Raw genomic sequence first — 56662 nt, 5'->3', positions numbered from 1 at the left:
CTTCGCCGCGTTCGTCGTGGACCACCCCGACCGGCCGGGGGCGCTGGCCGCGCTGGTCGCCGGGACGGTCGACTACCGGATCGGCAAGGCGAGCAGCCCGCACGGGCGGGCCGGGTACGTCTTCAGCGTGGCCACCGACCCGGACGCGCGTCGCCGCGGGTACGCGCGCGCGTGCATGGAGGAACTGCTGGCCTGGTTCCGGGAGCGGGGCGCGGGGCAGGTCATGCTGACCGCGTCCGCCGAGGCCGAGCCGCTCTACGCCGCGCTGGGTTTCGTCCACAAGCCGGACCCCACGATGATCCTGCCGCTCTGAGCCGCTTAGGGTCGTAGGCATGTCGTTGCAGAGCCTCGCGCTGATCGAGAACTGGCCGGTTCCCACCGCCGCGGCGGGTGCCGTACGCGCCGACGGGACGGTCCTGGGCGTCCACGGGCCGGCCGGTCACCGCTTCCCGCTGGCCTCCGTCACCAAGCCGCTGGCCGCCTACGCGGTGCTCGTCGCGTACGAGGAGGGGGCGGTCGAGCTGGACGAGCCGGCGGGGCCCGAGGGCGCGACGGTACGGCACCTGCTCGCGCACACCTCGGGGCTGGCCTTCGACGAACACCGGGTGACGGCGCCGCCCGGGGAGCGGCGGCTGTACTCCAACGCCGGGTTCGAGGTCCTCGGGGACCATGTGGCCAAGGCGACGGAGATCCCGTTCGCGGAGTACCTGCGGCAGGCGGTGCTGGAGCCGCTGGGCATGACGTCGACGTCACTGGAGGGCTCCCCGGCGAAGGACGGCGTCTCCTCGGTCTCCGACCTGCTCCGCTTCGCCGCGGAACTCCAGGCACCGAGGCTGCTGGACCCGCGGACGGTCGCGGAGGCGACGCTGACCGTCCAGTACCCGGGCACGAAGGGCGTGCTCCCGGGGTACGGCCACCAGAACCCGAACGACTGGGGCCTGGGTTTCGAGATCCGCGACTCCAAGTCACCGCACTGGACGGGCGGTTCGTCCTCCCCCCGCACCTTCGGCCACTTCGGCCAGTCGGGCACGTTCCTGTGGGCCGACCCGGACGCCGGCCTGGCATGCGTCGCCCTCACGGACCGAGCCTTCGGCCCCTGGGCGGTCGAGGCATGGCCGACGTTCACGGACGCCGTACTGGCGGAATCACGCGGCTGAACAGCGCCCCGCCAGGGGGCGCTGGGGGCACCCCCGGCCGAAGGCTGGGGGAGGAACTGCGCGACCCGCCCCCACCCACCCGCAGCCGAACAACGACCCCGACTACCCCGCCATCTCCCACATCAGCAGCTCCACCGGCGTCAGCCCCTCCGCCTCCAGGCCCTCCGCGTCAGCGATCCGCGCCGAGTCACCGGGCCCCAACGGCTCCTCCCCCAGCCGCACTTCGCCCCGCACCACGTGCACGTACACGAACGCCCCGTCCGGCACCGCCGTCCGCTCCCCCGCCCCGAGCCGGCGGACGTGCAGCATCGCCCCGGCCGCCGGGACGGCGTACGGCGTCGAGTCCGCGATGCCCCGGACGATCTCGTACGACGGCTCGCCGCCCGGCCGCACCGGCGCCAGCCACATCTGGACGAACGTCAGCGGCCCGCCCCCGTCGTTGCGCTCCACGTGCCGCACGCCCCCGGCGGAGCCGAGGCGCTGCACGTCGCCGTGGCGGACCACCGTCTCGTTGCCCGCGGAGTCCCGGTGGGTCAGCTCGCCCTCGACCACCCACGTCACGATCTCGGTGTGGCTGTGCGGATGCTCGTCGAAGCCGGCGCCGGGCGCCAGGTGCTCCTCGTTGCAGGCGATGACCGCCCCGAAGCGCAGGTTGTCGGGGTCGTAGTGGGGGCCGAAGGAGAAGGCGTGGCGGGACTCGATCCCGGTCGCCGGGTCGCCGCCCCGGTAGCGCTGCGCCGCGCGCCTGACGTCCATCACGGCACCACCGTAGACCGCAGTCGGCACCCGGCGGCGCACTCGCCCGTCCCGATAAGGCAGTCTTGTCCCCGTGCCCGAACCCGTAACGCGCAAGTCCGACCCCTCGGCTCATGACGTCCACCCGCACTCCGCGACCCTGAAGCGGCTGGAGAAGTCGTCCGGCAGCCTCGCCGCCCAGGCCATCGCGCGCATGGACGATTCCCTGCCGTGGTACCGGGCCATGCCCCCGGAGAACCGCTCCTGGATCGGGCTTGTCGCCCAGGCCGGCATCGCGGCCTTCACCGAGTGGTTCCGGCGCCCCGACGCGCCGCAGGCCATCTCGACGGACGTGTTCGGGACCGCGCCGCGCGAGCTGACCCGGGCGATCACGCTGCGGCAGACCGTGGAGATGGTGCGGACCACCATCGAGGTCATGGAGAGCGCCATCGACGAGGTGGCGGCCCCGGGCGACGAGAGAGTGCTGCGCGAGGCGCTGCTCGTGTACGCGCGGGAGATCGCCTTCGCGACCGCCCAGGTGTACGCCCAGGCCGCGGAGGCACGGGGTGCCTGGGACGCGCGCCTCGAGTCGCTGGTCGTGAACGCCGTGCTGAGCGGCGAGGCGGACGAGGGCGCGGTGAGCCGGGCGGCCGCGCTCGGCTGGAACTCGCCGGACCACGTGTGCGTCGTCCTCGGCACAGCGCCCGACGGGGACAGCGAGCTGACCGTCGAGGCCATCCGGCGGGCCTCCCGGCACGCCAAGCTCCAGGTGCTGACCGGGGTGCTCGGAGACCGGCTCGTCGTCATCGCCGGCGGCAGCGACAACCCGCTGGCCGTGGCGAAGTCACTGATCGGCCCGTTCGCCGCCGGGCCGGTCGTCGCGGGGCCCGTCGTACCCGATCTGCTGGCCGCCACGCGGTCCGCGCAGGCCGCCGCCGCCGGGCTCAAGGCGTGTTCTGCCTGGCAGGACGCGCCGCGGCCGGTGCTGGCGGACGATCTGCTGCCGGAGCGCGCCATCGCGGGCGATCCCAGTGCGCGTGAGCAGTTGGTGGAGGAGATCTACAGACCGCTGGAAGAAGCGGGCTCGGCGCTGCTGGAAACGCTGAGCGTCTATCTGGAACAGGCGAGCAGCCTGGAGGGCGCCGCCCGGATGCTCTTCGTCCACCCGAACACCGTGCGCTACCGGCTCCGACGTGTGACTGACGTCACCGGGTGGTCACCGTCCGATGTACGATCCGCCTTCACGCTGCGGATCGCGCTGATCCTGGGACGTCTGGTCGATGGAGATCTCCAGGCATAGCGTTTTGTCGGGGGCCCACAAAACCCCCTCGTGTTCTTCGTCCCTGTCCCCACGGGCGGCCGTGGCCGTCCACAAGAGAGAGTGTGAGAGTGCTCGTACTCGTCGCTCCCGGCCAGGGCGCTCAGACGCCCGGCTTCCTGACCCCATGGCTCGACCTCCCCGGTGTCGAGGACCGTCTGCGTGCCTGGTCGGACGCCATCGGTCTCGATCTCGTGCACTACGGCACGAACGCCGACGCGGACGAGATCCGGGACACCGCGATCGCCCAGCCCCTGCTCGTCGCCGCCGGGATCCTGTCCGGCGCGGCACTCGGTGACATCGCGACCGTCGCCCCCGGCGCCGTCGCCGGTCACAGCGTCGGTGAGATCACCGCCGCCGCCTTCGCGGGCGTCCTGGACGACACCGCCGCGCTGACCCTCGTGCGCAAGCGCGGACTCGCGATGGCCGAGGCCGCCGCGATCACCCGGACCGGCATGTCGGCGCTGCTCGGCGGCGACCCGGAGGTCTCCGTCGCGCACCTGGAGAAGCTCGGTCTGACCCCGGCGAACATCAACGGCGCCGGTCAGATCGTCGCCGCGGGCACGCTGGAGCAGCTCGCCGCGCTCGACGAGGACAAGCCCGAGGGCGTCCGCAAGGTCGTCGCCCTCAAGGTCGCCGGTGCCTTCCACACGCACCACATGGGCCCCGCGGTCGACCGGCTCGCCGAGGCGGCGAAGGAGTTCGCGCCCCTCGACCCGAAGTTCACCTACGTCTCCAACAAGGACGGGCAGACCGTCGCGTCCGGTGCCGAGATCGTGGACCGGCTGGTCGGCCAGGTCGCCAACCCGGTCCGCTGGGACCTGTGCATGGAGACCTTCAAGGAGCTCGGCGTCACCGCCCTCCTCGAGGTGTGCCCCGGCGGCACGCTGACCGGCCTCGCGAAGCGCGCCCTGCCCGGCGTGAAGACGCTGGCCCTGAAGACCCCCGACGACCTCGACGCGGCCCGCGAGCTCATCGCCGAGCACAGCTGAATTAGGAGCCCACTGCGATGTCGAAGATCAAGCCCAGCAAGGGTGCCCCGTACGCGCGCATCCTCGGCGTGGGCGGCTACCGCCCGACCCGTGTGGTGCCGAACGAGGTGATCCTCGAGACGATCGACTCGTCCGACGAGTGGATCCGCTCGCGCTCCGGCATCGAGACCCGGCACTGGGCGGGCCCCGAGGAGACCGTCGCCGCGATGTCGGTCGAGGCCGCCGGCAAGGCGATCGCGGACGCGGGCATCTCCGCCGAGCAGGTCGGCGCCGTGGTCGTCTCCACCGTCTCGCACTTCAGCCAGACCCCGGCCGTCGCCACCGAGATCGCCGACAAGCTGGGCACCGACAAGGCCGCCGCCTTCGACATCTCGGCCGGCTGCGCGGGCTTCGGCTACGGCCTGACGCTCGCCAAGGGCATGGTGGTCGAGGGTTCCGCCGAGTACGTCCTGGTGATCGGCGTGGAGCGGCTCAGCGACCTCACCGACCTGGAGGACCGGGCCACCGCCTTCCTGTTCGGCGACGGCGCGGGCGCGGTCGTGGTCGGCCCCTCGAAGGAGCCGGCGATCGGCCCGACCGTGTGGGGGTCGGAGGGCGACAAGTCCGAGACCATCAAGCAGACGATCCCCTGGGACCGTTTCCACTTCGGTGACCGCTCCGGGCTGCCGGTCGACAGCCAGGGCAACATCAAGTTTCCTGCGATCACGCAGGAGGGCCAGGCGGTGTTCCGCTGGGCCGTGTTCGAGATGGCGAAGGTCGCGCAGCAGGCACTGGACGCGGCCGGAATCAGCGCGGACGACCTGGACGTCTTCATCCCGCACCAGGCCAATGTGCGGATCATCGACTCGATGGTGAAGACTCTCAAGCTGCCGGAGCACGTCACGGTCGCCCGTGACATCCGCACCACCGGCAACACCTCGGCCGCCTCGATCCCGCTCGCGATGGAGCGGCTCCTGGCGACCGGCGAGGCGAAGAGCGGTGACACCGCGCTCGTCATCGGGTTCGGGGCGGGTCTCGTCTACGCCGCCACTGTCGTTACCCTCCCCTAGGCACTCCGTGCCGGATCATGCATCCGGTACGGGTACGCCGACTGCAACACCGCAGCAACCGTCTGGAACATCTAAGAAGGAGCGCCTGACATGGCCGCCACTCAGGAAGAGATCGTCGAAGGTCTCGCCGAGATCGTGAACGAGATCGCCGGCATCCCGGTTGAGGACGTCCAGCTGGACAAGTCCTTCACCGACGACCTGGACGTCGACTCGCTGTCCATGGTCGAGGTCGTCGTCGCCGCCGAAGAGCGCTTCGACGTCAAGATCCCGGACGAGGACGTCAAGAACCTCAAGACCGTCGGCGACGCGACCGACTACATCCTCAAGCACCAGGCCTGAGCACCCCGTCAGGGACTCAGGCACCAGCCCTGAGTCCCGCCGGGGTCCCCGGCCGCTAGGCCCCGCCACCCGGCGGTGGCGCCGTCGAATCCCGTATCCGTTGGAGAAAGAATTCCCGTGAGCCCGACCAATCGCACCGTGGTCGTCACCGGTATCGGCGCAACCACACCGCTGGGTGGCGACGTAGCTTCGTTCTGGGAGGCCCTGGTCGCCGGCAAGTCCGGCGTCAGCCTTCTGGAGCAGGACTGGGCCGCCGAGCTGCCCGTCCGTATCGCGGCACAGATCGCCGTCGAACCGAGCGAGATCCTCCCGCGTCCGCAGGCCCGCAAGCTGGACCGGTCCGCGCAGTTCGCGCTGATCGCCGCTCAGCAGGCCTGGAAGGACGCCGGTTTCACCGCCAAGGCCGGTGAGGACCAGTCCGCCAACCCCGACCGGGTCGGCGCGGTCATCGCCTCCGGCATCGGCGGTGTGACGACCCTGCTGGACCAGTACGACGTGCTCAAGGAGAAGGGCGTTCGCCGGGTCTCCCCGCACACCGTGCCGATGCTGATGCCCAACTCGCCGGCCGCCAACGTCGGTATCGAGCTGGGTGCGCGCGCCGGCGTGCACACCCCCGTGTCGGCCTGCGCCTCCGGCGCCGAGGCCATCGGGTACGCCATCGAGATGATCCGCACCGGGCGTGCGGACGTGGTGGTGGCCGGTGGCACCGAGGCCGCCATCCACCCGCTGCCCATCGTCGCGTTCGGCAACATGATGGCGATGTCCAAGAACAACGACGACCCGCAGGGCGCGTCGCGTCCCTACGACTCCGGCCGGGACGGCTTCGTGCTCGGCGAGGGCGCGGGTGTGATCGTCCTGGAGTCCGAGGAGCACGCGAAGGCGCGCGGGGCCCGGATCTACGTCGAGGCGGTCGGGCAGGGCATCTCGGCGGACGCGCACCACATCACGCAGCCGGAGCCGTCGGGCAACGGGATCGCGCACGCGCTCCAGAACCTGCTGGACAACACGGACCTGAAGCCGGCCGAGATCGTGCACGTCAACGCGCACGCGACGTCGACGCCTCAGGGTGACGTCGCCGAGATCAAGGCGCTGCGGAAGGTGTTCGGCGACGACGTCGACCACATGGCCATCTCCGCGACCAAGTCGATGACCGGTCACCTGCTGGGTGGCGCGGGCGGCATCGAGACCGTCGCGTCGATCCTGGCGCTGGTGAACCGGACGGCTCCGCCGACCATCAACCTGGACGAGCTCGACCCCGAGGTCAACGCGGACGTGGTGCGGGGCGAGGCCCGGCAGCTGCCCGAGGGGCAGATCGCCGTGCTGAACGACTCGTTCGGCTTCGGCGGACACAACGTGGTGCTGGCGTTCAGGACCGTGTGAGGCACGTTCCAGAACTGCTCGTGGCCCGGACTCCGTCGGATGGAGTCCGGGCCACAGTGCGTTTCGCCGTCGGCCGCGGGCCGGTGGGGGCTGGTCGCGCAGTTCCCCGCGCCCCTGAAAGACAGGCCAGCTGCACGAGCGCTCCTATAGGGGCGCGGGGAACTGCGCGAACGGCCACGACGGCGCCGCAGTCGGCGGACGGCAGGCGGGAGCGCTAGACCACCTGGTGGAGCCAGCGGACCGGCGCGCCCTCGCCCGCGTAGCGGAACGGCTCCAGTTCGTCGTCCCAGGGCTTGCCGAGGAGCTTGGCGATCTCGGCCTCCAGGGCCGTCTCGCCGCGCTGTGAGCGGGTCATGGCCGCTCTCAGACGGTCCTCCGGGATCAGGATGTCACCGTGGATGCCGGTGACCGCGTGGAAGATGCCCAGGTCGGGGGTGCAGCTGTAGCGCTCCCCCTCGGCCTTCGCGCAGGGTTCCGCGGTGACCTCGAAACGCAGCAGGTGCCAGCCGCGCAGCGCGGACGCCAGTTTGGAGGCCGTGCCGACCTCGCCCTGCCAGGAGAACTCGGAGCGCCAGGTCCCGGGGGCCGCGGGCTGCCGGATCCAGTCGAGGTTGACGCGCGTGCCGAGCACCCCGGCGACGGCCCACTCGACGTGCGGGCACAGCGCGCGCGGCGCGGAGTGCACGTACAGAACTCCACGTGTCGTCACCGGAACCTCCGGGAAGCGGGACATCTTGCTGGCTGGCTGGCGGCAGTGGCACGACGGCCGCTTGATGGCGAGGCTACCGTGCGGCGGCGCAAGGAGTGTGACGTACCGTCGGTCCCACAGCCAGGAAACCCCTGCCATTCACCCATGGGGACGCTTGTACGGGGGTGGTCCGTTGCAGCGGGCGGGGTGGGAACTCCCGTGCGTTGTTATGAAGGGGGACGAACAGCCTACGGAGAGGACCAGCGGGGTATGCGCAAGCAGCGACGCCGGCGTTCGCGTGCCCTGGTCGGCGCCGTGGCCGCCACCGCCGCGCTGGGGGTGACCGGGTGCGATGCCGTCGGCGGTGCCTCCGGGGCACCGGACGGCGGGCGGACGCACGCCTCACGGGCCGTACAGGTGTGGGACCGCAGCCCGGCGTCGATCGCGGCCGTGGGGGACTCCATCACGCGTGGCTTCGACGCGTGCACGGTGCTCTCGGACTGCCCGGAGGTGTCCTGGGCGACCGGCACCAGCGAGCAGGTGGACAGTCTGGCGGTACGTCTGCTCGGCCGGACGAGGGCGGCCGACCACAGCTGGAACTACGCGGAGACCGGCGCCCGGATGGCCGACCTGTCCGACCAGGTGGCGGACGCGGTGGTGCGCAGGCCGGCGCTGGTCACGGTGATGGTGGGGTCCAACGACGCCTGCCGTTCGTCGGTGCGGGCGATGACCTCGGTGGCGGACTTCCGCACCCAGTTCGAGGAGGCGCTGGGCACCCTGCGCAAGGCCCTGCCGAAGACGCAGGTGTACGTGGCGAGCGTGCCGAACCTGAAGCGGCTGTGGTCGGAGGGGCGCACCAATCCGCTGGGCAAGCAGATCTGGAAGCTGGGCATCTGCCCCTCGATGCTGGGCGACGCGGACGACCTGACCGCCACGGCGGTCCTGCGCCGCGACCGGGTGCAGCAGCGGGTGGAGGACTACAACACGGTGCTGGCGCAGGTCTGCGCCAAGGACCGACGGTGCCGTTTCGACGGCGGGGCGGTGTACCGGTACCGCTTCGGCACGGACCAGTTGAGCCACTGGGACTGGTTCCATCCGAGCACCGACGGCCAGTCGAAGCTGGCCGCGATCGCCTACCGGACCGTCACCGCGAAGAACCCGGTGGACTAGACCCTTGGCTTAGAGTCTCCCCATGAGCGAACTTTTCGGCACACTTTCCGACGGCACCCAGGTCCACCGCTGGACCCTGGAGCGCGCCGGGACGCGGGTGCGGATCCTGTCGTACGGGGGGATCGTGCAGTCGGTCGAGGTCCCGGACCGGGACGGGCGGACGGCGGACGTGGTGCTGGGGTTCGCCGGCCTGGACGGCTATCTGGAGAACCCGGGCCCGTATCTGGGCGCCCTGGTCGGCCGGTACGCCAACCGGATCGCGCGGGCCCGTTTCCCGCTGGACGGCGTGACCTACGCGCTGGAGCCGAACAACGCGCCCAACTCGCTGCACGGCGGCCCCGGCGGCTTCGACAAGCGGGTGTGGGACGTGACGGGCGTCGAGCACGGGGTGCGGCTGGCCCGGGTGAGCCCGCACGGCGAGGAGGGCTTCCCGGGGCGGCTGGAGGTGTCCGTGACGTACACGCTGGACGCCGGCGGCGCGCTGCGGATCGCCTACGAGGCGGTCACCGACGCGCCGACCGTCGTGAACCTCACCAACCACAGCTACTTCAACCTGGCGGGCGCCGGGAACGCGACCGGCCAGGAACTGCGGATCGCCGCCTCGCGCTACACGCCCGTCGACGGCGACCTGATCCCGACGGGGGTCCTGGAGGACGTCTCCGGCACCCGTTTCGACTTCCGTACGGCCCGGAAGACCGGCTCCGGCTACGACCACAACCTCGTCCTCGACAAGGGCGTCACGGACACCCCGGTGGAGATCGCCGAACTGCACGACACGGGGTCCGGCCGCACCCTCACCGTGGCCACCACCGAACCGGGCGTCCAGCTGTACACGGCCGAGCACCTGACCGCCCCGTTCGCGCCCGGTGACGGCATCGCCCTGGAGACCCAGCACTTCCCGGACTCCCCGAACCGCCCGGAGTTCCCGAGCACCCGCCTCGACCCGGGCGCGGTGTACCGCTCGGAGACGGTGTACGGCTTCGGGGTGCGGGACTGACGCAGCCCGGACGCAAGCCCCGGTCCAGGGGTCAGGTCCCGGACCGGGGCTGCTCAAGGGGGACTTGTCCCGGATCTCACCTTAGCCGCGGCTGTGAGACGGCGGCCGGTGATCGAGCGGCCGCCGGGAATCTCGTACGAACCCTTCACAAACCGGCCGACCCGGCACGGCATGGACCACACCGTCTCCCGCACGCGATACTGCGCCCCGAACGGCACCACGCACCCCACTGCGACGGAAGGCCAACTCCCGTGAACTCGCTGCGTGTTCGGATCGGTGTGCTCGGAATCGCCCTGCTGGCCGGGGCGCTGGCCCCCACCGCGGCGCAGGCGGCGCCGGCCGCCCCCTCCCCCACCGTCGAGGAACTGCGGCTCGACCGGGCCGTGCCGCAGGAGATACTCCGGCGGTCCGGGTTCGACGACGTGGCACCGGGGTTCGCCCGGGCCCTGGACGGCACGCGCTCCTACGCCGAGGCCAGGCGGACCGTCCTACGGGAGGGGTCGGCGCTGTGGCGGCGGGCCGTGGACCGGGCGCAGGGCCGGGGGCCGCTCGGAGGTGATCTCAGCCGGGACGACGACCGGCCGCTGTACTGGGCGCGGCTCGGGATGACCCGGTACGTGCGGACCTGGGAGCCGGCGTTCGGGGTGAGCGACGCCCGACGGGCCGCCCTGCTCGACGTGCTGGAGCGGACCTCGCGCGGGGAGACGGACCTCCGGTACCCCGGTCACCTGCGGCGGATCCTGGTCACCGGGTTCGACCCGTTCACGCTCGACCGGGACATCCGGATCTCCAATCCGTCCGGGGCGAGCGCGCTGGCCCTGGACGGGACGGTCGTGCGGACCGCGCACGGTCCCGCGCGGGTCGAGACGGCCGTGTTCCCGGTGCGGTGGGACGACTTCGCGGCGGGGACCGTGGAGCGGACCCTGCGGCCGTACCTGCCGGAGGTGGACCTGTTCACCACGGTGAGCCAGGGGCGGGTCGGCCGGTTCGACGTGGAGCGGACCAACGGGGCCTGGCGGGGCGGCTTCCCGGACAACGAGAACGTGAGCCGGACCGGGACCGTCCCGGTCGCCGACCCGGCCTCGCAGCCCCAGTGGACGACCACGACCCTGCCCTACGCGGCGATCGTGGCGGCGTCGACGGGGCGTTTCCCGGTGTACGACCACACCGAGGTGACCGAGATCCCGGCAGGCGGTACGGAGGCCGTCGTACGGGCGGACGGACCGACCGCCGGGTCCACCGCGCGGGCCGGGGGCGGCGGGGACTACCTCTCCAACGAGATCGCCTACCGCGCCACCCTGCTGCGGGACCGGCTCGGGTTGCGCGACCGGCTGCCGGGCGGGCACGTGCACACGCCGGTACTGCAATTCGGCGCCGGGAACGCCACCGAGGTGACCGACCCGGAGTTCGTGCGGAACCGGGTGGACATCATCGACCAGGTACGGGCGATCGTGACCGTGGCGGCCGACGCGGGCCTCAGGAGCTGACGGGTTCGCCGGCCCGTTGGTCCTCGTCCGCCGTCTCCTCGCCCAGCAGGTCGCGGGCGAGGAGTGTGGCACCCGCGACCGCGCCCGGCATCAGGAACACCGCGACGAACGGGACCAGGAAGGCGAGGCCCAGCGGGGTGCCGAAGCCCCACACCAGGGTCTTGCGGGAGCGCAGCAGGGCGAGCCGGGCGCGCAGGTCGACACCCCGGCGCTGGAGGGCGACGGCGGCGAGTTCCTCGGTGAGGAAGAAGCCGGTCACGAAGAACCCGACGACGGGTACGACCGTCTGGCCGACGAAGGGCAGGAAGCCGAGGGCGAAGAGGAGCAGGCCCCAGAGCGCGGCGCGGACCAGGACGCGCAGGCTGTCGCGGGCCGATATCCACAGCTCGCGCCAGAACGGCAGCCCGGACTCGGGCGCGGTGCCGTCGGGCGAGACGTCCGCGTCGACCTTCTCGGAGAGGTTCTCGTAGAACGGCTGGCCGACCAGCAGGGTCACCGCGGTGAAGGTGAGGACGGCGCCGAGGAGGCCGAGGGCGAACAGGACGGCGGTGAGGAGGCCCCGGAAGAGGCCCTGCCAGGGGCTGGACCAGTCGTCGGCGAACGGGGTGGCCCAGGCGACGAGATCCGCACCCCACAGGGCCAGCGCGACCAGCGCCGCAGCGTAGAGGACCAGGGTGATCAGGCCGGGCAGCAGTCCGAAACCGAACTGCCTGCCGTGCCTGCCCACCCACCGCTGGCCCTTGAGGAGATATCCGAAACCCGCCCCGAGATCACGCATGGCGAAAACTTTACCGGGGATCGGAAAGGGTCCGGCGGGGGCTGTGGACGCGCACCGGGGGCCGGCCGTGGCGGCGGTGACGGCGGGCCGCGTTGCCGCTGTTGAGTCGAACGGGTACGTCTTGCCGTACCGACCTACGGAACCACACAGGTGGCGGCTCGGTTGAGGAGAGCGGATGACTCAGGAGATCACCGTCCAGGGCACGGTCGCGGAGGGCTTCGAGGCGGTGCGCGAGGAGTTCGCCGCGTTCGTCGCCGAGGGACCGGCCGACTACGAGGGGCAGCTGTGCGCGTACGTCCACGGCCGGCGGGTCGTCGACCTGTGGGCCGGTGAGGGAGCCGACGGGGACTCCCTGTACGGGGTGTTCTCGTCCACCAAGGGGGCCGCGCACCTGGTGGTGGCGATGCTGGTGCAGGACGGCACGCTGGAGCTCGACCGCAAAGTCACCTACTACTGGCCGGAGTTCGCAGCGGAGGGCAAGGGCGCGCTGACGTTGCGGGAGCTGGTCGCGCACCGGGCCGGCCTGATCGGCACCGACACCGGGTTCGGCCCGCGGGAGCTGGCCGACGACCGGGCGATGGCCGAACGCCTCGCCGACCAGCGGCCGTTCTGGCGGCCCGGCTCCGCCTTCGGCTACCACGCCCTCGTCATCGGGGCGCTCACCGGCGAGGTGGTGCGGCGGGCCACCGGCCGCACCCTCCAGGACGTGTACGAGGAGCGGGTCCGGGCGCCGTACGGCCTCGGGTTCTTCCTGGGCCTGCCGGCCGCGCAGGAACCGCGGTTCCGCACCGTCCAGCCGTTGCGCCCGACGCCCGCGGAGCAGGCGCTCCTGGACTCCGTCCCGTCCGGGCCGCACACGCTCGCCGCGATCGCCTTCAACGAGCACGCGGCCGAGCCGACCGCCCTGGACGCCCTTCCGAACGACCGGCTGGTGCGGGCGAAGGGCCCGGCGTCGTTCGGCGGGGTGGCGTCGGCGCGCGGTCTGGCCGGGATGTACGCGGCGCTGCTCAGCGAGGTCGACGGCAAGGCGCCGCTGCTGAAGGAGGACACGGTGGCGGAGTTCGGGCAGTTCCACTCGGTGGGGTACGACCTCGTGGCTCGCACCCACAAGGCGTACGGCCTGGGCTTCCAGGCGACGGCGGACGTCTGGCACCCGTTCCTGGGCGCCGGCACGATCGGGCACAGCGGCGCTGCGGGCTCCCAGGCGTTCGCGGACCCACGGAGCGGCCTCGCCTACGGCTACACGAGGCGCCGCTTCGCGTTCCCGGGCGGGGCGGCCCCGGAGAACGACCGGCTGGCCCTGGCCGTGCACAGGGCGGCGCGGGCCCGGTAGGGACCCCGCACTCGGTAGGGGCCCCGGACTCGGTAGGGGCCCGGGCCCGCTAGGGACCCCGGGCCCGCTACGGACCCCGGGCCCGCTACGGACCCCGGGCCCGGTAGAGGCTCCGGACCCGGAAGAGGCTCCGGACCCGCTACGGACCCCGGGCCCGGTAGAGGCTCCGGACCCGGTAGAGGACCCGGACCCGGAAGAGGCCCCGGACCCGGAAGAGGCCCCGGACCCGGAAGAGGCCCTGGACCCGGAAGAGGCCCGCCCGGGCCCCCGCGGGGGCGCGGGCCGCTCGTGGGTCTATCCGGCGCAGGCGAGCCTCGCCCCACCCCAGTCCGCGTGATCATGCGCGTTCCCGTCCCCGCCGTCCCCGACGACGAGATGCAGCTCCTGGACGCCGGTGACGTCGACGTCCAGCGGCAGCCCCGCCGACTCCCCGGTCAGTACGTCGGTCGTCGCCAGCGTGCGGCCGTCCCCGACCAGGGAGAAGACGACCGAGCCGTACGGCGCGACCTCGTCGTCGACGCCGACCGTGGCGGTGAACCGGTTGCAGTCGCCGCCGAGGTACAGGCCCACGTCGCCGGCGGCGTGCGCGCCGACCCCCTTGGCGAAGGCGACGCCCCGGATGCTCATCGGCCGTCCGTCCCCCGCCGCCTGCTCGCCGTTGGACATGTCCCGCTCGACCGGCCCCCACCCGTTGTCGGCGGATACGAAGGACAGCTCGCTCGCATACGGGTTGCCGGTGGGCGCCGGGATCGGTACCCGGGTGCTCGCGCCGCCGTACGTCCAGTGCCGCACGCCTTCCCGGTGGTACGTGGCGAGCGGCGTGAAGGTGTTGGTCACCGGGGTGTCCGTGGCCGTCGGCGCGGTGACGGTCCAGCTGGCCGTGACCGACTGCCCTTGGGCGACCCTGGCGAAGGTCACGGGCGTGGTCGGGACGGTCCGCCAGTTCGCCGGGGCACCAGGGGTCAGCGTGAGGCCGGTCGCCGCACCGGTGGTCGCCCCGGTACCGGTCCGTGGGACGGTGAACGTCGTCGTCAGGGTCGCGGACGCGCCCCGCCGGACCGTCGCGGGCAGGCCGGCCGTGAGCGTCGCGGGGGCCGCGGCGGGCCGGCGTACGGGGGTGATGCTCAGGTTGTCGAACTCGTCGGTCTGGTAGCCGGCCACGCCGATGCCGGCCTGTCCGGCCGGATACGCGGAGTCGTCCACCGCGCCGACCCGCCGGCCGTCGACGCTCGCGGTGATGGTGGTGCCGCTGAAGCCGAGGGCGAGGCTGTGCCAGCGGTGGGTGCCCAGGGCGCGGGCGGTGCCGTCGGCGAGGGTGGTCAGCCGGCCGGCCGTGTCGCTCCTGACGACGGACCAGGCACCGGTGTCGGCGACCCGCAGGAAGTAACCCGCCTGGTGGGACTGGGGACGCTGCTGTTCGCCGGCCCTGCCGACGAGTTCGACGGTGCCGGGCTGCTCCAGGTACACGTCGGAACTGACCGTGTAGTCACGCCAGTCGGTGTCGCCGAGCAACGCGAACGCGTCGCTGTCGTCCTGCCACTCGATGGGCCGCTCGGCGGCCATCTGCCGTACGCACCGCCCCGGCCGGCCGCCGCCGCACCGCACGGTCTCGAAGGAACCCTGCATGTCCGAGAGGTACCTGGCCTCGCGGCCGGGGGCCGGCCGGTCGAAGGAGTCGCGGTACGGCAGCGCGAGCCGGTGCCTCGGCGGGCTGACGGCCGTGCCCCGGCCCTGGCCGGTGGTGGTCGTCAGGGAGTACACGTGACCGGGCTGGAGCGTGACGGAGAAGTGGCCGCCCTCGGGTACCACGTCACCGGTGTGGACGAAGCCGCGGCCGTTCGACGTGAGGTCGGTGGCCCAGATGTGCACGGTGCCGGCCGGCAGCCCGCCGCCCACTGTGAAGTCCGCCGTCCGTGCGCTGCTCGCGGTGGAGGTCTCGATGATCGTGCTGTAGGCGGAGTTGTCGGCGGGCTTGAGGGTGACGTAGCTGCCGTCGGCCCGGTCGCCGCCCAGGTAGCCACTGGCCTGGTCGTCGAACCGCCAGCCGGGACGGGTCACCTGGGTGACCTGGGCGGTGGTCCAGAGGCTGGTGCCCAGCCGGTACGCCCCGGACCACGGCTGGTTCGCGACCGCGAGGCCGACCGTGTCGTACGGCAGGTTGGGGTAGACCGCCGCCAGCAGGGGCCAGTTGAGGTAGGCGGTGTACCTGCCGTCGAGGTAGCCGCGGGTGATGGAGCGGATCAGGGCGCCGGCGCCGGTGTCCGCGTCGAGGGAGCCGTTCTCGCTGGCCCACAGGGGTTTGCCGGTGGCCTGGGCGGTGTCGGAGCTGTAGCAGGTGTTCGCGCTGCCGCCGTCGCCGCCCTCGCACGGGTAGTGCACGCCCACCGCGTCGACGGAGTCGGCGAACCGCGGGTCCTTGGCGATGTCGTCGGCGACGTCCAGGCCGGAGTCGGCGGCGACGATCCGCACCGGGAGGTGCCGGGCGGCCAGTGCGGCGTGCAGTTTCTCGTACCAGCCGATGTCGTAGCCGCGTTCGTTCCAGCCGCCCAGGTAGTCGATGTCCAGGCCGTGCTGCCGGGCGCAGCCGAGCCAGTCGACCAGGTAGTCGATCATGTCCTGGGACCAGAAGTCGCCGCCGCCCGGGGTGTCGGCGGTGTTGCCTATCCAGCCGGGGGCGCCCCAGGCCAGGCCGTAGAGCTTGATGCCGGGGTTGCGCTTCTTGGCCTGCTCCATCAGCCACCACTCGTAGCCGCTGTCGCAGTGCACGGTCCCCCGGGTGTGCTCGATGCTGGGTTCGGAGCCGTCCGTGGAGTTGGTGTCGCCGCCGATCTCCACCTTGAGGAGTTGCAGGGCGGCGCCGTAGCCGGGCTTGAAGAGGTAGTCGAGGATGCGGCCGCGTTGCGGCTCGGGGTAGTCGACGAGCAGCCGGGAGTTGCCTCCGCCGCCGCTGATGGCGCCGATGCCGTCGAAGGTGCGGCCGGTACCGGACCCGTCCACGGTGATCGTGGTGGCGGGCGGCGCGGACGTCGTGGTGGCGGCGCGGGCTGACAACGATGTCAGGGCGCCGGAGAGGAACGCTAGGCAGCTGACGACCGCGAGCCATGACAGCACGCGGTACCGGACGGACTGGAGCATGCGGCTCTCCCGACCCTGAGACCAGCGGAGGCGAACACCTACGCGCACATGGCTACAGGAACGCACAGCTCCGGGGAAGACTTCGGACAGGATCCAACAGAGGTATTCCGAAGGGGGCTTCGGTGGCGCGACGTCCGGCGCCCCCGCGGCGGGGGCGCCGGACGGGCGTTCACAGCTTGACGATCATCTTCCCGGTGTTGTCGCCGCGCAGCACCCCGAGGAACGCCTCCAGGTTGTTCTCGATGCCCTCGACGACCGTCTCGCGGTACTTCAGCTGCCCGGACGCGACCCACGGGCCGACCTCGGCGACGAACTGCGGCTGAAGGTCGTAGTGGTCGCCGACCAGGAAGCCCTCGATGCGCCCGCGGGTCTGGATGAGGCGCGCGAGGTTCTTCGGGCCGGGGACGGGCTCGGTGCTGTTGTAGACCGAGATCATGCCGCAGACCGCGATCCGGCCGTCCCGGTTGAGCTGCCCGATCGCAGCCTCCAGGTGGTCACCGCCGACGTTGTCGAAGTACACGTCGACGCCGTCCGGGGCGGCGGCCCGCAGCTGCTCGGCGACCGGGCCGTTCTTGTAGTTGAAGGCCGCGTCGAAACCGTACTCCTCGACCAGGAGCTTGACCTTCTCGTCGGAGCCGGCCGAGCCGATCACCCGGGAGGCGCCCTTGAGCCTGGCGATCTGGCCGACCTGGCTGCCGACCGCGCCGGCCGCGCCGGACACGAAGACGGAGTCGCCCTCCTTGAAGGAGGCGGTGCGCAGCAGACCCGCGTAAGCGGTGAGGCCGGTCATGCCGAGGACACCGAGGTACGTCGACAGGGGCGCGGCCTGCGCGTCCACCTTGACGGCGTTCTTCGCGTCCACGACGGCGTACTCGCGCCAGCCGAAGAAGTGCAGGACGTGGTCGCCGGCCGCGATGCCCTCGGCGTTCGACTCGACGACCTCGCCGACCGCGCCGCCCTGCATGACCTTGCCCAGTTCGAAGGGGGCCACGTAGGACTTGGCCGAGCTCATCCTGCCGCGCATGTACGGGTCCACGGAGACGTACTTGTTCCGTACCAGCACCTGTCCTTCACCCGGCGTCGGGACCTCGGCCTCGACCAGGGCGAAGTCCTCGGGCTTCGGCCAGCCGACGGGACGGCTGACCAGGTGCCACTCGCGGTTGATCATGACGGTGCGCCTTTCCGAAAATACTTCAGTACCTGAAACAACCATGCTCCTGAATATTTCAGAATGTCAAGTAACCGGGTATCCTGGAGTTCATGTCCACCTCACGGTCCACCCCGGCGCAGACCCGCAGACCCGACGCCCTGACCCTCGAGGTCGTCGAGCTCATCGGGGACGTCGTGTCCCGTTTCTACGCCGACTACGAGGAGGCGGCGGGCGAACACGCGCTGACCGGGGCGCAGGCTCGCCTGCTCAGCCTGCTGTCGCTGGAGCCGCTGCCGATGCGGAAGCTGGCGCAGAAACTGAAGTGCGAGCCGTCCAACGTGACGGGGATCGTGGACCGGCTGGAGGCGCGCGGGCTCGTGGAGCGGCGGCCGGACCCGGCGGACCGCCGGGTGAAGCTGGCCGCGGCGACCGACGAGGGCCGGCGGGTCGCCCGCGACCTGCGGGAGGGGCTGCGCTTCGCGCGCGAGCCGCTGGCGGGCCTCACGGACGCGGAGCGGCTGTCGCTACGGGACCTGCTGCGGCGGATGCTGGGCACCGACGCGTAGGGGCCGGTGCTCCCCGGCGACACCGGCCCCTCGGTGGCGTTACGCGAACTGACCCGGGCGGTAGTCGCCGGCCGGCTGCTGGAAGATGACGTTCAGCCGGTTGAAGGCGTTGATCGCGGCGATCGTCGCCACCAGCGCGACGAGTTCCTCCGAGTCGTAGTGCTTGGCCGCGTTCTCCCAGACCTCGTCCGGGACACCGCCGGCCGCGTCGGCGATCCGGGTGCCCTGCTCGGCCAGCTCCAGGGCGGCACGCTCGGCCTCGGTGAAGACGGTCGCCTCGCGCCAGGCACCGACCAGGTGGAGGCGCTGCTGGGTCTCGCCGGCCTCGGCCGCGTCCTTGGTGTGCATGTCGAGGCAGTAGCCGCAGCCGTTGATCTGGCTGGCGCGGATCTTCACGAGCTCCAGGGTGGCGTCGGGGACCGTCGTCTCGTGAGCGACCTTGCCGGCGCCGACGAAGTGCTTGACGAGCTTGGTGGCGACGGGGCTGGCGAAGAGGTTCAGACGGGCTTCCATGGGGTGCTCCCTGCGGTGTCGTCCCAGTGGGTTACGCACCTATGACGGGCCGGGGGAGCAGGATGTGACACGTTTGCTGAATTTGCTTCAGCACTGCGTCAACTGCGGATGATCCGTGGTTGCTCGCACAGTCCCTCCCCCAGCGCACCTGACGGGACGCTCCCGCTCACGTACACCACCAGAGGAAGCGGTTGCACGTCTGGGTCGGGGACGGGGCCGGGGTCGGGTCCGAGGTCGTCGGGGCCGCCGTCGGGGTCGAGCCCGCCGTGGTGGCCGGTGCCGCCGTCGGCGCACCGCTGCCCGGGGCCACCGTCGCCGACTGGGCGTCCGTGTCCTTCGGGGACGCCGACGGGGAGCCGGACGCCTTGTCCTTCGACGCGGAAGGGGACGGGGAGGCCGAGGGGTCGGGCGAGGCGGAGCCCGGCGCGCCCGTGGCGCCCGAGGTGTCACCCAGGGGCTGGGCCGTCGTACCGGGGGACGACGTGGCGGTGCCGCCGTCGGTCGTGTCGCCGCCGGCCGAGGTGGCGCCGGGGCTGGTGAAGGGTATGGCGTCGGTGCCGAGTTCGGCGAGGCTCAGGGCGCCGGCCGCCAGGACGCAGGCCGCGCTCACGAGCAGGATCCTGCGGCGCCGTCTTCGATGTGCCGCCGCCTTGCGGTCGCGACGGCTGCCGTCGGCCTCGGACGGGCCCACGGGAGCGCCGTCGGAGGGGCTTCCGGAGGGACCCTCGGCGGCCCGCCCGCGCCCTCTCCCGCGGGCGGCGCGGCGCCGGTCGGCCCGGCCGCCCGCCCGGGGTTCGTCGGCCCCTTCGGCCCCTTCGGCCCCTTCGGCCTCGCTGCCCCCGCCGCCGCGTCCGGCTTCGGTGAACTCCGCTCCCGTGTACGGCGTTCCGGCATCGGCGGCCGGGCCGGGAGGGGCCGCCTCGGGCGCGGACGCGCGTAGCGTTTCGACCGGTGCGCCGCACCCGGGGCAGGCGAGGGCGCCGTTGAGGTGCCGTCGGCACGGGTGGCAGTAGTCCATGACGCGGGAAGACTAAGTTCCCCGCGGGTCACATAACCAGGCACCTCTGTGAAGGTTCTGTGGGGGACCGAAAAAACTGTCGAAAGCCTTGTCGAAACCGTTACCTGTTCGACCCATTGACACCCAGACCGCCCCGTCCTTACTGTCACGCCAGCATTTCGAACGTGTGACGAAATCTCGAACAGCTGAGGGGCAACTGCCGTGCGCATCACCGGAATCAGCACACACGTGGTCGGGACGCCCTGGCGCAACCTGACCTACGTCCAGGTGCACACCGACGAGGGGATCACGGGAGTCGGCGAGACCCGGATGCTCGGTCACACCGACGCGCTGATCGGCTACCTGCGGGAGGCCGAGGCGAACCACATTCTCGGTTCCGACCCGTTCGCAGTGGAAGACCTCGTACGCCGGATGAAGTACGGCGACTACGGCCGGGCGGGCGAGATCGTCATGTCCGGCATCGCCGTGATCGAGATGGCCTGCTGGGACATCAAGGGCAAGGCCCTGGGCGTGCCGGTGTGGCAGCTGCTCGGCGGCAAGGTGACCGACAAGGTCAAGGCGTACGCCAACGGCTGGTACACCACCGAGCGGACGCCGGAGGCGTACCACAAGGCGGCCCAGGGAGTGATCGAGCGCGGGTACCGGGCGCTGAAGATCGACCCGTTCGGCACCGGGCACTTCGAGCTGGACCACGAGCAGACGCTGTACTCCGTCTCGCTCATCGAGGCCGTGCGGGACGCCATCGGGCCGGACGCCGAGCTGATGCTGGAGATGCACGGCCGCTTCTCCCCCGCCACCGCCGTACGGCTGGCCAAGGAGCTGGCCCCCTTCAAGCCGGCCTGGCTGGAGGAGCCCTGCCCGCCGGAGAACCTGAAGGCGCTGGAGAAGGTCGCCGCCAAGGTGGACATCCCGGTCGCCACCGGTGAGCGCATCCACGACCGCATCGAGTTCCGCGAGCTCTTCGAGAGCCAGGCCGTGGACATCATCCAGCCGGACGTCGGCCATATCGGTGGAATCTGGGAGACGCGCAAGCTCGCCGCCACCGCCGAGACGCACTACGTGCTGGTCGCGCCGCACAACGTCGGCGGCTCCGTACTGACCGCCGCCTCCCTCCAGGTCGGGTTCACCTCCCCGAACTTCAAGATCCTGGAGCACTTCAACGACTTCGCCGACGCCGAGATCAAGAAGGTGGTCAAGGGCGCGCCCGAGGTGGTCGACGGGTACTTCCACCTGTCCGACGCGCCGGGGCTCGGGGTCGAGTTCGACGCCGACGCGGCCGCGGAGTTCCCGCAGCAGCAGGCCCGCTTCGACCTGTGGGCGGACGGCTGGGAGCAGCGCAAGCCCAAGGGCACGAAGTGAGCGCGACCCAGGTCGTCGTCGAGGCGCCGGGCAGCCACCGGGTCGAGGAGCACACGCCCCGCGACCCCGGCCCCGGAGAGGCGCTGGTCGCCGTGCACGCGGTCGGGATTTGCGGAAGCGACCGCGAGGTGTACCAGGGGAACCGGCCCGAGGGGTACGTCCGGTACCCGCTGACGCCGGGTCACGAGTGGTCCGGGACGGTACGGGCGGTGGGCGCCGGCGTGCCCGGAGGCCTGGTCGGCCGCAAGGTCGTCGGCGAGGGCTTCCGGAACTGCCAGGTGTGCGACCGCTGCCACGCCGGCGAGACCACCCTGTGCACCGACGGCTACGAGGAGACCGGCTTCACCCAGCCGGGCGCCATGGCCACGACGCTCACCCTCCCGGCCCGCCTGCTGCACGTCCTCCCGGACGACGCCGACCTGACGGCCGCGGCTCTCCTGGAGCCCGCCGCCTGTATCGCGGCCGCCGCCCTGAAGGGCAACGCCCAGCCGGGCGAGCGGGTCGCGGTGGTCGGCACCGGGACGCTGGGCATGTTCGCCGTGCAGTTCCTGAAGGCGATCTCGCCGGGCGAACTGCTGGTGGTCGGTACCCGGAACGACCGGGAGGCGCTCTCCCGGCAGTTCGGGGCGACCGACTTCCGGACCAGGGACCAGAAACTGCCCGACGACTTCGACGTGGTCATCGAGACCGCCGGGTCCGCGTCCGCCGCGCGCACCGCCGCCTCCCTGCTCAGGCGCGGCGGACGCCTGGTCCTGACCGGGATCCCGGCCGCGGGTGCCGACGGTCTCGACCCGACCGAGCTCGTCGTACGGCAGCTGGAGGTGCACACCGTCTTCGGTGCGCCGCCGGACGCCTGGGCGCACACGGTACGGGTCTTCGGGGCCGGTCTCCTCGACCCCTCGCCACTGATCACGCACGAGCTGCCGCTGACCGAGTTCCCCCAGGCCATCGAGCTGGTGGGGGCCGGTGATCCGAAGGTGGGCAAGGTGCTGCTCCGCCCCTGAGTCGTACGCCGGTCGCGGCGTGCCCTGACCTCGCCGTGACCGGCGTACCACCAAGCCGTTTTCTCTACCCCGAGCCGCGAACCTTGTCCGATATACCGAACATGAAGGACAGCTTGTGACGACCGACGCTTCCGTTACGGCGGCCCGCCGACCCGGTGAGCAGGCGCTCACCGCCCTCGGTCTGGGCGCGCCCGCCCTCGACCCCGCCGACGCCTCCGCCCACAGCTTCCCGGGCGGCGGCAAGTGGCGCACCGAGATTCCCTCCTGCGAGGGTCCCGAGGCGCTTGCCGTCGTACTCAAGGAGTCCTCGCGCCTGGACGTGCCGATCCACCGGATCAGCCAGGGCAGCGGCGTGTGGATGCTCACCGACGCCGAGATCACCGAGATGGTCGACGCCACCGCCGAACGGGACATCGAGCTCTGCCTGTTCACCGGCCCGCGCGGCACCTGGGACATCGGCGGCTCGGTGCGCTCCGACTCGCGGGGGGCCGGACTGCGCGCCCGCGGTCACGACGCCGTCGCCGGCTGCGTCGAGGACGCGGTCCGGGCCACGGAGCTGGGCGTCAAGTGCCTGCTCGTCGCCGACGAGGGCGTGCTGTGGACGCTGCACCGGGCGCGGGAGGCCGGAATCATCCCGGCCGACACCACGCTGAAGGTGTCCGCGCTGATCGGTCCGGTCAACCCGGCGTCGTACTCCGTCTTCGAGCACCTGGGCGCCGACTCGGTCAACGTGCCGAGCGACCTGACGCTCGACCACCTCACCGAGATCCGCCGGGTGTCCGGCGCTCCCCTGGACATGTACATCGAGGCCCCGGACGACCTCGGCGGCTACATCCGGATGTACGAGGTCGCCGAGCTGATCCGGCGCGGCGCGCCGGTCTACCTGAAGTTCGGCCTGTCCAAGGCGCCCGGCATCTACCCGTGGGGCACCCACCTGCGGGACGTGACGCTGAGCACCGCGAAGGAGCGGGTGCGGCGGGGCCGGCTCGCGCTGGACCTGCTGGCCCGGCACGGCGCGGACGGCGACATGGCGCCGCTGGGGTCGCGGCTGCCGGGGGCTCTCCGCCGGTTCCCCGTCGAGGGTTCCGCCTGACGAACGTTGGGGACTGCGGGTCCGTCGTGGCTGGTCGCGCAGTTCCCCGCGCCCCTTCGGGGCGCTTCAACCTCTCAACGACGAGAAGAACAGGGACGATCACCATGCGCACTCGTAGAAGCGCCCTCACCCTCATAGCCGGGGCCGCCTCCCTCGCCCTGACGCTGTCCGCCTGCGGCCAGAGCGGCGAAGGCGGCAGCAAGGAGGACAGCGGCAGCGCCAAGGGCGGCACCATCGGCATCGCGATGCCGACCAAGTCCTCCGAGCGCTGGATCAACGACGGCAACAACGTCGTCAAGAACCTGGAGTCCAAGGGCTACAAGACCAAGCTGGTCTACGGCGAGGACGACCCGGACACCCAGGTCTCCCAGATCGAGAACCTGATCACGCAGGGCGTCAAGGGCCTGATCATCGCGGCCATCGACAACAAGTCCCTGAACAACGTGCTCCAGGAGGCCGCGGACGCCAACATCCCGGTCATCGCCTACGACCGGCTGATCCTCGGCACCAAGAACGTCGACTACTACGCGTCCTTCGACAACGAGAAGGTCGGCGTCGAACAGGGCACGTACATCGTGCACAAGCTCGGTCTGGACAGCGGCAAGAAGGGCCCGTTCAACATCGAGCTGTTCGCCGGCTCGAACGACGACAACAACACCAAGTACTTCTTCAACGGCGCGATGAGCGTGCTCCAGCCGTACATCGACAAGAAGCAGCTGGTGGTCAAGTCCGGCCAGACCGCGCTGAACAAGGTCACCACGCTGCGCTGGGACGGCGCGACCGCGCAGTCGCGCATGGAGGACATCCTCACCTCCTCCTACAAGTCCGCCAAGGTCGACGCGGTGCTCTCGCCCTACGACGGCATCTCGATCGGCATCATCGCCGCGCTGAAGTCGGACGGCTACGGGTCCGGCAGCCAGCCGCTGCCCGTCATCACGGGTCAGGACGCCGAGCTGGCCTCGGTGAAGTCGATCATCGCGGGTCAGCAGACGCAGACCGTCTACAAGGACACCCGGCAGCTCGCCAAGGTCGCCGCGACCATGGTCGACGACGTCCTGAACAAGAAGACCCCGCAGGTCAACGACACCAAGACCTACAACAACGGGTCCAAGGTCGTCCCCGCCTACCTGCTCCAGCCGGTGAGCGTCGACAAGACCAACTACGAGGAAGTCCTGGTCAAGGGCGGCTACTACACCGACGCCGAGCTCAAGTAATCCGCCGGCCCTGACCGACAAGCACTGATTGGAAGGCAGACCATGGCGGGACCCGTCCTGGAAATGCGCTCGATCGTCAAGACCTTTCCCGGCGTCAAGGCGTTGTCGGACGTCACGCTGACCGTCCGCCAGGGCGAGGTCCACGCCATCTGCGGGGAGAACGGCGCCGGCAAGTCGACCCTCATGAAGGTCCTCTCCGGCGTCCACCCGCACGGCAGTTACGAGGGCGAGATCCTCTTCGAGGGACAGCTCTGCGAGTTCGGTGACATCCGGGCGAGCGAACAGCGCGGCATCGTGATCATCCACCAGGAGCTGGCGCTGTCGCCGTACCTCTCGCTGGCGGAGAACATCTTCCTCGGCAACGAACACGCCAAGGGCGGGTTCATCGACTGGCGGGAGACCCTGCGGCACGCAACCGAACTGCTGCGCCGGGTGGGTCTGGACGACCACCCGGAGACCCGCGTCGCCGACATCGGCGTGGGCAAGCAGCAGCTGGTGGAGATCGCGAAGGCGCTGTCGAAGAAGGTGAAGCTGCTCATCCTCGACGAGCCCACCGCGGCGCTGAACGACGAGGACAGCGGCAAACTCCTCGATCTGATCCTGGAGTTGAAGAACCAGGGCATCACCTCGATCATCATCTCCCACAAGCTCAACGAGATCCGCCGGGTCGCCGACTCGGTCACGATCATCCGGGACGGTCACTCCATCGAGACCCTCGACGTGAAGTCGAAGGAGACGACCGAGGAGCGGATCATCTCCGGCATGGTGGGCCGCGACCTGGACCACCGCTTCCCCGAGCGCACCCCCTACGAGGGCGAGGAGGACGCGGCGCCGGCCCTGGAGATCCGCGACTGGACCGTGCGGCACCCGATCGACCACGAGCGCAAGGTCGTCGACGACGTGTCGATCCACGTCCGGCGCGGTGAGATCGTCGGTATCGCGGGCCTGATGGGCGCTGGCCGCACCGAACTGGCGATGAACGTCTTCGGGCGGACCTACGGCCGCTACGACGGCGGGACGGTCCTCAAGGACGGCACCGAGATCCGTACCAAGTCGGTCGCCGAGGCGGTCGGGCACGGCATCGCGTACGTCACCGAGGACCGCAAGCACTACGGCCTCAACCTCATCGACACCATCAACCGGAACATCTCGCTGACCGCGCTGAAGAAGGTGGCCAGGCGAGGGATCGTGGACGAGCACGAGGAGCGGCAGGTCTCCGAGGGCTACCGCAAGTCCATGAACATCAAGGCGCCGACGGTCTTCGAGCCGGTGGGCAAGCTGTCGGGCGGCAACCAGCAGAAGGTCGTCCTCAGCAAGTGGATCTTCGCCGGTCCCGAGGTGCTGATCCTGGACGAGCCGACCCGCGGTATCGACGTGGGCGCCAAGTACGAGATCTACACGGTCATCGACCAACTGGCCGCCCAGGGCAAGGCGGTCGTCTTCATCTCCTCCGAGCTGCCCGAACTGCTCGGCATGTGCGACCGCATCTACACCATGGCCGCGGGCCGCCTGACCGGTGAGGTGCCCAGGGCCGAGGCCACGCAGGAAGTGCTGATGCGCCATATGACGAAGGACAAAGAGGTAACGCGATGAGCACGGATGTCACCGCCAAGAGCCCGGCGCCCGCGCCGCCGGGCGGGAGCGGATCGGCCGCCGACGGGAACCTGCTCCGGATGGTCCTCGACGGACTGCGCCGCAACATGCGCCAGTACGGGATGCTGATCGCGCTCGGTCTGATCGTCGCCCTGTTCGCCGTGTGGACCGACGGGGACCTGCTGCTGCCGCGCAACGTCTCCAACCTGGTCCTCCAGAACAGCTACATCCTGATCCTGGCCATCGGCATGATGATGGTGATCATCGCCGGGCACATCGACCTGTCGGTCGGCTCACTGACCGCGTTCGTGGGCGCCTTCGCGGCCGTGCTGACGGTCAACCACGGGGTGCCCTGGCCGGTCGCCCTGGTCCTGTGCCTGGTGATGGGGGCCTTCGCGGGCGCCGCCCAAGGCGTGCTGATCGCCTACTTCGGCATACCGTCGTTCATCGTCACCCTCGCGGGGATGCTGCTCTTCCGCGGTCTCACCGAGATCCTGCTCCAGGGTCAGACCATCGGCCCGTTCCCGAACGGCCTTCAGAACCTCGGCAACGGCTTCCTCCCCGAGGTCGGCCCGCACACCAACTACCACAACATCACGCTGCTGCTGGGCCTCGTGCTGATCGCCGCCGTGGTCTGGCAGGAGTTCCGGGACCGGCGCCGCCAGCAGGAGTTCGCCCTTGATGTGCCGCCCACCCGGCTGTTCCTGCTGAAGCTGACCGCGCTCGTCGCCGCGATCCTCGTCATGACGATGCTGCTCGCCAGCTACAAGGGCGCCCCGATCGTCCTGATCGTGCTGGGCGTGCTGGTCGTCGGCTACGGCTACGTGATGCGCAACGCGGTCTTCGGCCGGCATATCTACGCGATCGGCGGCAACCTGCCGGCGGCCAAGCTGTCCGGCGTCAAGGACAAGAAGGTCACCTTCTACGTCTTCCTGAACATGGGCGTGCTCGCGGCCCTGGCCGGTCTGGTGGTAGCGGCCCGGCTGAACGCGGCCTCGCCGAAGGCGGGCGACGGTTTCGAACTGGAGGCGATCGCCTCCTCGTTCATCGGCGGCGCCTCCATGAGCGGCGGTGTCGGCACCATCCTCGGTGCCATCATCGGCGGTCTCGTCCTCGGCGTGCTGAACAACGGCATGAACCTCCTCAGCGTCGGCACCGACTGGCAGCAGGTCATCAAGGGCCTCGCCCTGCTCGCGGCGGTCGGGTTCGACGTGTGGAACAAGCGCAAGTCCGGTTCGTAGTCAGCGCGGGCCCCGCCGGAAGGCGGGGCCCCTCCTTTATCCAGGAGCCGCACGTGGAACTGAACAGACGCACGGTCATCGCAGGAGCCGCGGCGGCGGGCATCGCCGCCACCACCCTCGGGACGGGCAGTGCCGAGGCCGCCACCGGTTCGGGAGGCAGGAAGCCGGTGAAGGAGTCCTTCGGGAAGCTCGCCGACGGCACGAAGATCTACCGCTGGTCGCTGGAGAACGGCGGCACCCGGCTGAAGGTCCTCAACTGGGGCGGAGTCGTCCAGACCCTGGAGCTGCCGGACCGGCGCGGCCACTACGCCAACGTGGTCAACGGCTTCGACGACATCGACGACTACGTGGCCAAGTCCCCGTACTTCGGCGCCCTGATCGGCCGGTACGGCAACCGCATCGGCAAGGGGCAGTTCACCCTCGACGGCAAGAGCTACCAGCTGTCCGTCAACGACGGTGTGAACAGCCTGCACGGCGGCACCCAGGGCTTCGACAAGCACGTCTGGGACGTCGAGCCGTTCGTGAAGGGCTCGGACGTCGGCCTCGTCCTGCACTACACCAGCATCGACGGCGAGATGGGCTACCCGGGCACGCTCAAGGCGAAGGTGACGTACACGCTGACCCGGCGCGGCGAGTGGGTCATCGACTACGAGGCCACCACCGACAAGGCCACGGTCGTCAACCTCACCAGCCACGTCTACTGGAACCTGGCCGGCGAGGGCAGCGGCACCATCGAGGACCACGAGCTGACGATCGCGGCGGGCCGCTACACGCCGACCGACTCGGGGCTGATCCCCACGGGTGAGCTGGCCACCGTACGCGGCACGCCGTTCGACTTCCGGGAGACCAAGACGATCGGCCGGGACATCCGCGCCGGGCACGTCCAGCAGGTGCAGGCCAAGGGGTACGACCACAACTGGGTGCTCGACAAGGGCGTCACCGCTAAGCCGGAGCACATCGCGACGCTGCGGGACCCGCGGTCGGGCCGGACGCTGAAGATCGCGACCGACCAGCCGGGGCTCCAGTTCTACTCCGGGAACTTCCTGGACGGGACGCTGACGGGGACGGGTGGGCACACCTACCGGCAGGGGGACGCGCTGTGCCTGGAGACGCAGCACTTCCCTGATTCGCCGAACCACGCGAACTTCCCGTCGACCGTGTTGCGGCCGGGGCACGTGTACAGGACGCGGACGGTTCATACGTTCGACGCCTGAGGTAGTGGGGGACTGTGCGGGCAGTAAGGGGCTGGTCGCGCAGTTCCCCGCGCCCCTTCGGGGCGCGTTGCACAACCCGGCGCTGTGAAGAATCGGTCACTCACACTTTTTTCACACCGGGTGAACAGAGGATCAGGCGTCTCCGTATTCAAGGGTGGCCCGTGCTCCCCCGCGCGGGCCACCCAAGACGACGGGCCCGGACGTCCCCATCGGGCCCGCCTCATACGGAGGTTCAATGGCCGGCAACGTCACCTCGTTGTTCCGCAGCGGAGCTCACAGCCCGTCGATGGCGGCGCTGGCACGCGAAGGAGGCGACGGGACCGGGCCGGTTGACTTCTGCATCCCCTGTAACCCCTATTTCCCCACTCCGGCCATGATGGAAACAATGGCCGCGCGGCTCAAGGACATCATCACCTTCTACCCGAGCAGCGCCGACACCATCACCGCCGAGCTGTGCAACCTCCTCCAGCTCCCGCCGCAGGCCGTCGCCATGGGCAACGGCTCCACCGAGCTGATCACCTGGATCGACCACCTGCTGGTCCGCGAGTCCCTCGCCATCCCCGTCCCCACCTTCGGCCGCTGGACCGACCAGCCCATGGAGACCGGCAAGCGGGTCGACATGTTCCCGCTCCAGGAGTCCAGCGGCTTCGCCCTCGACCTCGCGCAGTACGCCGACTTCATCCGCACCCGGGGGACCAAGGTCGCGGTGATCTGCAATCCGAACAACCCCGACGGCGGGTTCCTCCACAAGCACGCGCTCGTCCAGTTCATGGACGCCATGGCCGACCTGGACCTCATCGTCATCGACGAGTCGTTCCTGGAGTTCGCCGACGCCGAACAGGAGCCGAGCGTCGTGCAGGAGGCGATGATCCGGCCGAACGTCATCGTGCTGCGCAGCCTCGGCAAGAACTTCGGCCTGCACGGCATCCGTTTCGGCTACATGGTCGCCAACCCCTCGCTGGCCGGCAAGGTCCGCTCGATGCTGCCGAAGTGGAACCTCAACGCGTTCGCCGAGTACGTCGTCTTCATGCTCAAGGAGCACGGCGCCGAGTACGCGCAGAGCCTGCTCCAGGTCCGCAAGGACCGGCTGGAGATGGCGAGCCAGCTCTCCGCGCTGCCCGGCCTGACCGTCTACCCCTCGCAGGGCAACTTCCTCTTCGTGCGCCTTCCCGTCGGCGCCGAGGGCACCGTGGTCCGGGACCGGATGCTCACCGAGCACCGGATCCTGGTCCGCGAGTGCGGCAACAAGATCGGTTCTTCCAGCCGCTTCCTGAGGCTCGTGGTACGCCCCGAGGTGGACGTGCGTCGCCTGGTGTCCGCCATGGAGCAGGTGCTCTACGGGACCAGGAGGGGAACCGCCGTACCCGAGCTGGGCAACGGGACCAGCTACAGCTCGGGTACGGCGGCCGTCGACCGGCTGGTGAGCGAGACGAACGGGGCGGGGATGCAGTTGGCGCAGGCCGTGGGGGCGGGGCCGGTCCCGAGCCTCGCACCGGCGCCGGGGCCCGGTCTGGCCGCCGCGGCCGGTCTCGGCATGCCGATGGCCGGGCAGTCCGGCGGGGTGGGGGTGCCGCAGCCGATGATGGCGCCGGTTCCGGTGCCGGTGCCGGCGGCGGCTCAGATGCAGATGCCCATGCAGGCGCCGATGGCACCGCAGCCGATGATGGCGCCGACGCCGACGCCCGCGCCGCCGATGCAGATGCCGCAGATGCCCGCGCCCGCGCCTGCCCCCGCGCCCATGCCGACCGGGCCGACGCCCCCCGGGGTGCCGGCCCGCGGTGGGCTGACCGCGGCGCAGGTGCGGGGGGCCACCGCGCCGCCGCCCGCGCCGGGGTTGTCGCCGGCGCCTGCGACGGGGTGGCCGAATGCGCAGAGCTGGCCCAATGCGGCGGGGATGGGACAGACCGGCTGACCGACGGGAGCATCCCGTGTACAGACCGGCTGACCGACGGGGCGTGCCGTGCACAGACCGGCTGACCGGCGGGGGCGTGCCGTGCGCGGCCGGGTGCGGGTTGTCCGTGGCCGGTCGCGCAGTTCCCCGCGCCCCTTTAGGGGCACGTCGAGCTGGACGGCGTTCAACGGTACGGGTGGTGCGTCGCCGGTCGCGCAGTTCCTCCCCCAGCGGCCCTAAAGAGGCTCGTCCACGCGGACGGCGTGCAGTAGTGATGCTCCCAAGGGCAAAACGTGGCAGCTCTCCAGCTTGAAGCCCGTCTCCTCCAGTAGTTGTCGGTAGTGGGCCTCGTCGCGTTCCCGGCCGCCGACGTTGCACAGCATGTGGATGTCCCAGGCCGGGGTCGGGGACGGGGTGCCCTCGTGGGCCGGCAGCAGGCGTTCCACCAGGAGGAGTTCCGTGCCGGGGCGCATCGCCCGCGCGCAGCGGCGCAGGATCGTGCGGCAGCGGTCGTCGTCCCAGTCGTGCAGGACCCGGGACAGGAGATAGACGTCACCGCCGTCGGGCACCGACTCCGTGAAGTCGCCGGGGACGAAGGCACAGCGGCCGGCGAGGTCGGCCAGCCGGGGGCGGGCCGCCGCCAGCGCGTCCGGGCGTTCCAGCAGGACACCCTCCAGGTGGCCGTGGGCCCGCAGGATCCGGCCGAGCAGCGCCCCGTTCCCGCCGCCCACGTCGATCACCCGCCGGGCGGCGGAGAAGTCGGCCAGGTGCGGTACCGGGGTGAACATCTCCGCGCTCGCCGCCATCCCCCGGTGGAAGAGGTCACCGAGCTCGGGGTGCTCGGCGAAGTGGCGGAAGTGGTGCTGCCCGTGCCGGTGGGCGAAAGCTTCCTGCCCGGTGCGTACGGCGTACGGCAGCCCGGCGAAGGAGTCGTAGAACGGGCCGCCGTACAGCAGCGCGAGCGGGTGCAGGGAGAACTCGGCGCCGGTGCGCAGGGGTTCGCCGAGGGCGGTGAGGTGGTACGTGGCGCCGGAGGCGGTGAGCAGGCCGAGGCCGGCCAGGTAGCGCAGCAGGCGGCGCAGCGCGTCCGGGTCGGTGCCGGTCAGCCCGGCGAGGGTGCCGGCGTCGAGACCGGGGCGGGCGGCGAGGTGGTCGGCGAGGCCGAGTTCGGCCATGGTGCGGACGGCCTGGGTGGCCCAGGCACCGGTCATCACGCCGAGCAGGGCGAGGGTGGGGTCGGGGACGGGCTCGTGGCGGCCGGGCAGCCGCAGTTCGAAGCGGCGGTGCCGGGCGGTGCGGAAGTAGAGGACGGTGACGTTCTCGTGGTCGTTGTAGCCGCCGCCGTCCGGGACCGCGCCCGCGCGTTCGGTCAGCAGGGTGCGCAGCCCGGCCGGGATCACCCGTCCCGGTGCGGTGACGGCGAAGGCGTGGTGGGACTCGTGACCGGCAGCGCGCTCGTCGGCGGCGACCGCCTCCAGCGGGGAGCCGGGCGGTACGGGCAGCGCGAAGATCTCCACGGTGCGTCCGGCGACGGGCACGTGCACGATGCCGACCCGGCTGTCCGCGAGGGCCGCGCCGTAGCGCCGGGCCAGCCGCCCGCGCACCACCACGCTGGGGGCGACCGGCCCCGGGTCCAGTCCGGCGCGCCGGAGTTCGTCGCCGAGCCCGTCGAGGGAGGCGGGGAAGACCAGTACGGCGGTGTGGTCGTAGCCGAGGTGCCGGGCGACGTCGGCGCGGTCCTCGGCGGTCAGGCGGGGCAGCAGCTCGGCGAGGACCTGGTCGGTGTCGTGGCCGCGGACGTGGTCGGCCGCGTGCCGGATCCGGTCCAGGTCGGTTTCCGTCAGACATGGCTGTACGACGGAGAGGTTCATGAAGAATTCCCGTTGATCGTGAGGTGTTGATCGTGAGGTGTTGATCGTGAGGTGGGGAGAACCGGGGCTCATGGGCCCCGGAGGATCAGATGCCGGTGTAGTTCTCGGCGAAGAAGTCCTGGTGGCGGCGGGAGGTGCGCAGGCTCTCCAGCCGGGCGTACTGGAGCGCCCGTCCGTACCTGGCCTCGTCCCGGTCGCCGTCGCCGGCGTCGGCGGGGCCGTGCAGCAGGCCGCTCATCCAGTGCGAGAACTCATGGGCCCGCCACACCCGGGGCAGGCAGTCGGCGGCGTACCGGGCGAGGCCGCTCTCGTCACCGCGCAGCAGCACCGCCTCGAAGGCGCGGGCCAGCGACTCGGCCTGGAGCACGGCGAGGTTGGCGCCCTTGGCCGCCGAGGGGCTGATCAGCCCGGCCGCGTCCCCGGCCAGCCACAGCCGCCCGGTGCCCGGGGACTCCAGCACGTCGGAACGGAGGTCGACGACGGTCTTCTCCAGGACGGCGCCCTCGCGCAGCGGCCCGAACTCGGCGGCGCGCATCCGGGTCGCCAGTTCGGCCCAGATCCGGTCCTCGCTCCAGTCGGCGGGGGCGGTGCCGCGCGGGCACTGGAGGTAGTACCGGGTGACCGCGGCCGTGCGCGCCATGTGGCCGGCGAAGCCGCGCTCGTGCAGGGCGTATCCGGTGGCTGGCATGCTGGGCGGGGCGGCGGCCAGCACGGCGAGCCAGGAGACGCCGTGGTCCCAGCGGGCGGCAGGGACACCGCGGGCGGTGAGGGCTGCGCGGCCGGCGCCCCGGTGTCCGTCGCAGCCGGCGACGTACCGGCCGGTGACGTCCGTGCCGTCGCGGAGGCGGACCCGGCCGTCGGTGACGTCCGCCGCCTCGACGCCGAACCTGAGGTCGCCGCCGCGCCGCAGGAACTCGGCGACCAGGTCGCGGACCAGTTCCTGCTGGGGGTAGACGGTGTGCACCTCGCCGCGGCCCAGACCGGCGTAGTCGAGGGTGAACTCGCCGCGCTCGCTGCGGAACCGGCAGGTGGTGTGGGTCCTGCCGCGGGCGAGCAGACCGGCCGCCAGGCCGTTCTCGGTGAGGACGCGCACGGAGTGGGCCGCGAGGAATCCGGCGCGGGCCCGGCCCTCCACCGCGGCCCGGCTCCGCCGCTCCAGGACGACGCAGTCGACGCCGCGGTCCAGGAGCAGGTTCCCCAGCACGAGCCCTGCGGGGCCGGCACCGACGATCACCACTCCGGCCTGTACTTCTGCCATGCCCGCCTTCTGAAGTCGCTTATTGATCAAGGTGCTTCATATCACCTGGATCCTGGATACAGTCGGGTGAACTACGTGGATTACCCCTAAAGGGCAGCCGTTCGATTACAGAGGGCGAGGGCGGCGACCGGCCCGCGGCAGGTGGGCGTGCCACACCCCGCGGCTGCGGCACGAGCCGCCGGACAGCCCCTAGCCTCGGGGTGTGGAACACAGCAGCGGGGAGCCGGACGACGAGTTCGCCGACGGGGCGCGGAGCGAGTTGTCGCCGCGGACGGTGCGGGCGCTGTGGTGGGGGTCGGCCGGGCTGGTGCTCGGGGTCCTCGGGACCTCCGTGGCCGTCGCCGGTACGGAGCACGGCGGGCGGCTGCCGGTGGCCGTGGCGCTGGTCCTCGCGCAGGTCTGCGCGCTGCGGTGGCTGGTGCGGGCCCCGGTCGCCGTGCTGGCCGCGACCGCGCTGACGGGGCTCGCGGTGTGGGCGCTGCTGCCCGCGGTGAGCCTGACCGGGGCGCTCCTCGGGGCGCAGCTCGCGCTGTGCGTGCTGTCGGCGGTGATGCCCCGGCGGGTGTCGCTGGCGGCGCTCGTGGCGATGTGCCTGCCGGCGCCGCTGGCGTTCGGCGCGGGCGGCCCCGCGGGGCTCGCGGTCTTCGTGCTGACGGTGGTGCTGGCGTGGACCGCGGGGCAGTGGCGCAGGGCGCAGCGGGCCCGGACACGGGCGGAGACGCGCCGGGCGGTGCTGGAGGAGCGGGCGCGGATCGCGCGTGAGGTGCACGACGTCGTGGCGCACACGCTGTCGGTGGTGGTCGTCCAGGCGGGCGCCGCCGACGACGTGTTCACCGAGCGGCCCGACCAGGCCCGGCAGGCACTGCGCGCCATCGAGACGGGCGCCCGCTCGGCACTGGGCGAACTGCGGTTGCTGCTGCGGGCGTTCGGGCCGGACGCCGAGGCGCCGCAGGACGGGGCCGGGCAGCGGACGCCGTCGCTCGCGCGGCTGGACGAACTGGCCGACGCGGTACGGGCGGCCGGACTGGCCGTGCGCATGAGCCGGGAGGGTCCCCTCGACGGACTGCCGGCGGCGGTGGACCTGGCGGCGTACCGGATCGTCCAGGAGGCCCTCACCAACGCGCTGCGCCACGCGGCCGGCGCCGACGAGGTGCGGGTACGGGTGGTGGCCGACGGGGCGGGTGTGCGGGTGACGGTGGTGGACAACGGCCGTACCCGGCCGGGGGTTTCGGTCGGCCGGGGCCGCCCGGACGAGACGGTCTCGGCGGGGGCCGCCCCGAAGGGTGCGGGGCATGGTGTGGCGGGGGCCCGGCGTGGAGTGGTGGGGGCCGGGCGTGGAGTGGTGGGGATGCGGGAGCGGGCCCGGCTGGTGGGTGGCAGTCTGCGTGCCGGGCCGCTGCCCGGCGGCGGGTTCGAGGTGGCGGCGCGGCTGCCGGTGGAGGATGCCTCATGACGTTGCGCGTGCTGGTGGCCGACGACCAGGCCCTGGTCCGTACCGGATTCCGCATGATCATCGACGCCCGGGACGACCTGGAGGTGGTCGGCGAGGCGTCCGACGGGCGGGAGGCGGTGCGGCTGGCCCGGGAACGGGCGCCGGACGTCGTGCTGATGGACGTACGCATGCCCGTGCTGGACGGGATCGAGGCGACCCGGCGGATCGTGGCGGACGGCGGCCGGGCCCGGGTGCTCGTGCTGACCACCTGGGACGTGGACGCGCACGTCGTCGCCGCCCTGCGGGCCGGGGCGAGCGGCTTCCTGCTCAAGGACATCCGCCCCGCCGAGCTCGTCGAGGCGATCCGGGTCACCGCGCGCGGCGACGCGCTGCTGGCACCCGCCGTGCTGAGCCGGGTCCTGGACCGCTTCCTGCGCACCACGCCCGACCCGGCGCCGCCGCCGTCCCTGCGGGAGCTGTCCGGCCGGGAGCGGGAGGTGCTGACCCTGATCGGACAGGCCCTGTCGAACGCGGAGATCGCCGGCCGGCTCGGTCTGTCGGAGGCCACCGTCAAGAACCACGTCACCGCGGTGCTGCGCAAACTGGGTCTGCGCGACCGCGTCCAGGCCGTCGTCGCCGCCTACGACCACGGGCTCGTGGAACCGCGCCGCCCCCGAGGACGCCCCTGAGGACGCCCCGTCCCCGCCGCGGGCCGGCTCCTCCTCAGGTAGGAGACAGGGCCGCGATCCTCCTGTGCTCCCAGTGCCGGTCCGTTCCCGTGGCCGATCCGGTGCCGGGGCGGCCGGCCCTAGCGTCGAGGTGTGACCGACGACCTGACCCGCCTCGTGTACCTGCTCGCCCACGACGAGACCGCCGAGGGCCCCTACGACCGTTCCCGGACCGAGCTGCTGGTCCGTGCCGCCGCCCTGGTCGACCTCGCGCTGCGCGGGCGGCTGCGGGAGGACGGCGACGGCTCGGTGGCCGTGTCCGGCACCACGCCGACCGGTGACCCGGTCCTGGACGGGGTGCTGCGCGACGCCGCCGGGCACGACTGGAAGCACCTGGTGCGCCGGCACCGCAAACGGACCCTGACCGGGCTGGAGGACCGGCTCGCCGCCGCGGGCCTGCTCACCGTGCACGCGCCCCGCACCTTCCTCGGCAGCCGGCGGGTGACCGTGACGGACCCCGCCGTGCCCGCAGCCGTGCGCGCCCGGGTCTCCGCGGTGCTGCACGGGGACGGTCCGGTGCCCGACCTCCCGGCCGTCGACGCGGCGCTGCTGGCGCTGGCCACGGCGGGCGGCGTCCGCTCGGTCGTGTCCCGGCGGGACCGGAAGACGCACCGGGCCCGGATCGACGCCTGCACGGGGCGGCTCGCCGCCCTCGCACCCGGTCTGGAGAAGGCCGTGCGCGGACTGCCGACGACGATGGTCGCCGCCCGGGGCGGCATGGGCGGCGGCGGCTGACGAAGGAACACGGGCACGACCGCACGCCCGGACCGGACGGGGAGACGATGACCACGCACCGCGTCCTGACCACCCTGGATACTGCGCCCTGACCGCGCTGTTCGCGGCGGCCCGGCCCGCGGCACCGACACCACGGGCGGAGTCCGCCACGCCCACCGCCACGCCCACGGCCCCCGGCTCCACGGGAACCGCGGGTGCCGCCCCGACCCGCTCAGTAGGCGACCGGCCAGCCGGTGCTCCAGTTCAGCAGGTTGATGCCGAGCTTGGGCGTGCCGCTGTCGTTGCCGTCGTAGTAGTGGTAGACGATCAGGTCGCCGTCCGTGTCGTTCATGACGGACTCGCCGCCGGGGCCGATGACCGCGCCGTGGGACTCCAGGACGGCCGTGCCGCCGTTGTCGGTCATCGCCACCCCGCTCTTGTCGTAGTAGGGACCGGCGACCGACGTGGCCCGTCCCACCTTCACCTTGTACGTCGAGCTGGTGCCCTGGCAGCACAGGTCGTACGAGGCGAAGAGGTAGTAGTAGCCGTTGCGTTTGACGATGTACGGCGCCTCCACCGCCTTGCTGCCGGTGGGCCGCGCGGCCAGGGAGCGGCGGGCGGTGTCGCCCGCGTACTGCTTGCCGGTCGACGGGTCGATGCGGATCATCTTGATCCCGGTCCACCAACTCCCGAACGACAGCCACCACTTGCCGTCGTCGTCGACGAAGAGGTTGGGGTCGATGGCGTTGTAGTCGCTGGACGACGTCGAGGTGTAGACGATGCCGTAGTCCGACCAGGAGCCCGGCAGCCCCGTCGTGGAACCGGCCAATCCGATGGCCGAGGTGTTGGAGCCGAAGGTGGAGACGGCGTAGTACATCAGGTACTTGCCACCGTGGTAGGAGATGTCCGGCGCCCACGCCTCGGTGGCGTACGACGACCACCAGCCCGGCTTGGTGGTGAACGCGTCGGCGCCCGCCGTGAAGGCGGTCCGGTCGGTGGACGTCTTGTACGCGAGGCCGCCGCCGGTGGAGTACAGCAGGTAGCGGCCCGCGGAGGTGCGGATCATCGTCGGGTCGTGGACGACCACGTCGCCCGTGACGGTGCCCGGGTTGGGGTAGGCCGAAGCGGTCGTGGGGACCAGGGCGAGCAGGAGTGCGGCGGGGAGGGCGAGAAGTGCGGTTCGGGTGCGGCTCACGCGAAGCCTCCTTCTTCATTCGTCCGGAATATCGAACGGCGATCGCCAATTCGGACGGACCGTAGAATCGAATCGTTTTGCGGTCAACGGTTCGCACAGGGTTCACGTGTCAACCCGGCTGTCTCAACCGACGACTTGACTGTGGCCCACTTTGCAGAACTGACAGCCCGCGAACAGAAACCCTTCCTACGGTGCCGTGTCCATGACAGACACCTCAGATGCCGCCCGCTCCGTCGGGCGCCGTACCGTACTCGTCGCCACCGGGACGACCGCCGCTGCCCTGGCCGTGGGCGCAGCGGTCTCGACCGAGGCCCCCGCGGCAGTCGCCGCCCCCGATCTCCAGCCGGCCGCCGCGGCGGCGGTCTGCTCGCTCACGGAGGAGATGACCGAAGGCCCCTACTACCTCGACGGGGCGCTGGTCCGCAGCAACATCACCGAAGGCAAGCCGGGCATCACGCTCGCCCTCGCCCTCACCGTCGTCAACTCCGCCTGCACCGTGATCCCGAACGCGCTGGTCGAGGTCTGGCACGCCGACGCGCTCGGCGAGTACTCGGGCTACGTCGGCGCCAACGGGCACAACGAGACCGACGACGGCACCTTCCTGCGCGGCGGTGTGCTCACCGACTCCAGCGGGGTCGCCAACATCACGACCATCTACCCGGGCTGGTACCGGGGCCGCTGCGTCCACATCCACGTGAAGGTGCACACCGGCGTCACCCTGACCTCGGACGGCTCCTTCACCGGCGGTTCCACCGTGCACACCGGCCAGCTCTTCGTCGCCGAGACCATCACCACGGCGGTCGCCAAGGTCTCGCCGTACTCCACCAACACGGTCACCCGCACCACGCTCGCCCAGGACGGCATCTACGACGACGGAGGCGCCTCCTCGGGCCTCATGACCGTCACCGGTTCCACCTCCGCCGGCTACACCGGCACGCTCACCCTCGGCGTCTCCAGCTGACGTCCGGGCCCTGGGGGACGCCGGGTGCGCCCGTCCCCCGGGGCCCGTCACACGGACTTCCCGGCCGCGGCCCGGCGCCGCCGCGCCTGCCAGAACCACTCGTTCCGCACGGCCGTGGAGTACCCGATCACCGAGCAGACCAGGGCCTGGACGGCGGCCAGCGCGACGGAGACCGCCCACCAGAAACGGGGGGTCGCCGGCCGGGCACCCCGCCGCACCGCGAACCTGCCCTCGGGGTCCACGGTCACGGTGAGCCGGTCGCCCACGGCGAGGCTTCCCGCGCCCACGGTCCCGGTCAGCGGACGGCCGGCCGGATCGGCCAGCCGGGCCACCCGCCCGCCGTCGCTCAGGCCGCCCGCGCCGCCCGCCTGGAACACCGAGGTCACGACCGCCCGCTCGACCCGGCCGCGGTCGTGCAGTTCCTGCTGCTCCAGCGTGTAGGTGAACGTGGCCGTCGTCAGCACGACGCACACCGCGGCCACGACGTCGAGTTTCCCGAACTCCCGGTGCGCGTCGAGGAGAAGACCGGCCACTCCGAGCAGGCAGCCGGTCGCGACGAGGGCGCCGACGAAGAGCAGGACGGTCGGCCACCGGTCGGGGGTGCTGTCCACGCCGTACGCGATACCGAACGAACCGGCGGTCAGCAGGGCGCCGGCGGGCACGGCCAGTACGGTCCACAGCCCCCGAACGGTCCACTTCCGCAGCCGTGCCGTCCCCCCGGCCTCTTCCATGTCGAGCACCACCCCCGGTCACGGTACCGCGCGGCGGTGCCGCCGGAACGGCAGGTCGACCTCGGCCCGTACGGTCTTGCCCGGCGCGCCGACGCCGTCGCGGTCCAGCACCTCCCAACGGTCCGCCAGCGCGTCCACGAGCACGAGCCCGCGCCCGCCGTCGTCCAGCGGCCGGGCCGCCCGCACGGCCCCGGGTGCGGGCGGCCGCCGGTCCTGACGGGTGTCGGTCACCTCGACCCGCACGCTTCCCGTCACCCGTGACAGCCGCAACTCGAAGTCCCGGCCGGGCACCCGGCCGTGCGTCACGGCGTTCGCGGCCAGTTCCGCGACGATCACGGACACCTTGTCGACCACCTCTTCCGACGCGAACCCCCCTCCCCACACGTGGAGTTGAGCGACGGCGAGCTGACGGGCCAGACGTGCGCCACGTGGCGTGGCGCTGAGCCGCTGGGCGAGTGTTCGACTCACGGTGACCGTGGTGGGGGGAGCTTCCATGCGCCCAATCTGCCGCCCGGGGCAGCGGGTTCTCCAGGTCACGGCCGCGTACGCCGTGCGGGCGTACGCGGTGACCGACTGGACCGTACCGGTGACTGAATGTGACCATGGGGGCCGGGAGGTGGCCTGCGTGGGCGATGGAGCGGAGCCGGAGTCGTCGGACAGTCTGCGGACGTTCGGGGCGGTGGTCCAGGCGTTGCGGGAGCATGCCGGGCTGAGCCGGGAGGGGTTCGCGGAACAGGTCCGGTTCTCGAAGCACACGGTCGCTTCGATCGAGCTGGGCCGCAGGATGCCGGACGAGTCCTTCGTGGAGGCGGCGGAGACGACCCTGGGCAACACGGGCGCGTTACGACGGGCGGCGGCCCATCTGGCCCGCCAGCCGGGGCTCGCGGCCTGGTTCCGGCGGTGGGCCCGGATGGAGGCGACGGCGCTGACGCTGTACACCTACGAATGCCGCCTGGTCCCGGGGCTGTTGCAGACGGAGGCGTACGCGCGGACGCTGTTCACCCAGCAGCTGCCGCCGCTGGACGACACGCAGATCGAGGCCCAGTGGACAGCTCGCGCGGACCGGCAACGGTTGCTGCGGGAGCGCCCCAACACGGCGTTCAGCTTCATCCTGGAGGAGGGGGTCTTCCTGCGCCGGACCGGCGGGACGGAGGTCACCCGGGAGCTCATCGACCACGCGCTCCGGGTCGCCGAACTACGGAACGTGGAGGTGCAGGTCATGCCGCAGACTCAGGAGACGCATGCAGGCCTGGACGGTCCCGTGCAACTGCTGGAAACCCCGGAGAACAAGTGGTTCGCCTATTGCGAAGGACAACGCGGCGGCCTGCTCGTATCCGACCCGAAGGAGATCAGCATTCTTCAGCAGCGCTATGCCAGGATGCGCTCACAGGCTCACACTATGAGGGACTCGGTAGGCCTGTTGAAGCGGATGCGAGGGGATTTATGAGCACCACCGACCTGGCCTGGTTCAAGAGCAGTTACAGCAGCAGCGGTTCCGGCGACTGCGTCGAGGTCGCTCTCCAGTGGCGCAAGTCCAGCTACAGCAGCGGCGGCGACGGCGACTGCGTAGAAGTCGCCCTCTGCCCCACCACCATCCACATCCGCGACTCGAAGGACACCACCGGCCCTCAACTCACCCTCTCCCCCACGGTCTGGTCCGGCTTCCTCGCCCACGCCGGGCGGTGACCGTGGGGGAGGGCGGGGATCAGACGACGGCGACGTGGTAGACGGTGACGGTCACCTCCCCGTCCGGACCGGGGATGGTGTACACGCCGGGGCCGTGGAAGGGCTCGCAGCCCTGCGCGAGGACGTCGTCGGCGTTGATGCCGGTGTCGTCCTCACCGACGAACGCACACACCTCGGTGATCAGGTGGTCGACGAACCTGTGCGTGGCGCCCGCCTCCGGATAGCGCGGCAGGGTCGGGGTGTTGATGTCCAGGTCCGGGTGTTCCCACAGCGTGGTGTGCCGGAGGCCGTCGTCCCTCACGAAGACCCGTCCGTAGGGTTCGGGCAGGTCGTTGTCGTCCTTCTCCTGCGGGTTGGAGAACTCGATCGAGTAGGTGACGAGCCCGCCGGGGTACCCGGCGCGGGCAGCGGACTGCGCCTGGGCCGATCCGGCACTCACCACGCCGGCCAGCAGCAGGCCCGTCGAGACGACGGCCGCCACGCGACCCATGGGCGTCGGACGCATCCCTGATCTCCTCTCACTCACCGTAGCCGTGCGACTACTCTTCGAAGGTAAGTGAGGTCACGGGGCCGATCCCGGGGAGTCGCGGCCAAACCACCCCGCCGGATGGCGCCGACGTTCTCCGGCCGTGGCCGAGTACGCCGGAGTCTCCCCCGGCGCGCCGGAGTCTCCCCCCGGAAGAAGAGGGCCGGGGTCCCACCGTGGATGACGGCCGCCCGAGCCGCCATCCACGGAACGCGCCCTACGTACGGGCTACTTGGCGGGGCACTGCTTCCACGCCAGGTGGTAGACGGTGCTGATGTCGCCGTCGGTGGAGTCCATGGTCATGAAGCTGACCTTGCCGGGGTTCGCGGTGCCGGCGTTCACCCGCAGCTCCGTGTTGATGTTGAAGTTGCGCTGCACCCCGCAGGGCGCCCAGACCAGCTGCGCCCAGTCGGTGGTGTCGGTGGCCTGCCAGTTGTCGTTGTAGGGGCCGCTGAAGGGGTGGCTGGCGGCGGCCGTGTTCGACGAGCCCTGGAAGTAGTACGAGGCCCGCTGGGTGCCGGTGGCGCCCTGCTGGAGGGAGGCGAAACCGCGGTAGTCGGCGCTGGCGATGGCGTAGGTGAAGCCGCCCGGCACGTGGACGACCAGGTTGAGCTGGCAGTTGCGCCGGAAGGCGGTGGGGTCGGAGTTGCCGCCCGCCTGGGCGAGGTAGGCGCTGTAGGTGACGGTGAAGGCCTCGTTGTCCTCGGAGACCGCGACGGCGGTGGTGCCCGCCGGACAGCCGGAGCCGTTGACGGTGGCCACGTTGATGACGATCTTGTCCGGCGGCGGGTCGTCGAACACGGGCGACGACGAGGCCTTGGCCTGCGCGGGCAACCCGGCGGTGAGCAGCGCGGCGAGCGCTCCGCCGAGCAGGAGGCGGTGTCTCCTGGTTCCCATGGTTTCTCCAGTCCGGATGATTCGAGTGGGGGGTCGCACCCGCGGCCTGAGCGGTTCAACCTTGAAGAAACTGTGCGTTTCCTGTGAAGGCCGGGGCGCTCGAATCGTAGGAACCATGGCATGAACCGGTCAGGTCGAACTCCGGCCATTCACAACGCCGGATTTCACATGCCCCGCCCGGGACAGACGAGGAGGAGCCGGGGAGGAGCAGCCTCCGCGGCGAAGCATCCGACGGGAGCCCGATGTTCACGTACGCCGCAGCAGTGGTCTTCCTGGTCTTCTGTGTCCGCGTGATGCTGGACCCGCGCCGTTTCAGCAACGCCGTCCTCCTCGGGATCACCGTCGCCCTCGTGTCGGTCTCCGCGTTCGTACGGCCCGAACGGCCCCCGGTGTCACCGCGGACGACGGCCCTGGCCGCCTGCGCGCTGCTCGTCCTGGGCGCCGTCGCCCTCGCGTTCGCCCTGCTGGCGAACGGCGTGAAAATGGTCCGCAGGGAGGGCCGAAGCCCCGGCAACCTGCTCACCCTGCTCACCGGACTCGCGATCCTCGGCTTCCTCGCCCTGCTCGGCACCGCCGTCGCCGGCCGCTCGGCCACCCTGGTCCGCGTCGCGGCCTTCTCGGCACCCCCGGTCGGCTACGTCTCCTTCCTCTTCCTCTGCTTCCTGGGCTACGCGCTCCTCTACGACCGGCTGCCGACGCGGCGCAACGTGGACTTCGTCGTCGTCCTCGGCTGCGGACTGGTCGGCGGCTCCCGGGTGGGGCGCCTGCTGGCGAACCGGCTGGACCGGGCCCGCAGGCTGTACGAGGCACAGGCCGCCCGCGGCAACCCGCCGCTCCTGGTCACCTCCGGCGGGCAGGGCGGCGACGAGGAACTGCCCGAGGCCGACGCGATGGCCGCGCACCTGGTCGCGGCCGGGGTCCCCGAGGACCGGATCCTGCGCGAGGACCGCTCCCGCAGCACCGAGGAGAACCTGCGCTTCAGCAAGGCGATCATGCAGGAGCTGAAGCCGGACTACCGGTGCCTCGTGGTCACCAACAACTTCCACGTCCTCCGGGCCGCGCTCACCGCCCGCCGCACCGGCGTCCGGGGCCAGGTCGTCGGCGCGCCCACCGCCCGGTACTTCTGGCCCGGCGCGACGATCCGCGAGTTCGTCGCGGTCTTCCTGCACTACGCGAAGACCAACCTGGGCATCTGCCTGGTCCTCGGCCTGCTGGGACTGGTCGCCTTCCGGTGAGCGGCGGTCACGGGTTCTCCCAGGCCGCCGGTTCCGCCGCCAGCGCCCGTACCGGCTCCGGCAGGGCGTCCGCCGCGATGTCCGCCACCGTCACGCCCTCCAGGATCTTGCGGACGTTGGCGCGCAGCGCGATCCACAGCGGCAGCAGGGGCTCGGCGGTGCCCGTGTACGCGAGGCCCGTCGGGCGCTCCCCGCGCACCGAGACGATCGGGCCGTCCACCGCGCGGATCAGGTCCGCCACGGTGATCGCGGACGCCTCCCTGGCCAGCCGGTAGCCACCGCCCCCGCCACGCCGGCTGTCGACCACACCGGCACGCCGGAGGTCACCGAGAATGCCCTCCAGGAACTTGTGCGGGATGTCCTGCGCCCCGGCGATCTCCTCCGCCTTCACCGGGCCGTCGCCCTGCCGTACGGCGAGCTCCAGTACCGCCCGTACCGCGTAATCCGCCCGTGCCGAGATCCTCATGCGTCCATTGTGGGGCGTGCTCCCGTGCAGAATGGCCGGACCCGCGCCCCGTAAGATCGCCCGGGAGGATCCCTTGGCGCTCAGCAGACGTACCTTCAGTGCACTGGCCGGTTCGGCCGCGCTCGGCTTCGCCCTGGGCGGCAGCGGCGGCCCCGGGGCGCCCTCGGCGTACGCGGCACGCAGTGTGCCCACCGGCCCGCCGCCGGCCCCGCCGAGCGCCGACGGACGACGGCACAGCATCGGCTACGACCACCACTCCCTGATCGTCGACGGCCGGCGGCTGGTGGTGTGGTCCGGCGAGATGCACCCCTTCCGGCTGCCGAGCCCGTCCCTGTGGCGGGACGTGCTGGAGAAGATGCGGGCGCACGGCTACAACACGGTCAGCATCTACGTGGCGTGGAACTACCACTCCCCCGCGCCCGGCCGGTACGACTTCACCGGCGTACGCGACCTCGACCTGTTCCTGCGCACCGCCGCCGAGACCGGGCTGTACGTCATCCTGCGCCCCGGCCCCTACATCAACGCCGAGGTGGACGCCGGCGGCTTCCCCGGCTGGCTGACCGCCACCGGGGGCACCGCCCGCACCACCGACCCGACCTACCTGGGCCATGTCGACGAGTGGCTGACGGCCGTCAACCGCATCGTGCGCCGCCACCAGTTCACGAACGGCGGCGGGAGCGTCCTGCTCTACCAGATCGAGAACGAGTACGACGGACACGTCACCGACCCGGTCGGCCCCGCCTACATGTCCCACCTGTACCGGAAGGTGCGGGCCGACGGCATCGACGTCCCCCTCTTCCACAACGACAAGGGGCGCAACGGCTACTGGATCCCCGGCTCCTTCGACACCGGCGGCGAGAGCGGGAAGTGGCTGTACGGCTTCGACGGCTACCCCGCCCCTACTCAGACCCCGCCCGACTGGGGGGACTACGGGATCGGCGGCCTCAAGGGCGGCGCGACCGCCAGCCCCCGTACCCCCGGGTTCGTACCGGAGTACGGCGGCGGCTGGTTCGACCCGTGGGGCGGGGCCGAGTTCGGCGGTAAGGGCTACGCGGGGTCCCGGGAGACCCGGGACGCGGCCTACGAACGCCGCTTCTACCTCACCAACCTCGCCAACGGCATCACGCTCCACAACGTCTACATGACCTACGGCGGCACCACCTGGGGCTGGCTGCCCGCACCGGTCGTCTACACGTCGTACGACTACGGCGCGGCCATCGACGAGGCCCGCAACGTCACGCCGAAGATCGCGCCGATGCACCAGCTCGGCCATCTCCTGCGCCGGGTACCGGACTTCGCGAAACTGGAACCCGCGGCGGACGTCCGCGTGAAGGGGCTGCGGACGTACCACCTCACCAACCCGGACACCCAGGCGCACGTCTACGTCCTGCGCAACGACGGTACCGACGAGGTGACGTCCACCCTGCGGACGGCCGCCGGCGACGACGTCGAGGTCACCGTCCCGGCCCACGACGCCCGGCTCCTCACCACCGGACTGGCCCTCGGCGAGCGGAAGCTGCGGTACGCCACCGCCCAGCCGATGTTCGTCCTCACCGCGGGCCGCCAGGACATCGCCCTGTTCACCGGCCGCTACGGCGAGATGGCGCACCTGGTCCTGGAGTGCCCGGCCGAGCCGTTCGTGCAGCGCCTCGACCCGGAGGCGGCCTGGGTCTACAACCAGGGAGTCCTGCACGTCACCGTCCCGCTCGGCAAGGGCGGACTCACCCGGGTGCTGGTCCAGCGCGGCGACACCGACACCCCGCTGCTGCTGCTCTTCGCCGACGACGCCACCTCGGTACGGCTGTTCCCGTACGACACCCCGTCCGGGACCGTGCTGGTCTACGGCCCGGCGCTGCTGCGCCACGTCGAACTGGACGGGGAGACCGCGCGGCTCACCGGCGACACGGTCGAGGAGACCGGGCTCGAGGTCTGGGGTCCCCGCGGGATCACCGCGGTCACCTGGAACGGGCGGCCGGTGCCGAACCGGGTGGGCCTGTCGGGGAGCCTGGTCGCCACGTCGCTCCTCGCGGGGGCGCCGAAGCCGGCGCTGCCCGAGCTCGGCGGCTGGCGCCGGAAGGCCGAGAACCCCGAGTCGGCGGTCGGCTTCGACGACACGGGGTGGACGGTCGCCGACCGGCGCACGTCGGTCAGCACGACACCGGTGCCGGACGGGCAGCCGGTGCTCTTCGCCGACGACTACGGCTTCCACTACGGGGACGTCTGGTACCGGGGGCGGATCGAGGGCGACTCGCTCGCGGACCTGGAGTCCGTCTCCCTCGCCTACAGCACCGGTACCCAGGGCATGCTGATGGCCTGGCTGGACGGGGAGCCGCTGGGCTCGCACCGGATGCCGGTGCCGGACGCGAAGACGGTCCGGCAGGGCAGCTGGACGGCCACGGCGACCTTCGGGGTGGCCGGGGTCCCCGAGAAGACCCTGAAGAAACGGCGGCACGTGCTGTCCGTGCTGGTGCGGCGGATGCAGCACGACATGGACGGGAAGTCCGTGGACACCCACAAGGCGGCCCGCGGGCTGACCGCCGTCACCTTCAAGGGTGCCGCCCCGCAGGTGAGCTGGCGGATCCAGGGCGCGGCGGCGCCGGATCCGGTGCGGGGGCCGCAGAACAACGGCGGACTGTACGGGGAGCGGGAGGGGTGGCACCTGCCCGGGTTCGCGGACGGCGCGTGGGAGGCGGCCGAACTCCCGCGTGCCGACAAGGGGATGGGCGTCACCTGGTACCGGACGGGGTTCCGGCTGGCCGTACCGGACGGGGTCGACGCGTCGGTGGGGCTGGTCCTCGAGGACGATCCGGCGCGGGCGTACCGGGTGCAGATCTTCCTGAACGGGTGGAACCTCGGGCAGTACGTCAACGACGTGGGGCCGCAGCACACCTTCGTGCTGCCGAACGGGATCTTGCGGACCCGGGGTGCCAATACGCTGGCGTTGGCTGTGCTCGCGGACGGGACGAGTGCGGTCGGGCCGGGGGTTGTGCGGCTTGCGTTGCTGGGGAGTGCGGCCGGAGGAGTGCGGGTGGATTCGGTGGACTCCCCCGGCCGTTGAGTGCGGGTTGTGGGGGGTTGCTCGCGCAGTTCCTCCCCCAGCCTTCGGCCGGGGGTACCCCCAGCGCCCCTTACGGGGCGCTTTTCCCTACGCCAGTCGGATCATGTTCCAGGACATCGGCTCAAGGGTGGCCTTCAGAGTGCCCTCGGTCAGGGTCGTGCCCTCGGCCGGGTGGGGGGTGACCCGCTCGGGTTCCTCCAAGGTGTTGCGGGCGTCGGGGTTCTCGTCCGACAGGACGCTGTGTTCGGTGACCTGGGTCAGGGCGAGGCCGCTCAGGGCGATTTCGAGGGGCAGCGCCTGCGTCCGGCTGCGGTTGACTGCGAAGACCGTCACCGTGCCGTCGTCCGCGCGGACCGCCGTCGCGTGCAGGAGGGCCGTCTCGCCGTACTTCTTCGTCTCGTGCGTCGGAGAGTCGACCCTTACGTCCAGGACCTGGCCCCGGCCGTGGCGCGACGCCTGGGCGAACGGGAAGAAGGTGGTCTGGCGCCAGGCCGGGCCGCCCGGTTCCGTCATGATCGGGGCGATCACGTTGACCAGCTGGGCCAGGCAGGCGACCGTGACGCGGTCCGCATGGCGGAGCAGGGCGATGAGGAGCGAGCCGAAGACCACCGCGTCCAGGACGCTGTAGTTGTCCTCCAGGAGACGGGGGGCCTCGGGCCAGTCCCGCGCGTCGGAGTTCTCGATCTCGTGCCACTTCGAGGTGTACCAGACGTTCCACTCGTCGAAGGAGAGGTTGATCTTCTTCTGGGACTTCAGCCTGGCGCCGACGTGGTCACAGGTGGCGACCACGTTCTCGATGAAGGACTCCATGTCGACCGCGGAGGCCAGGAAGGAGTCGAGATCGCCGTCCTGGGGCTCGTAGTAGGCGTGCAGGGAGATGTAGTCGACCAGGTCGTACGTCTCGGCGAGGACCGTCGCCTCCCACTCGGCGAAGGTCGGCATGGACTGGCTGGAGGAACCGCAGGCGACCAGTTCCACGGACGGGTCCAGCTGGCGCATGGCGCGGGCGGTCTCGGCGGCGAGACGGCCGTACTCCTCGGCCGTCTTGTGACCGGTCTGCCAGGGGCCGTCCATCTCGTTGCCCAGGCACCAGACCTTGATGCCGAAGGGGTCCTTGTCGCCGTGCGCGGCCCGGAGGTCGGAGAGGGCGGTGCCGGCGGGGTGGTTGGCGTACTCCTGGAGTTCCAGGGCCTCCGCCACGCCCCGCGTGCCGAGGTTGATCGCCATCATGGGCTCGGCCTGCGGGCCGACCTTCTTCAGGAACGCGATGTACTCGGCGAGTCCGAAGCGGTTGGTCTCCGTCGAGCGCCAGGCGAGGTCGAGGCGGCGGGGGCGGTCCTCGACCGGGCCGACGGAGTCCTCCCAGCGGTAGCCGGAGACGAAGTTGCCGCCGGGGTAGCGGATGGTGGTGACGCCGAGTTCGCGGACGAGGTCGAGGACGTCCTGGCGGAGGCCCTCGGCGTCGGCCGTGGGGTGGGCCGGCTCGAAGATGCCGGTGTAGACACAGCGGCCCAGGTGCTCGACGAAGGAGCCGAAGAGGCGGGGGTTGACTTCGCCGACGGTGAAGGCGGGGTCGAGGGTGAAGCGGGCGGTGCGCAATTTTCGCCTTTCGGGGGTGGGTTCTTGTGTCTCGTGGGCGGGTGCGGGTGCGTCGGGGCTGGTCACGCAGTTCATCCCCGAGCCTTCGGCCGGGGGTGCCCCCAGCGCCCCTGGGTCGGCCGCCCCTAAGTAAGTTTCGGCCAGCCGTTCTCTGTCCAGCCCAAGGGGTTCAGCCCGAGCTTCGGGGTGCCGTTGTCGGCTGCGTCGTAGTAGTGGTACGCCAGCCAGGTCCTGCCGTGGGCACGGAACGTTGATTCGCCGCCTGGGCCCACATAGCGGCCGTGGGAGGACAGCAGCAGGTCGCCGCCTCCGTTCAGCATCGGCGTCCCGGTGCTGTCGGTGTACGGGCCCGTCACCTTTGTCGAGCGGCCCACTCTGATCTTGTAGGTGGAGTTCACGCCGGCGCAACAGGCGTCGTACGAGGCGAAGAGGTAGTAGTAGCGGCCGTGGCGGAGGATCGACGCGCCCTCGACCGCGTAGGGGGCGTCCGGGCGGGTGGCCAGGTGGGCGACGGGGGCACCCTGGATCGCCCTGCCGGTCCTGCGGTCGAGTTCGACCATGCGGATGCCGGTCCAGTAGGAGCCGAACGCCATCCACAGTCGGCCGTCGGCGCGGACGATCGCCGGATCGATGGCGTTCCAGGAGTCCGTGGTCGCGGAGGTGAAGGCGGGGCCGTGGTCGGTCCAGGTGCCGGGGAGACCGGACGGGGAGGTCGCCACGCCGATCGCGGAGTGGTTGGTGCCCCAGGAGGAGACGGCGTAGTAGAGCCAGTAGCGGCCGTCGCGGTAGGAGAGGTCGGGCGCCCAGGGGTCGGCGGTGGAGTTGTAGTCGTACCACCAGCTCGGCGGGGTGGTGAAGGCGTTGCCCGCGTCGGTCCAGTCGCGGAGGTCCGTGGAGAGGCGGGCGCCGATGACGCCGCCGGTGGAGTAGGCGACGTACTGGCCGTTCCTCAGCCGGTGGACCGTGGGGTCGTGGATGATCTGCTGGCCGGTGAGGGGGAGGGGGTCGGGGTAGGCGACGTCGGCGGAGGCGGTGGTGGGCAGGAGGGCGATCGTCGCGGCCGCGAGGAGTGCGGCGAGTCTCGGGAAGCGCTTCACCTCGGGGCTCCCTACTGGCCGGCCAGGCCCGTGTGGGCCACGCCCGCCACGATCTGGCGCTGGAAGAAGACGAACACGATGATCAGCGGGAGGCCCGCCATCAGGCCGCCGGCCATGAGCTGCGCCCACTGGATGCCGTAGGAGTTCATGACCGTCGCGATGCCGTTCGGCATGGTCATCAGGTCGGGGTTGTTGGTCACCATGTAGGGCCACAGGAAGTTGTTCCACGAGGCGATGAAGGTGAAGATGCCGACCGCCGCGAGGGAGGGGCGTGAGAGCGGGAGGACGATGGTGAAGAAGACCCGCCAGCGGCCCGCGCCGTCGATGAAGGCGGCCTCCTCCAGTTCGCGCGGGATGCCCTGGAAGAACTTGTAGAGGATGTAGACCATCGCGGCCGGGGCGCACTGCGGGAGGATCATCCCCCAGTAGGTGTCGACCATGCCCATCTGCTGCACGGTGGTGAACAGGGGTACGCCGAGGACGGCCGGGGAGACCATCAGGCCGGACATGACCAGGCCCATCAGCGCGCCCTTGCCGCGGAACTCGGTGCGGGCGAAGCCGTATCCGGCGAGGGCGCTGACCAGCAGCACGATCGATGTCACGCAGACGGAGACGACGAGCGAGTTCACGAACCAGTTCGTGATGTTGCCGGTGTCGAAGAGGGCCTTCCAGGCCTGGCCCGTCCAGTGCCTCGGCAGCCAGTGCGTCGGTACGTCGACGGCCTCCGTCTCCGACTTGAGGGAGGTGAACAGACCCCAGAGGAGCGGGGCGAGGAAGACCGCCGAGACGGCCGTGCCGAGGAGGGTGAGGACGATCTGGCTGGGGGTCCATGTCCTACGGGGCTTCACGGGCACTGCGGTCGTCATCGGGTGGCCTCCTCGGTGCGGTTGCGCAGCAGCCACATCCTCGCGAGGGCGACGGCGGCGATGATCACGAAGAAGATGATGGAGATCGCGGAGGCGTAGCCCACGCGGTAGCTGGTGAAGCCCTCCTCCAGGGTGTACTGGACGAAGGTGCGGGTGGAGCTCTCGGGGCCGGGCCCGAAGTCCATCATGACCACCGCCTGGTCGAAGACCTGGAGTGAGGCGAGGATCTGGAGGGCGATCACCAGGCCGGTGATGTTGCGCAGCATCGGCAGGGTGATGTGGACCATGCGGTGCCAGGCGTTCGCGCCGTCCAGTTTCGCGGCCTCGTAGAGGTGCGCGGGGATGGACTGGAGGGCGGCGAGGTACAGCAGGAAGCTGAAGCCGACGGTCCACCACAGGGTCTCGATGACGATGGCGAGCATCGCGTACGACTTGTCGGTGAGCCAGGGCGTGTCGCCGCCGAACACGTAGTTGATCATTCCGGTGCCGGGGTTGAACAGCCACTGCCAGAGGTTGCCGGCGACGGTGGAGGGCAGCAGGAAGGGCGCGAAGAAGCACAGGCGCCACAGCCACTTCCCGCGCTCGATGTGGTGGGCGAGCATCGCGAGGAGGAAAGCGAGGACCGTGATGCAGGGCACGACCAGCAGCGTGAAGTACGCGCTGTGGCCGAGGGCGTCCCACATCAGGGGGTCCTTCAGGGCCTCGCGGTAGTTGTCGAGGCCGATGAAGTTCGCGCCCGCGCCGGTGATGTTGGCGTCCGTGAGGCTGAGGTAGACGCCGCGCAGCAGCGGCCAGACCACGAAGAGGGCGAACAGGGCCAGGAAGGGCGCCACGAACCAGCCGCCGTGCTGGAAGCCCTGCCTGCGGCGGAGGGTGGCGCTCGCGGCCGCGGTCCTGGCGCGGGCCGGGGCGAGGACTGTCTCGGCGGTCGTCATGCGGCCGTACCTCCCTGCGCGGCGGTCTTGCCGTCCATGGGGTTCTTCATCGCGAGCAGCGTGGCGAGTTCCTTCTTCATCCGGCCGGCCGCGGCGTCGGGTTTCGCCGAGCCCACGGTCGAGGAGACGACGATCGGGCCGACCCGCTGGGCGAGGATGCCGGTGGAGCCCGCGAACCACACCTTGGGCTCGTTGGCCTGGTGGTTCATGGCCGACACGTACTCGTTCTGCGGGGAGAGCTTCTGGTACGCCGGGGTGGACAGCGTCGGCAGGTAGGCGGGGATGTGGCCGCCGGCCGCCCACTGCTGGGCGTGCGTGACGACGTACGCGGCCAGCTGGTGGGCGGCCTCGTCGGTGGCGCCGCCGCGGTCGGACTGGTGCGGCAGGACGAAGGAGTGCGACTCGGCGTGGGTGGCCCGGGTGCCGAAGACGGGCGGCAGCGGGATCGCGCCGTACTCCAGCTTCGCGCCGGAGTAGACCGGCACCGACCAGTTGCCCTCCCAGGCGAACGGGGCGCCGTTGATGAACTGTTCGGCGTTGACGGAGCCCATGGCCGGGTTCGCGTAGCCGTCGGTGACATGCCGGCGCAGGAACTCCAGGACCTGCGTGGCCTTGTCGGTGTCGAAGGTGACCTCGGTCTTCGCGTCGTCGAACCAGGTGCCGCCGAGCTGGGTGTAGAAGGCGACGAAGAACCACCACTGGAAGTTCTGGTCGTTGATCCACAGGCCGATGGTCTGGAGGCCCTTCTTGGTGGCCTTCCTGGCCTCCTTGAGGACGCCGAACCAGTCGTCGACCGAGGTGACCGGCACGATCCGGTCGTCGGCGCCGAGCAGGCCGGCCTTCCTCAGCACGTCCTTGCGGTAGAAGCAGAGCTGCACGTGGACGTCGAGCGGGAGGGCGTAGAGCTTGCCGTCGACGACGCCGCGCTGCCAGAGCTTCGGGTTGTAGTCCGACTCCCGCAGGCCGTACTTGGCGAGCAGCCCGGTGTCCCAGGCGTCCAGCAGGCGGCCGGGCGCGAAGCCGGCGACCCGGCCGATGTGCATGACACCGAGGTCCGGTGCCCGGTTGCCGGCGGCCGCCATGGCGAGCTTGGTGTAGAAGGGGTTGCCCCACTGGAGCGTGGAGTCCTTCACCGCGATGTCCGGGTGCGCCTTACGGAAGGCGTCCAGCATGGCGATCATGTTGGAGCCGTCGCCGCCGCTGAAGAGGTTCCAGTAGCGCACCCGGGTGCGCGCGGTGGAGGCGAGCGCGTCGGCGCCGCTGCCGAGGGCCGCGAAGCCGAAGCTCCCTGCCACCGCCAGCCCTCCCGCCGTGCTCAGTAGTTGCCTGCGAGTGAGGCCAGGTCGTCCCATTGCCCGCCCTTACCTTCGGGGATCTGTCGTGCGTGCGGTCGTGCGTGTCGTGCTCCGTGGGGGGTTACTCGAGACAGCTGTTCGAAATATCGACTTGCGCCCGTAACTTCGAACGGGACCGTAAATTCGAAGCGCTTCCGCGTCAATGGGTACGGCGCGACTTTCCTGTATCCGGCACCTGTTCACCGGTGAACCGCCCACGTCGGCAGGCATGACGCGGGCACGCTGGGATTCCGGGGGCGGCTCCGGTTAACCTGCGGCGAACGCAGCCGCCGTCCGTCAAGGGAGCCCCGCCGTGCCCCGCATAGCCCTCGCCACCTACGACCCCGGCGCGCAGCCCAGCAAGGACCAGGACCTGCCGGTGCTGCTGCGGGCCCTGACCGAGGCGGGCGCCGATGCCGTCGCCCGCCCGTGGGACGACCCGGAGACCGAGTGGGGCGGCTACGACCTGGTCGTCATCCGCTCCACCTGGGACTACAGCTGGCGCGCCGAGGAGTTCGTGACGTGGGTGGAGCGGGTGGGCAAGGCGACCCGGATCGCCAACCCGGCGGACGTGGTGCGGTGGAACACCGACAAGCGGTACCTCGGTGACCTCGCCGCGGCCGGTGTGCCGGTGGTGCCGACGAGGTACCTGGCTCCCGGCGACCCGGCGGGCCCCGCCCTCCCCACCGACCGCGACTTCGTGGTCAAGCCGACCTTCGGCGCCGGCGCCCGGTTCGCCGCCCGCTACACACCCGCCGAACACGGGACGGCCGTACGGCACCTCGCGCGCATGCACGAGGAGGGGCTGACCGCGATGGTCCAGCCGTACGTCTCCGGCATCGACGTCAGCGGGGAACGGGCGCTCCAGTTCTTCGGCGGGCGGCTGCTGCACGCCAGCCGCAAGCGGGCCGTCCTCACCCCGGGCACGGCCTACGACGCCGACAAGGTCGCCCACCCGGACCTTGCGGCGTGGACCCCGACCCCGGCCGAAGTCGCCGTCGCCGAGGCCGCGCTGGCCGCCGTACCGGAGGCGCCCGAGCTGCTGTACGCGCGGGTGGACCTGGTCGACGGAGCGGACGGGCGGCCACGGGTGATGGAGCTGGAGCTGGTCGAGCCCAACCTGTTCCTCTTCCTGCACCCCGGGTCGGTGGCCGGGGTGGTCCGGGCGCTCCTCACCGCGGCCCGCCGATGAGGGCGGTGCGCTGGAGCAGGCCCCAGGTGAACTCGGCGACCGCCTGACCTCCGCCGGGCAGGGTGAGGGCCAGGCCCCACCGCGTCGGGGCGGTGCCCTCCAGGGGGCGGGCGGGGGCGAAGGCGCGGGCGGCCTCGTCGATCGTGCAGGACCAGGGGGTCAGGTCGGCGTAGGTCTCCAGGGTGGGAGCGGGCGCGCCGGGGGCGCGGACCAGCCATTCGTTCCAGACCGCGCCGCCGGACCCTACCAGCACCTCGAAACGCAGGGTCGGCCAGAGGGCGAGCGGCCACTGCCAGACCGCGCACTCCAGGTCGCCGACCGCACGCTTGGTCTCCCACTCGGGCGGGCCCAGCACCGAGCGGTAGCGGGCCGCGGCGGAGCGGGACCGGGGCGAGCGGACCATCGCCTGCCAGCGCTTGTTGGTCTCCCTCATGTCCGCGAGCGACGCGCCGAGTTCACGGCGGGCGTCGTCCACCAGGTCCGGATTGTGGTCGGCCATCCGACGCAGCAGCACCAGCTGGAAGTCCAGTCGCATAGGACCCATGGTGCACACGCGTGTGCCCGGCTCGTTCCCGGCCATTGCCCGGGGAATCCTCGGTGGCTAGCCTGTGTTCGTCATGCCGATCGCCTGTTGATATCTCGAACGGCTCCGCCGCTCCGACGAGATCTGGCGCTTATACCCAAGGGAGGGGGCCGGACGTGGGACGCCTTGTGCCTGCCGTGACCCGGGCTCTCGACATTCTTGAGCTCTTCCTGGACGGGGACGGGACTCTCTCCGCCCCCGACATAGTGCGCAAACTCCAGCTGCCGCGGACCACCGTGCACGAGTTGGTGACCACGCTCGCCGCCCGCTCGTACATCGTGCCCGTACCCGGACAGCCCGGACGTTACCGGCTCGGCGTCCGTCCGTACCAGCTCGGCAGCCGATACGCCGAGCAGCTCGACCTCGCCGCCGAGGGCCAGCAGGTCGCCCGGTCCGTCGCGGAGACCTGCGACGAGACCGTCCACGTGGCGATCCTCGAGGGCACCGACGTCATCTACATCGCCAAGGTCGACTCCACGCACGCGGTCCGCATGGTCTCCGCCGCGGGCCGCCGGCTGCCCGCGCACTGCACCTCGGTCGGCAAGATGCTGCTGGCGTCGCTGCCGGAGCCGGAGCTGTCCGCGCGCATCCCGGACGACGCCGACCTGGTCCGGATGACGCCGAACAGCATCACCGAGCCGGACGCGCTGCGCGAGGCCCTCATCGAGATCCGGGCCCGCGGCATCGCCGTGGAGAGCCGGGAGTCCAACCCCGACGTCTCCTGTGTCGCGGCGCCGGTCCGCGACCGCACCGGCCAGGTCGTCGCGGCGCTCTCCATCTCCGTCCCGATGATCCGCTGGAGCGACGAGCGCCGCGGCGAGCTGGAGCAGCTCGCCGCCAAGGGCGCCGCGGAACTCTCCGAGCGGCTCGGCCACCGGAGCGTGGCATGACGACGACGGCACACACGAGGTACGAGGTCGCGGTGGCGGCGGAGGCGACCCTCGGCGAGGGCCCGACGTGGGACCCGGCGGCCGGCCGCCTGATATGGATCGACGTGCTCGGCTCGCGCGTGCACACGTACGACCCGGCGACGGGCCGCCGCACCGTCCGCACGACGGACCAGCACGTCGGCGCGGTCAAACCGCGCGCGAACGGCGGGCTGGTGCTCAACCTCCGCGACGGCGTCGCGCTTCTCGACCCCGACGACACGTTCCGCTGGCTGCACCACGAGCCGGTCGCCGGCCGCCGCGCCAACGACGCGGCCGTGGCCCCCGACGGCTCCCTGTGGGCCGGCACGATGCGGTACGACGAGGCGACGGGCGGGGGCACGTGGGCCCGCGTGGCGGGCGACGGCACGGTGACGACGCTGCTGGGTGACGTCACCGTCAGCAACGGGGCGGGCTGGAGCCCGGACGGCAGCCGCGTCTACTACGTCGACACGCCGACCCGCCGGGTGGACGTCTTCGACTACGACGGCGAACTCCCGCACAACCGGCGCCCGTTGGTGACGATCGAGGAGGGCGCCGGGTTCCCCGACGGGCTGACGGTCGACGCGGACGGCTGTGTGTGGGTGGCGTTGTGGGACGGGGGTGCGGTGCGCCGCTACACGCCGACGGGTGAGCTGGACCGGGTCGTCACCCTGCCGACGCCGCGTACGACGGCGTGCGCGTTCGGCGGCGCCGGGCTGAGCGACTTGTACGTCACCACGGCACGCGTGGGGCTGACCGCGCCCCACCCGACGGCCGGTTCACTCCTGGTGATCCCGGGAGCGGGCCAGGGCGTGGCCCAACCGGCGTTCACGGGCTAGCCAGTCACGACAGGACCGCACGGTCGGCCTTCGGGTGCGGCTGCGCGGGGGCTGGTCGCGCAGTTCCCCGCGCCCCTGACGGGGCACGCTCCAGGCACACCGACCGGGACCGCACGGATCGGGTTCCGGGTGCGGGA

Annotated in this window: 52 protein-coding genes and 1 pseudogene (1 of these 53 cut by a window edge); 31 read left to right on the top strand and 22 right to left on the bottom strand. The window is 71.4% G+C overall.

What is annotated here, in order from left to right; genetic code table 11:
• Together AAW13_RS29295 and AAW13_RS29290 are read left to right on the top strand one after the other, a co-directional pair.
• Positions 1-313, top strand: partial view of a GNAT family N-acetyltransferase gene (locus tag AAW13_RS29295; RefSeq protein ID WP_046729046.1) — the 3' portion only. The gene continues 158 nt to the left of window position 1, outside the view; the window shows 313 of its 471 coding nt (coding positions 159-471); its start codon lies off the left edge, out of view; it ends in the stop codon at positions 311-313.
• Between the two features lie 19 nt (positions 314-332).
• The gene (locus AAW13_RS29290) at positions 333-1157 is read left to right on the top strand and encodes a serine hydrolase domain-containing protein (protein WP_046729047.1); all 825 of its coding nucleotides are present in this window, start codon (positions 333-335) and stop codon (positions 1155-1157) included.
• A gap of 102 nt (positions 1158-1259) precedes the next feature.
• On the opposite strand, the gene AAW13_RS29285 is transcribed toward AAW13_RS29290, so the two are convergent.
• Entirely contained in the window at positions 1260-1913 is a 654-nt protein-coding gene (locus AAW13_RS29285; protein WP_046729048.1) for a pirin family protein, read from the bottom strand.
• 73 nt (positions 1914-1986) lie between these two features.
• Between AAW13_RS29285 and AAW13_RS29280 the strand changes: the two genes are divergently transcribed.
• From AAW13_RS29280 to fabF, 5 genes are all read left to right on the top strand, one after another.
• The gene (locus AAW13_RS29280; protein WP_046729049.1) at positions 1987-3192 is read left to right on the top strand and encodes a PucR family transcriptional regulator; all 1206 of its coding nucleotides are present in this window, start codon (positions 1987-1989) and stop codon (positions 3190-3192) included.
• Between the two features lie 89 nt (positions 3193-3281).
• Positions 3282-4202 carry an ACP S-malonyltransferase gene (locus AAW13_RS29275; RefSeq protein ID WP_046729050.1) on the top strand — a complete coding sequence of 307 codons (921 nt, stop codon included), beginning with the start codon at positions 3282-3284 and terminating at the stop codon, positions 4200-4202.
• 17 nt (positions 4203-4219) lie between these two features.
• Positions 4220-5251: a ketoacyl-ACP synthase III gene (locus tag AAW13_RS29270; protein WP_046729051.1), complete on the top strand. Its 1032-nt coding sequence runs from the start codon at positions 4220-4222 to the stop codon at positions 5249-5251.
• Positions 5252-5341: 90 nt separating this feature from the next.
• Entirely contained in the window at positions 5342-5590 is a 249-nt protein-coding gene (locus AAW13_RS29265; RefSeq protein WP_046425089.1) for an acyl carrier protein, read from the top strand.
• Positions 5591-5707: 117 nt separating this feature from the next.
• Positions 5708-6970, top strand: coding sequence for a beta-ketoacyl-ACP synthase II (gene fabF, locus AAW13_RS29260; RefSeq protein ID WP_046729052.1), 1263 nt, complete (start codon positions 5708-5710; stop codon positions 6968-6970).
• A gap of 214 nt (positions 6971-7184) precedes the next feature.
• Here the strand turns inward: fabF and AAW13_RS29255 are convergent, their stop codons facing one another.
• A complete protein-coding gene (locus tag AAW13_RS29255; RefSeq protein WP_046729053.1) occupies positions 7185-7679 on the bottom strand; it encodes a DUF3145 domain-containing protein in 495 nt (164 codons plus the stop codon).
• 249 nt (positions 7680-7928) lie between these two features.
• Here AAW13_RS29255 and AAW13_RS29250 point away from each other — a divergent pair, with 249 nt between their 5' ends.
• The 3 genes from AAW13_RS29250 (at position 7929) to AAW13_RS29240 (ending at position 11312) form a co-directional block, all read left to right on the top strand.
• The gene (locus tag AAW13_RS29250; RefSeq protein ID WP_046729054.1) at positions 7929-8828 is read left to right on the top strand and encodes an SGNH/GDSL hydrolase family protein; all 900 of its coding nucleotides are present in this window, start codon (positions 7929-7931) and stop codon (positions 8826-8828) included.
• Positions 8829-8850: 22 nt separating this feature from the next.
• Positions 8851-9825 carry an aldose epimerase family protein gene (locus AAW13_RS29245; protein WP_046729055.1) on the top strand — a complete coding sequence of 325 codons (975 nt, stop codon included), beginning with the start codon at positions 8851-8853 and terminating at the stop codon, positions 9823-9825.
• Positions 9826-10076: 251 nt separating this feature from the next.
• The gene (locus AAW13_RS29240) at positions 10077-11312 is read left to right on the top strand and encodes a pyroglutamyl-peptidase I (RefSeq protein WP_046729056.1); all 1236 of its coding nucleotides are present in this window, start codon (positions 10077-10079) and stop codon (positions 11310-11312) included.
• Here AAW13_RS29240 and AAW13_RS29235 read toward each other — a convergent pair.
• A complete protein-coding gene (locus AAW13_RS29235) occupies positions 11302-12090 on the bottom strand; it encodes an EI24 domain-containing protein (protein ID WP_046729057.1) in 789 nt (262 codons plus the stop codon). The two genes, AAW13_RS29240 and AAW13_RS29235, sit on opposite strands and share 11 nt — an antisense overlap.
• Before the next feature lie 175 nt (positions 12091-12265).
• Here AAW13_RS29235 and AAW13_RS29230 point away from each other — a divergent pair, with 175 nt between their 5' ends.
• Complete coding sequence (locus tag AAW13_RS29230; protein WP_046729058.1) at positions 12266-13423, top strand: EstA family serine hydrolase; 1158 nt, start codon at positions 12266-12268, stop codon at positions 13421-13423.
• Between the two features lie 294 nt (positions 13424-13717).
• On the opposite strand, the gene AAW13_RS29225 is transcribed toward AAW13_RS29230, so the two are convergent.
• Positions 13718-16558: an NPCBM/NEW2 domain-containing protein gene (locus AAW13_RS29225; protein ID WP_052768532.1), complete on the bottom strand. Its 2841-nt coding sequence runs from the start codon at positions 16556-16558 to the stop codon at positions 13718-13720.
• 169 nt (positions 16559-16727) lie between these two features.
• The gene (locus AAW13_RS29220; RefSeq protein ID WP_046729059.1) at positions 16728-17726 is read right to left on the bottom strand and encodes an NADP-dependent oxidoreductase; all 999 of its coding nucleotides are present in this window, start codon (positions 17724-17726) and stop codon (positions 16728-16730) included.
• 92 nt (positions 17727-17818) lie between these two features.
• Here AAW13_RS29220 and AAW13_RS29215 point away from each other — a divergent pair, with 92 nt between their 5' ends.
• A complete protein-coding gene (locus tag AAW13_RS29215; protein ID WP_046729060.1) occupies positions 17819-18274 on the top strand; it encodes a MarR family winged helix-turn-helix transcriptional regulator in 456 nt (151 codons plus the stop codon).
• 39 nt (positions 18275-18313) lie between these two features.
• Here the strand turns inward: AAW13_RS29215 and AAW13_RS29210 are convergent, their stop codons facing one another.
• The 3 genes and pseudogenes from AAW13_RS29210 to AAW13_RS47845 form a co-directional block, all read right to left on the bottom strand.
• Positions 18314-18787, bottom strand: coding sequence for a carboxymuconolactone decarboxylase family protein (locus tag AAW13_RS29210; RefSeq protein WP_046729061.1), 474 nt, complete (start codon positions 18785-18787; stop codon positions 18314-18316).
• Positions 18788-18953: 166 nt separating this feature from the next.
• Entirely contained in the window at positions 18954-19478 is a 525-nt protein-coding gene (locus AAW13_RS29205) for a TrbL/VirB6 family protein (RefSeq protein ID WP_143145049.1), read from the bottom strand.
• Positions 19479-19580: 102 nt separating this feature from the next.
• Positions 19581-19805, bottom strand: a pseudogene (locus AAW13_RS47845) (SCO2400 family protein); the annotation flags it as partial.
• A gap of 201 nt (positions 19806-20006) precedes the next feature.
• Between AAW13_RS47845 and AAW13_RS29200 the strand changes: the two are divergent.
• The 8 genes from AAW13_RS29200 (at position 20007) to AAW13_RS29165 (ending at position 30435) form a co-directional block, all read left to right on the top strand.
• Positions 20007-21164 carry a mandelate racemase/muconate lactonizing enzyme family protein gene (locus AAW13_RS29200; RefSeq protein ID WP_046729063.1) on the top strand — a complete coding sequence of 386 codons (1158 nt, stop codon included), beginning with the start codon at positions 20007-20009 and terminating at the stop codon, positions 21162-21164.
• Positions 21161-22168, top strand: coding sequence for a zinc-dependent alcohol dehydrogenase (locus AAW13_RS29195; RefSeq protein WP_046729064.1), 1008 nt, complete (start codon positions 21161-21163; stop codon positions 22166-22168). The genes AAW13_RS29200 and AAW13_RS29195 overlap by 4 nt, the downstream gene beginning before the upstream one ends.
• 115 nt (positions 22169-22283) lie before the next feature.
• On the top strand, positions 22284-23261 hold the full coding sequence (locus AAW13_RS29190; protein WP_046729065.1) for a hypothetical protein: 978 nt from the start codon (positions 22284-22286) through the stop codon (positions 23259-23261).
• Between the two features lie 104 nt (positions 23262-23365).
• On the top strand, positions 23366-24475 hold the full coding sequence (gene chvE / locus AAW13_RS29185) for a multiple monosaccharide ABC transporter substrate-binding protein (RefSeq protein ID WP_046729066.1): 1110 nt from the start codon (positions 23366-23368) through the stop codon (positions 24473-24475).
• 42 nt (positions 24476-24517) lie between these two features.
• A complete protein-coding gene (gene mmsA / locus AAW13_RS29180) occupies positions 24518-26068 on the top strand; it encodes a multiple monosaccharide ABC transporter ATP-binding protein (protein WP_046729067.1) in 1551 nt (516 codons plus the stop codon).
• Entirely contained in the window at positions 26065-27309 is a 1245-nt protein-coding gene (mmsB, locus tag AAW13_RS29175) for a multiple monosaccharide ABC transporter permease (protein WP_046729068.1), read from the top strand. The genes mmsA and mmsB overlap by 4 nt, the downstream gene beginning before the upstream one ends.
• Positions 27310-27362: 53 nt before the next feature.
• Positions 27363-28523: an aldose epimerase family protein gene (locus tag AAW13_RS29170; protein WP_046729069.1), complete on the top strand. Its 1161-nt coding sequence runs from the start codon at positions 27363-27365 to the stop codon at positions 28521-28523.
• Between the two features lie 235 nt (positions 28524-28758).
• A complete protein-coding gene (locus AAW13_RS29165; protein WP_046729070.1) occupies positions 28759-30435 on the top strand; it encodes a pyridoxal phosphate-dependent aminotransferase in 1677 nt (558 codons plus the stop codon).
• 215 nt (positions 30436-30650) lie between these two features.
• Here the strand turns inward: AAW13_RS29165 and AAW13_RS47495 are convergent, their stop codons facing one another.
• Both AAW13_RS47495 and AAW13_RS29155 read right to left on the bottom strand, forming a co-directional pair.
• Positions 30651-32285, bottom strand: coding sequence for a methyltransferase (locus AAW13_RS47495; protein ID WP_046729071.1), 1635 nt, complete (start codon positions 32283-32285; stop codon positions 30651-30653).
• Between the two features lie 85 nt (positions 32286-32370).
• Positions 32371-33543 (bottom strand): 4-hydroxybenzoate 3-monooxygenase, encoded by a 1173-nt coding sequence (locus AAW13_RS29155; RefSeq protein WP_046729072.1) that lies wholly within the window; start codon positions 33541-33543, stop codon positions 32371-32373.
• 202 nt (positions 33544-33745) lie between these two features.
• Between AAW13_RS29155 and AAW13_RS29150 the strand changes: the two genes are divergently transcribed.
• From AAW13_RS29150 to AAW13_RS29140, 3 genes are all read left to right on the top strand, one after another.
• Positions 33746-34996 (top strand): sensor histidine kinase, encoded by a 1251-nt coding sequence (locus AAW13_RS29150; RefSeq protein WP_206306290.1) that lies wholly within the window; start codon positions 33746-33748, stop codon positions 34994-34996.
• Positions 34993-35664 carry a response regulator gene (locus tag AAW13_RS29145; protein ID WP_046729073.1) on the top strand — a complete coding sequence of 224 codons (672 nt, stop codon included), beginning with the start codon at positions 34993-34995 and terminating at the stop codon, positions 35662-35664. Before AAW13_RS29150 ends, AAW13_RS29145 begins: the two co-directional genes overlap by 4 nt.
• 132 nt (positions 35665-35796) lie before the next feature.
• Complete coding sequence (locus AAW13_RS29140; protein ID WP_046729074.1) at positions 35797-36438, top strand: GOLPH3/VPS74 family protein; 642 nt, start codon at positions 35797-35799, stop codon at positions 36436-36438.
• 211 nt (positions 36439-36649) lie between these two features.
• Here AAW13_RS29140 and AAW13_RS29135 read toward each other — a convergent pair whose 3' ends face one another.
• The gene (locus tag AAW13_RS29135; RefSeq protein WP_046729075.1) at positions 36650-37612 is read right to left on the bottom strand and encodes an arabinan endo-1,5-alpha-L-arabinosidase; all 963 of its coding nucleotides are present in this window, start codon (positions 37610-37612) and stop codon (positions 36650-36652) included.
• Positions 37613-37814: 202 nt separating this feature from the next.
• Between AAW13_RS29135 and AAW13_RS29130 the strand changes: the two genes are divergently transcribed.
• Positions 37815-38573, top strand: coding sequence for an intradiol ring-cleavage dioxygenase (locus AAW13_RS29130; protein WP_046729076.1), 759 nt, complete (start codon positions 37815-37817; stop codon positions 38571-38573).
• Positions 38574-38620: 47 nt separating this feature from the next.
• On the opposite strand, the gene AAW13_RS29125 is transcribed toward AAW13_RS29130, so the two are convergent.
• Entirely contained in the window at positions 38621-39304 is a 684-nt protein-coding gene (locus AAW13_RS29125) for a hypothetical protein (protein WP_143145048.1), read from the bottom strand.
• An 18-nt stretch (positions 39305-39322) separates the two neighbouring features.
• On the bottom strand, positions 39323-39799 hold the full coding sequence (locus AAW13_RS29120; protein ID WP_046729078.1) for an ATP-binding protein: 477 nt from the start codon (positions 39797-39799) through the stop codon (positions 39323-39325).
• A 130-nt stretch (positions 39800-39929) separates the two neighbouring features.
• Between AAW13_RS29120 and AAW13_RS29115 the strand changes: the two genes are divergently transcribed.
• Positions 39930-40751, top strand: a complete 822-nt coding sequence (locus tag AAW13_RS29115) for a helix-turn-helix domain-containing protein (RefSeq protein ID WP_240528773.1) — start codon at positions 39930-39932, stop codon at positions 40749-40751.
• Positions 40748-40990 carry a DUF397 domain-containing protein gene (locus AAW13_RS29110; RefSeq protein WP_046729079.1) on the top strand — a complete coding sequence of 81 codons (243 nt, stop codon included), beginning with the start codon at positions 40748-40750 and terminating at the stop codon, positions 40988-40990. Before AAW13_RS29115 ends, AAW13_RS29110 begins: the two co-directional genes overlap by 4 nt.
• A gap of 19 nt (positions 40991-41009) precedes the next feature.
• On the opposite strand, the gene AAW13_RS29105 is transcribed toward AAW13_RS29110, so the two are convergent.
• Together AAW13_RS29105 and AAW13_RS29100 are read right to left on the bottom strand one after the other, a co-directional pair.
• Positions 41010-41495, bottom strand: coding sequence for a hypothetical protein (locus AAW13_RS29105; protein ID WP_143145047.1), 486 nt, complete (start codon positions 41493-41495; stop codon positions 41010-41012).
• Positions 41496-41744: 249 nt separating this feature from the next.
• Positions 41745-42413, bottom strand: coding sequence for a DUF4360 domain-containing protein (locus AAW13_RS29100; RefSeq protein ID WP_046729081.1), 669 nt, complete (start codon positions 42411-42413; stop codon positions 41745-41747).
• A 242-nt stretch (positions 42414-42655) separates the two neighbouring features.
• Between AAW13_RS29100 and AAW13_RS29095 the strand changes: the two genes are divergently transcribed.
• Positions 42656-43648: a YdcF family protein gene (locus AAW13_RS29095; RefSeq protein WP_046729082.1), complete on the top strand. Its 993-nt coding sequence runs from the start codon at positions 42656-42658 to the stop codon at positions 43646-43648.
• Positions 43649-43655: 7 nt separating this feature from the next.
• Here the strand turns inward: AAW13_RS29095 and AAW13_RS29090 are convergent, their stop codons facing one another.
• Positions 43656-44114, bottom strand: coding sequence for an RrF2 family transcriptional regulator (locus AAW13_RS29090; protein ID WP_046729083.1), 459 nt, complete (start codon positions 44112-44114; stop codon positions 43656-43658).
• Between the two features lie 73 nt (positions 44115-44187).
• Between AAW13_RS29090 and AAW13_RS29085 the strand changes: the two genes are divergently transcribed.
• On the top strand, positions 44188-47172 hold the full coding sequence (locus tag AAW13_RS29085; protein WP_046729084.1) for a beta-galactosidase: 2985 nt from the start codon (positions 44188-44190) through the stop codon (positions 47170-47172).
• 87 nt (positions 47173-47259) lie between these two features.
• Here the strand turns inward: AAW13_RS29085 and arfA are convergent, their stop codons facing one another.
• The 5 genes from arfA to AAW13_RS29060 form a co-directional block, all read right to left on the bottom strand.
• Complete coding sequence (gene arfA, locus AAW13_RS29080) at positions 47260-48771, bottom strand: arabinosylfuranosidase ArfA (protein ID WP_046729085.1); 1512 nt, start codon at positions 48769-48771, stop codon at positions 47260-47262.
• A gap of 125 nt (positions 48772-48896) precedes the next feature.
• Positions 48897-49868 (bottom strand): arabinan endo-1,5-alpha-L-arabinosidase, encoded by a 972-nt coding sequence (locus tag AAW13_RS29075; RefSeq protein ID WP_046729086.1) that lies wholly within the window; start codon positions 49866-49868, stop codon positions 48897-48899.
• 11 nt (positions 49869-49879) lie between these two features.
• A complete protein-coding gene (locus AAW13_RS29070; RefSeq protein ID WP_046729087.1) occupies positions 49880-50734 on the bottom strand; it encodes a carbohydrate ABC transporter permease in 855 nt (284 codons plus the stop codon).
• Positions 50731-51669, bottom strand: coding sequence for a carbohydrate ABC transporter permease (locus AAW13_RS29065; RefSeq protein WP_046729088.1), 939 nt, complete (start codon positions 51667-51669; stop codon positions 50731-50733). Before AAW13_RS29065 ends, AAW13_RS29070 begins: the two co-directional genes overlap by 4 nt.
• Entirely contained in the window at positions 51666-53021 is a 1356-nt protein-coding gene (locus tag AAW13_RS29060; protein ID WP_046729089.1) for an extracellular solute-binding protein, read from the bottom strand. The genes AAW13_RS29065 and AAW13_RS29060 overlap by 4 nt, the downstream gene beginning before the upstream one ends.
• A gap of 295 nt (positions 53022-53316) precedes the next feature.
• Between AAW13_RS29060 and AAW13_RS29055 the strand changes: the two genes are divergently transcribed.
• Entirely contained in the window at positions 53317-54195 is an 879-nt protein-coding gene (locus tag AAW13_RS29055; RefSeq protein WP_046729090.1) for an ATP-grasp domain-containing protein, read from the top strand.
• Here the strand turns inward: AAW13_RS29055 and AAW13_RS29050 are convergent.
• Positions 54176-54775 (bottom strand): hypothetical protein, encoded by a 600-nt coding sequence (locus AAW13_RS29050; protein ID WP_046729091.1) that lies wholly within the window; start codon positions 54773-54775, stop codon positions 54176-54178. The genes AAW13_RS29055 and AAW13_RS29050 overlap by 20 nt on opposite strands.
• Positions 54776-54894: 119 nt before the next feature.
• Here AAW13_RS29050 and AAW13_RS29045 point away from each other — a divergent pair, with 119 nt between their 5' ends.
• Positions 54895-55668, top strand: coding sequence for an IclR family transcriptional regulator (locus AAW13_RS29045; RefSeq protein ID WP_046729092.1), 774 nt, complete (start codon positions 54895-54897; stop codon positions 55666-55668).
• Positions 55665-56525 carry an SMP-30/gluconolactonase/LRE family protein gene (locus AAW13_RS29040; protein ID WP_046729093.1) on the top strand — a complete coding sequence of 287 codons (861 nt, stop codon included), beginning with the start codon at positions 55665-55667 and terminating at the stop codon, positions 56523-56525. Before AAW13_RS29045 ends, AAW13_RS29040 begins: the two co-directional genes overlap by 4 nt.
• Positions 56526-56662 lie beyond the last annotated feature (137 nt).

Origin of the sequence: Streptomyces humi, assembly GCF_001005085.2 — a bacterium.
GTDB lineage: Bacteria > Actinomycetota > Actinomycetes > Streptomycetales > Streptomycetaceae > Streptomyces > Streptomyces humi.
The sequence above is the reverse complement of the archived record's forward strand: the minus strand, read 5'-3'. Positions and strand labels throughout refer to the sequence as shown.

Coding starts and splice junctions, on each gene's coding strand:
- AAW13_RS29230 (WP_046729058.1), top strand. CDS start 12,266: ATGACTCAGGAGATCACCGTCCAGGGCACGGTCGCGGAGGGCTTCGAG.
- AAW13_RS29125 (WP_143145048.1), bottom strand. CDS start 39,304: ATGGAAGAGGCCGGGGGGACGGCACGGCTGCGGAAGTGGACCGTTCGG.
- mmsB (WP_046729068.1), top strand. CDS start 26,065: ATGAGCACGGATGTCACCGCCAAGAGCCCGGCGCCCGCGCCGCCGGGC.
- AAW13_RS29285 (WP_046729048.1), bottom strand. CDS start 1,913: ATGGACGTCAGGCGCGCGGCGCAGCGCTACCGGGGCGGCGACCCGGCG.
- AAW13_RS29090 (WP_046729083.1), bottom strand. CDS start 44,114: ATGAGGATCTCGGCACGGGCGGATTACGCGGTACGGGCGGTACTGGAG.
- AAW13_RS29290 (WP_046729047.1), top strand. CDS start 333: ATGTCGTTGCAGAGCCTCGCGCTGATCGAGAACTGGCCGGTTCCCACC.
- chvE (WP_046729066.1), top strand. CDS start 23,366: ATGCGCACTCGTAGAAGCGCCCTCACCCTCATAGCCGGGGCCGCCTCC.
- AAW13_RS29110 (WP_046729079.1), top strand. CDS start 40,748: ATGAGCACCACCGACCTGGCCTGGTTCAAGAGCAGTTACAGCAGCAGC.
- AAW13_RS29145 (WP_046729073.1), top strand. CDS start 34,993: ATGACGTTGCGCGTGCTGGTGGCCGACGACCAGGCCCTGGTCCGTACC.
- AAW13_RS29220 (WP_046729059.1), bottom strand. CDS start 17,726: ATGATCAACCGCGAGTGGCACCTGGTCAGCCGTCCCGTCGGCTGGCCG.
- AAW13_RS29270 (WP_046729051.1), top strand. CDS start 4,220: ATGTCGAAGATCAAGCCCAGCAAGGGTGCCCCGTACGCGCGCATCCTC.
- AAW13_RS29095 (WP_046729082.1), top strand. CDS start 42,656: ATGTTCACGTACGCCGCAGCAGTGGTCTTCCTGGTCTTCTGTGTCCGC.
- AAW13_RS29060 (WP_046729089.1), bottom strand. CDS start 53,021: ATGGGACGACCTGGCCTCACTCGCAGGCAACTACTGAGCACGGCGGGA.
- AAW13_RS29215 (WP_046729060.1), top strand. CDS start 17,819: ATGTCCACCTCACGGTCCACCCCGGCGCAGACCCGCAGACCCGACGCC.
- AAW13_RS29100 (WP_046729081.1), bottom strand. CDS start 42,413: ATGGGAACCAGGAGACACCGCCTCCTGCTCGGCGGAGCGCTCGCCGCG.
- AAW13_RS29105 (WP_143145047.1), bottom strand. CDS start 41,495: ATGCGTCCGACGCCCATGGGTCGCGTGGCGGCCGTCGTCTCGACGGGC.
- AAW13_RS29235 (WP_046729057.1), bottom strand. CDS start 12,090: ATGCGTGATCTCGGGGCGGGTTTCGGATATCTCCTCAAGGGCCAGCGG.
- AAW13_RS29225 (WP_052768532.1), bottom strand. CDS start 16,558: ATGCTCCAGTCCGTCCGGTACCGCGTGCTGTCATGGCTCGCGGTCGTC.
- AAW13_RS29070 (WP_046729087.1), bottom strand. CDS start 50,734: ATGACGACCGCAGTGCCCGTGAAGCCCCGTAGGACATGGACCCCCAGC.
- AAW13_RS29265 (WP_046425089.1), top strand. CDS start 5,342: ATGGCCGCCACTCAGGAAGAGATCGTCGAAGGTCTCGCCGAGATCGTG.
- AAW13_RS29050 (WP_046729091.1), bottom strand. CDS start 54,775: ATGGCCGGGAACGAGCCGGGCACACGCGTGTGCACCATGGGTCCTATG.
- AAW13_RS29250 (WP_046729054.1), top strand. CDS start 7,929: ATGCGCAAGCAGCGACGCCGGCGTTCGCGTGCCCTGGTCGGCGCCGTG.
- AAW13_RS29040 (WP_046729093.1), top strand. CDS start 55,665: ATGACGACGACGGCACACACGAGGTACGAGGTCGCGGTGGCGGCGGAG.
- AAW13_RS47495 (WP_046729071.1), bottom strand. CDS start 32,285: ATGAACCTCTCCGTCGTACAGCCATGTCTGACGGAAACCGACCTGGAC.
- AAW13_RS29245 (WP_046729055.1), top strand. CDS start 8,851: ATGAGCGAACTTTTCGGCACACTTTCCGACGGCACCCAGGTCCACCGC.
- AAW13_RS29165 (WP_046729070.1), top strand. CDS start 28,759: ATGGCCGGCAACGTCACCTCGTTGTTCCGCAGCGGAGCTCACAGCCCG.
- AAW13_RS29210 (WP_046729061.1), bottom strand. CDS start 18,787: ATGGAAGCCCGTCTGAACCTCTTCGCCAGCCCCGTCGCCACCAAGCTC.
- AAW13_RS29155 (WP_046729072.1), bottom strand. CDS start 33,543: ATGGCAGAAGTACAGGCCGGAGTGGTGATCGTCGGTGCCGGCCCCGCA.
- AAW13_RS29065 (WP_046729088.1), bottom strand. CDS start 51,669: ATGACGACCGCCGAGACAGTCCTCGCCCCGGCCCGCGCCAGGACCGCG.
- mmsA (WP_046729067.1), top strand. CDS start 24,518: ATGGCGGGACCCGTCCTGGAAATGCGCTCGATCGTCAAGACCTTTCCC.
- AAW13_RS29130 (WP_046729076.1), top strand. CDS start 37,815: ATGACAGACACCTCAGATGCCGCCCGCTCCGTCGGGCGCCGTACCGTA.
- AAW13_RS29120 (WP_046729078.1), bottom strand. CDS start 39,799: ATGGAAGCTCCCCCCACCACGGTCACCGTGAGTCGAACACTCGCCCAG.